This is a genomic window from Staphylococcus simulans (assembly GCF_025561465.1).
Taxonomy (GTDB): domain Bacteria; phylum Bacillota; class Bacilli; order Staphylococcales; family Staphylococcaceae; genus Staphylococcus; species Staphylococcus simulans.
The window spans coordinates 980,414-1,038,084 of the sequence record NZ_CP095100.1 but is presented as its reverse complement, the minus strand read 5'-3'; the positions used below and the strand labels follow the sequence as shown (position 1 = coordinate 1,038,084).

The following is a 57,671-nucleotide window of genomic DNA, read 5'->3' as shown; positions in this document are numbered from 1 at the left end:
GGAATCAATATGATAATTAAAGATAAAATGCCTAGACCTAACGTAGCGAGAACAGCTTTGGTGACATTTTGTGCGTTCGGCGCATATTCAGCATTCTTGATAGCTTTTTGCGCATAAATTTCTTTCGCTATTTTTTTCGGGCTTTCCATTTCATTTAGAATATCGTGTTCTGAGCGCCCTTCTCTTTCACCTTCGTAGAACACATCTTCGTATTCATACATAATTTTATCTTTTTCGTCTCTAGGCAACCATCTTAATTCACTTTCTAAATCATTTAAAAATGTAATTTTATTCACAATGGCCACCTCCAAAATCTACTTGAATTATACTTTAACTTGCAAAGCTTTTAAAATGTTTCCCCTTTGGCCTAAAGAAAATATTATCTTATGTAAAAAGATGGCCGCTTAAATTGCCTTTCAAGTACGCCATCTTTAATTAGAATTCTCATTTGAAATATTCAATTCGTTTAATTTCATCATCTTGATATAAGACTTTAAGTTTTAAATGATTTTCTTTATCAACGTAATTCAACGTTTTATAACCATTCTTACCTTCTGTTAATTGGTAACTGCTGCCTAGTGCTTGAATGACATCGCTGATATCATCTCCTACTTTAAAGCCCATGTTCGTTTCAATTTGTTTATCCTTAATAACAACCATTCCATTAATTTTATGATGTGCCTTATCAACTTTCACCACAAAATTAGGATGCTTATCATTGTAATAAAACGCAAAGCGGTCGACTTGAATATTATGATTTTCATTAAAACCCTTTGGATTAAATGATTGATTCATCTTCATGTTGTTAATTGTCATTTCTGATAAATCAACTGATTTTGTACTACTCATATACCCTGAAATCAATAAAGTTATTACACTTATCGTTGAAAACATAAGTACTGCGACTAATTTATACTTCAAAAGAATCACTCCTTTTTACTGCTCTTTCGTATGTATTTTTCGCACATATTTATCATACTACTATTTTTAGAAATTGCACGGTGCTATTTCACTTATATATTACTTTTTCTTCAAAATATATTAACTACATTTGCAACACTATATAATCTTTAGAATTTTCACAACCTTTCCTTTTAATTCCGAATCATTTGTTGATATAATATTATCAATTAACAAAGGGGGTTTTATCGATGACAAAATTAGAAACATATTTTCAAAATGCTCAAGATTTAGATACGTATATCTCTGAGATGAAAGAAAATCAAGAAGGTCTACTTAAGATTTATGAAAGTTTTACAGTACCTGAAGATGATTCACGTATCGAACAAATCAAGCAAAAGTCATATCGTAAAGTACTCGCAATTTCTGAAGATTGGTGTGGGGATGCCATGATGAATATTGCGATCTTAAAACATATCAGCGAATTGTTAGACCTCGAAGTACGCGTCTTTCATAGAGACCAAGACACAGACTTGATTGATCAATATTTAACGAATGGTAAAGCACGTGCGATTCCAATTTTCGTATTCTTAAATGATCAATACGAACAAGAAAATGTATGGGGCCCACGCGCAAAAGCTGCACAAGTCTTCGTTGAAGAAACTAGAAAAAAATTACTTCCAGATAAAGATGATGAAAATTATGATGAAGCCGTACAACAAGCTCATGTTGTCATCAGCAACCGCTTCAAAACAGATTCAAATCTTTGGAAAGAAGTTTACAACTCTATCATGAACAAATTACTGAACCCATAATAAAACTGCCGGAAGCTAGAGTACATGAACTAGCATTCCGGCTTTTTTGATTAAATATCTTTTTTTGTAATGTATAGCGTATTAGCAACAAATAAGACAACAATCGAAGCCGCTGAAATAAACCATTGCCAATTACTGAATTTGAAGTCCCCTGTCGTTGTTTTGTTCGTTAAATAACTGAAAGGAATATACTTCAATGCTTTTTGGATATCATCACCAATTTTTGGAATCATAGGTAGAAATGGTTCCGCAAATGGCACAATCAAAACTAAGAATATACCTAAAGCATAAATCAATGCTGGTTTTGGCACGATTAACGCTACCAAGAATAACAACAGACCAAAGAATAATAAGAAAATAAAGTAGAACCATAAAATCTGCAACATCTTCTCATCTTTCACATCAGGTCCTTTTGTAACGGCTTGAATAATTAAAACAAGCACATCTAAAAGCACTGTGATTAAAATCGCGATAAATGCGATAGATAAGACTTTCGCAATAAAATACTTTATACGATTGCTCGTTTTGTTTAAATATAATTGAATCGTACCTTGAGAGATATCTCTTGTGATTGTTTTAATCATAAACAGTAATCCAACTATAGAGAAGAACCAGCTACCCATGGCCATAATAATATCTCCATCTACTTTATGCATTTGTTGATTAATCAATGCTGTCATCCCGATAATTGGAAGTAATGTTAAAATAAGTGCTAAATACGTTAATGGACTTCTTAAGATACTGATAATGTCATGTTTTACGAGTTGGAATAGATTCACTTTTTCTCACCTCTTTGATTAATATTGAAGTACGTATCACGTAATGATTGTTTACGTGTTTCAATGTATTCTGGGAAGACGTCTAATCCTGCAAGTCCTTTTAATAATTCTTTGTAATCTTTGATTGATTTTAATGAAATTTCACCAGAATCTTTATGACTTTGTAAGATACTGAAATGAATCGTCAAATAATCTAAAACCTCTTTAAATTTCTCATCTGATAAGTCTTTTCCTAATTCCAAGACTGTCACATCTGTCGGTGTCCCTTTCGCCATATCCACATCTTGTACAAAATGGCCATCTCTTAAGAACACTGCACGGTCACAAATTAATTCAATGTCTTCTAATTTATGACTCGAAATCAAAATTTTCATATCTAACTCTTTAACTAATCGCTGAATGGTCTCAAGCACATCAATTGAACCATCTGGATCCATACCGTTTGTCGGTTCATCTAAAATTAAATATTTCGGTTTATTCATCAATGACACTGCAATCGCAAGTTTTTGTTTCATACCCATAGAGTATTTTTTGACTTTCTTTTTGATATAAGGCGCCATGCCGAATGCATCAATAATACTTTGTGCATAAGCTTTGTCGTAGCCTTTACCTAAGACTTGCGCAAAGGTTTTCAAATTATATAAGCCTGATTTATTATCATAAAGTTTAGGGTGCTCAATTAAATAACCGACGCGTTCATCAGGACCTAAATTTACCTTTCCTGAGTAATTAATAATGTTGCCGTTCATGACTTTCATTAATGTCGTTTTACCTACACCGTTTTTCCCAATCAAACCGACAATACGGCTTTGATCAAATTTAAAATCAATATTATCTAATACCTTGTTAGAACCGTATTGTTTTGTAATATGTTCAAGTTTCATCAAAAGACCTCCTTTTAAATGACTATTGATTTGAATTAATTTTTTTAAGCTGATAAAAATATGTTCCTACAAAAATTACGATACATAATAAGCCAGACCAAAGCACAAACCTATTGATATAAACTTCCACCATCTTGTCTGACATCATATCAAAACGTTCTGTCACAACTGCGATCAACAAGAAACCAATTGCGATTAAAATCGGTACAACAATATTCGCAACAACGATATAGCCCCAATAAGGAATAAAATCCCTTCTGACTTCAGAACTTTTGGGGAAAGCGAGTGCGTGACCCAAAAGGTTAATTGCGATAAATGTCAAAGGCGTCATCAGTTCAATACTATTAATCTCTGCACCTTGCGGCACGTCATTATACACAATCAACACGATTGCACCTGCTAATGCTAACAAGAGTGTTGTTAAATAATGTGTATTTAACTGCTGACGTGCTGAAAAAGGTAAGCTGTGATTGAAGTAATAAGCTTTATTACCGCCTAATTTAAATTGCAATCTGAAGACTTGTCCGCTATCAAAAATAATGATAAACATAACAAGCGCCGCAAAGATATTTTTAATAATAACACTCCATACCGAATCACCTTTAATCAATGGCAATACAACTGGCGCAAGTATAATCATCAATGCATAAACAATTAAAGTATATTTTCTTAATAGTAAGTTTCTTTTGAGCAATGTCTTCATAACACTTCACCAAGCTTTGCTTCATCTAAGCCACCCTTTTCTACATTAACCATCAATTCTTCAATGGTCGGTTTAGAAATTTCTACTCGGTCACCAAAGATTTCTTTGAAAGCATCCGCTTCTTTCGTTAATCCTACATAACCCGTTTGTTTAATTTTCAAATTGATAATGTAACTTTTTAATTCCTCATCCAAATCTTCAACACTACCACGTATTAATTGGTAATCATCCAACAATACATATTTCGGTTCATTGAAGATAATTTGCCCATCTTTAAGATAAACAAGATGATCTGCGATTTTCTCAATATCTGAAATTATATGTGTTGAAAAGAAAACTGAAACATCTTCATTAATGAGTTCTTCTTGGATGATTTCTAGTACTTCATTTCTTGCGATAGGGTCTAATCCTGCTGTCGGTTCATCTAAAATGAACAACTTCGCATGATGACTGAATGCAATCGCAAAGGAAAGTTTCATCTTCATTCCTGTTGAAAACGACTTAATCTTCTTCTTAAGCGGAAGTTTAAATCGTTCTATGTAGTGGTGAAAAATATCATGATTCCAATTGCGATACATCGGTCCAATACATCGCTCTACTTTTTCGATTGTCCATTTTTCATTCAAATATAATTCCGAATAAATAAAACCGATTTGTTCTTTGATTTCTCTTTCTTGTTTCGGCATTTCATGTCCAAGCATTTCAATATATCCAGATTCTCGATGAATCAAGTTCATCAATAAACGAATAATGGTTGTTTTACCTGCACCATTAGCGCCAATGAAACCTGTCACATAACCTTTTGGAACATGAAATGAAATATCTTTAAGCTCGAAGTTTTTATGATGATACGAAAGTGACTGTACATCGATAGCTTTTTCTATCATTCATTTTCCTCCTCATAGATTAATGCTAAGATTTCATTCAACTCTTCAAGCGGCATACCGATTGTTTTTGCTTCTTTTACTAATGATTTCGTTAAATCTTCGATGACTATAAATTGCTTTTCTTTCAATATCGCATTGTCTTGCTCTTTAACGTAAGTACCCTTTCCCCTGATTGTGGTCACAAACCCATCTTTCTCCAAATCTTCATAAGCACGTTTGGTCGTAATTAAACTTACGCGTAAGTCTTTCGCAAGTTCTCTCATAGAGGGAAGATGATCACCGGGAGAAATATAACCTTTGAGTATATTTTCTTTAATCTGCTGCTTGATTTGTTCATATATCGGATATTCACTATTATTCTTAAGCAGTATTTTCATCTAACTTCCTCCCTAACTGTATATACACAGTATACACAGATACAACAGTTGTGTCTATGATTTTTACGTAATCTTTACATAATCACTCAAAAATCAGTCTTTTCTGTATATATTGTATATACACAGAAGCAATAAAAAAGTAACTGCACAATGCACTTGTACAGTTACTTTTTACGTTTATACTGTTCTCTTTTCTTCCGATCATTATTACGACTGATAAAAGCACAAATCATGAACATGATGGCCGCTAAAAACATTTTAATACTTGCGCCTTCATCTTCAATAAATTGAAAATAAGCACCAGCTAAAAACGCTAGAATTGCGATAATCACAAAAATTTTAGTCAAATGTTTCAATATTTTCACCTCAAATATAATCAGTATATCAAATAATTATTGGGTATTCATGGTTAGTTTTTCTATTTTTAAGGATACATTTAGAATAATCGACCATATTTTCTGAAAATCGTCGTTCTCTACTTTCTATTTAAGCTCATTCAAGATAATATAGTAATGTATGAAGACTTTAAAAAGTGAGGCGGAATTATTATGAATCCATTAGCGCTTGATTTAAATGAGCAACTTACACAATCTAACCCTGTGATATTGGACATGCTGTCTGACTTAGGTAAACACATGTTTTATCCTAAAGGCATTTTATCTCAATCAGCAGAAGCTAAAGCAACAAAGTATAACGCAACAATTGGTATGGCGACAGATGATAATGGAAAATTATACTCTGATACAATCTACGGTTTATACCAACATCTAGATCCAGATGAAATTTTCCCTTATGCGCCACCGCAAGGATTAGAAACATTACGTGCGTTATGGGAAGAAAAAATTCTAAAAGAAAATCCTGATCTAGAACAAAAACAAATTTCTAGACCTATCGTGACAAACGCATTAACACATGGCTTATCTATTTTAGCTGACTTATTCGTTAATGCTGGTGATACGTTATTATTACCTGTACAAAACTGGGGCAACTATAAATTAATTTTTAATACGCGTCATGGTGCTGATATTCAAACATATTCTATCTTTGATGAACAAAATCGCTACACAACTGATGGTTTTGTTGAAGCTTTAGAAAATTATGATCAAGACAAAGTCATCTTATTGTTGAATTACCCAAATAACCCAACAGGCTATACACCAACTGCAGATCAAGTTGATGTTATCGCTAAAGCAATTAAAGACTTAGCTGATCGCGGTACTAAGGTGATTACAATTGTTGATGATGCGTATTATGGTCTATTCTATGAAGATGTTTATACGCAATCATTATTCTCAGCATTAACACAGCTTGAATCAGAAAATATCTTACCGGTGAGATTAGACGGCGCAACTAAAGAATTCTTTGCTTGGGGCTTACGTGTCGGCTTTATTACTTTCGGTATTAATGATGAAATTACTAAAGCTGTCTTAGAAGCTAAAGTTAAAGGTTTAATCCGTAGTAATATCTCAAGCGGTCCTATGCCTTCACAAAGTGCAGTTCAATATGTATTGCAACCTGAACATCGTGAAGCGTTTGAAGCGGATGTGCAACGTCACATCGATACTTTACGCGAACGTTATGAAGTCACAAAATCAGTGGTATATGATGAGCAATTTAAAGCTTACTGGACACCTTATGATTTCAACTCTGGTTATTTCATGGCAATTCAAGTTAAAGGTGTTGATGCGGAAGCATTACGTAAACACTTAATCGAAGCATATTCTATCGGTACAATTGCTTTGAACAAAACTGATATCCGTGTTGCTTTCAGCTGTATCGAAAAAGACGATATCCCTCATGTGTTCGAATCTATCGCAAAAGGTATCGCTGACTTACAACAATAATAAATAATAAGCTAAACTCTGATCGACTGCTTAGTCCATCAGAGTTTTTTTATGTATGATCACTTAAAAAATGCGACTGTTATACTGTCTTAATATGAATTGTCAAAAAATCGCTATAATTTATATAACTCCTCTATTTTACAGTATTAACAGCCCAAAGCTTTGCAAGATTAAAATATAAAAGTATTATCTTGTAGTTGACACAATCAACTAACCGCATTATTATTAAAACATTCTCTAACTGTATAAGACTTTTGAAAAGATGTGATTTTGGTACATTAGTTCTTGAATTCTAAATAATGTTTTCAGAATATTGGTACTACTTATGCCTCTTTTGCTTTGCAGCTAGAATTGCATTATAAAAAATACTATGAATTGGAGGAAGGACCCATGATATCTTTTGAAAATGACTATCTAGAAGGTGCACATGAAAAAGTTTTAGAAAAATTAGTTCAAACTAATTACGTACAGGAGTCTGGATACGGCAATGATACATTTACTGCTGATGCAATCAGTAAAATCAGACAAGCAATCGATATGCCAGAAGCTGCTATTTATTTTCTAGTCGGTGGAACACAAACGAATCAAGTTGTAATTAACGCAATGCTAAACAAATACGAAGGTGTCATTGCCGGAGACACTGGTCACATCAGTGTACATGAATCCGGTGCGATTGAATTCAGTGGTCATAAAGTATTAACGGTACCTTCTGACAATGGTAAAATCACTGCTGATCAAGTAAAAAATTATATTGATGACTTCTATGAAGACTCAAACTATAAACATATGGTTTATCCAGGTATGGTTTATATTTCTTATCCTACTGAATACGGAACCTTATACACAAAATCAGAATTAGAAAGCATCTCAAACATGTGTAAAACATATGAGATCCCATTATACATTGATGGCGCGCGTTTAGGTTATGGTTTAGTCAGTGATGAAGCTGATTTAGATATTAAGGATATTGCCAAATATGCAGATGTCTTTTACATAGGTGGTACTAAAATCGGAGCTTTATGTGGTGAAGCTATTGTCTTCACAAGCAACAATGAGCCGAGGCACTTTACATCTATTGTTAAACAACACGGTGCCTTACTTGCGAAAAGCCGCTTAATCGGTGTTCAGTTTGCTGAATTATTTACAAATAACTTATATTTAGATATCAGTCGACATGCAGTGGATATGGCAATGCAATTAAAACAAGCATTTGTTGAAAAAGGCTACCAACTCTATTTAGATTCACCAACCAATCAGCAATTCTTTATTATGAACAATGAAACAATTGAAAGATTGAGTGAATATATAAAATTCACTTGTTGGGAGAAGTATAACGAGACACATAAAATTGTACGTTTTGCGACCAGCTGGGCAACCCGTGAAGAACATATCGCCTACCTTAAAGCACATATTTAAGTAAAATTTATCAAAAAAGACGCTTCATTAGCTATACATACTAATGAAGCGCCTTTTCTATTGATAGCAGTTGATGAATTAAACTACTTTATTTATGATATCTCTTACATCATGCCTGGCATGCCCATTCCTGGGTTACCTGCATCATTATTTTCTTCAGGAATTTTAGCTACTACAGCTTCTGTTGTTAAGAACATTGCTGCTACACTTGCAGCATTTTGTAATGCTGCAAGTGTTACTTTTGTAGGGTCTACGATACCTGCATCTAACATATTCACCCATTCACCAGTAGCTGCGTTGTAACCAACACCTGGATCTGCATGTTTTAATTTTTCAACGATAATTGAACCTTCTAAACCAGCATTTTCAGCAATTTGACGTACAGGTGCTTCTAATGCTTTTAAGACGATATTAATACCTGTTTCAACATCACCTTCAGCTTCAATTTCGCTGACACGTTTGTATACATTCACTAATGCAGTACCGCCACCAGCAACAATACCTTCTTCTACTGCTGCACGTGTAGAGTTCAATGCGTCTTCGATACGTAATTTACGTTCTTTTAATTCTGTTTCACTTGCAGCACCGACTTTAATTACTGCTACGCCGCCAGTTAATTTAGCTAAACGTTCTTGTAATTTTTCACGGTCGAAATCTGAGTTAGTTTCTTCAATTTGTGATTTGATTTGTGATACACGTGCATCGATAGAATTTTTATCTCCGTCACCGTTAACAATTGTTGTATTGTCTTTAGTAACTTCCACTTTATTCGCTGTACCTAACATATCAATAGATGCATCTTTCAAGTCATAACCTAAGTCATCAGTGATGAACTGTGCACCTGTTAAAATTGAAATGTCTTCTAACATTGATTTACGACGATCACCGAAACCTGGTGCTTTAACTGCGACTGCAGTAAATGTTCCACGCATACGGTTTAATACGATGTTTGTTAAAGCATCACCTTCTACTTCATCAGCAATGATTAAAATCGGGCGATTAGATTGAACAATTTGTTCTAATAATGGAAGAATATCTTGGAATGAGCTGATTTTTTTATCAGTCACTAATATATATGGACGTTCTAATACAGCTTCCATTTTTTCAGAGTCAGTTACCATATATGGAGATTGGTAACCTCTATCAAATTGCATACCTTCAACTACGTCTAATTCTGTGTTGAAGCCGTTTGATTCTTCAATACTGATAACACCGTCATTACCAACTTTATCCATTGCTTCTGAAATGTATCGACCGATTTCTTCATCAGCTGCTGAAATAGCACCAACTTGTGCAATTTCATTTTTATTTTCAACTTTTTGAGATTGATCATGCAAAGCTTGTACCGCTTCGCCTACTGCTAAATCAATACCTTTACGTAAACCAACAGGGTTCGCACCGCTTGTTACGTTTTTTAATCCTTCTTGAATCATTGCTTGTGCAAGTACTGTAGCTGTTGTTGTACCGTCCCCAGCAATTTCATTTGTTTTATTCGCAACTTCTTGCACTAATTTTGCACCCATATTTTCATATGGATCTTCAAGTTCAATTTCTTTTGCAATCGTTACCCCGTCATTTGTAATTAAAGGTGCAGTAAATTCTTTGTCTAGCACCACGTTACGACCTTTAGGTCCGATTGTTACTTTGACTGCATTCGCAAGTTGATCTACACCGCGAAGCATTGATTGACGTGCATCTTCAGAAAATTTTATTTCTTTAGCCATATGTTTATAGCCTCCTGTTATTTGTTATGATTGATGTATTATTGTACGATAGCTAGAATTTCTTCTTCACTGATAACAAGGTATTTGTCTTCACCGACTTGTACTTCACTTCCGGCATATTGTTCAAATACCACAGTGTCGCCTTCTTTAACTTCAGGCGTAATAACAGTACCATTATCTAAAGTTCTGCCTGGTCCGACTGCGATAACTTTACCTTCATTAGATTTTTCTTTCGCTTTATCAGTTAATACGATTCCGCTCTTAGTTGTTTGTTCACTTTCAACTCTTTGAATTATCACGCGATTCCCTAATGGTTTAAGCATGGTCGTTCCTCCTCTAATCTGTTGCAATTGTTTATTTCATATTTGATTTATTTACATATCAAGTTTTGTTTAGCACTCTCATATCCTGAGTGCTAATCCACTTTCTATATTAATCAAAATTGGTCAATACATCAAGCAATTAGAATTTTATTTTCCTCGCACAAACTTTTAGTTTAAAATGAATATAGCAACTAGATAGTATGGAGGAGTTACATTATGTCACGACTATGGTTTTCAATCCTAACCTTGATCGTTTATGGACTTGCATTGTTCGGTCCACAGATGTTGTATCGTGCTGGTTTGTTTGATCATTTTAAAGGCAAACAACTTATGCTTACGACATCATACACACAAGTCATTTTAATGATTTTAGCAGCATTGGTAATTTTGTGGATGAATTATAAAATCAAAAACAAAACACGTTTAGAATTACAACCGAAAGTCCAAAAACGTTATGTCATTCTTTGGGCCATTGTAGGGCTCATTGTCGTACTGTTATATCAAATTATTGCTTCTCTATTAAATCATTTTGTATTTAAAATCGATCAGCCAAGCCCGAATACAACCGGCATTATGAAAATTATTCAAGAAGCACCTATTTTTATTGTACTCGTGGCAATTGCTGGACCTTTCTTAGAAGAATTCGTATTCAGAAAGGTTATCTTCGGTGAGATTTTCAATATTCTTAGAGGTAATAAAGTCATACGTTTTATCATTGCTGGCACAGTCAGCTCAGCATTATTCGCTATGGCACATAACGACCCAAACTTTATTTTAATTTATTTTGGTATGGGCTTTATTTTAGCTGGTTTTTATGTTTACACCAAGCGTATTGCCGTGCCCATTATAATTCATATCTTCATGAATAGTTACGTGGTCGTCATTCAATTATTATTCGCAGACGATCTTAAAAAAATGCAAGAATCTGTATCATTTATTTTTCATATGATTGGATATTAAAAAATCACGCAACAGGTTACTCTCGAACTTGTTGCGTGATTTTTTTGAATTAGGTTCTATTAATATAGTTACTAATCTAAATACTATATTATTGTTTCTTTCGTTTCATAATCATTAATACAATACACCAGATAAATGCAACCCCGAATACAATTAACAAAGTGTTGAATAAGCGTGGGTATTTCTGATTATCAGTTGTTTTTTCTTCTTGTTTCTTTTTCGCTTTATCTGCATTTTGTTTTGTATCTTCTGAAGGTTTGGTTGTCTGTTTAGCTTCAGCATGCTTATCTCGTTTTACTTCTTTTAAATCTGGCATTGAGCCTAAGTCACTTGTTACTAATCCTAAAATTTGCAAGTCTAGATTTGCATAATATTGTTGCGCTCTCATAGGACTGAAATACTGATATTTGAAATAGCCCGTACTTTGCTGTAAATTATTTAAATTACTATTATTACTAAAATTTTGCGGTTGCAACACTGCATGAACATCATCTTCAGTAGACTGCGTATCATCACTGATCATACCCACTTGATGAACAATAAACGGATTATATCTAAATGACCCTGTAATCAAATGGCCATAACGGTCACCAATTAAACCTAAATTTGAAAAAGGCATTACTTCATCCGAAGCTTGCTGTTCATTTAAGCCTCCATTTAAAGAAGGTGTTGCCGAAGCGAAATTAGAACTGTTCGGTATATAGTCAGCTGATGGATGATAGCTTGAAGTTGGCGTGACTTGTTGATTCGGTTGATATGAATTTTGTCCAGATTTATTGTTGCTTGGTAAATTATTGTCTGATGGGGCTTGTTCTGGTGTTTCTGGTGTAGTGGGTCCATCTGGCATTGATGGTTCTCCTGGTTCAGGCTCCTCTGGTGTTGGTTCGTCTGGCACAGGCTTTTCAGGTTCCGGTTCAACTGGATGTGAACCGCCCTCTCCTCTTTGTGGAATCGTACCGCCACCTTGTCCTTTATTATTTTCACTATTATCTTCAGGTTTTTCTGTATTATCGCCTGAAGATGGTTTTTCGTCTGGATTTGTTTCTTCAGGTTTTGGTTCTTCTGGATTTGTAGGTTCGGGTTTGGTTTCAGTATTATTACTGCTGTCATTTGGGTTGTCCGAACTTTCTGCACCTGTTGAACTGCCTCCAGGTTGATCGTTTGGTTGAGGTTTTGTCGTATCTTGTGAAGTGTCTTCTTGTGTTGTATTTGTCTCCTCATTTGTCGATGTATTATTTGATTGTGTTGTTGTTTGGTCTTCTTTTTGTGTTGTAGTATCACTCTGTTGGTTTGGCTGAACACTAGATGAAGTACTTTCATTTGAAGTGTCACTCGGACTTTGAGTTAACGTTTCTTCTTCAGGCGCGCTTTGATTATTTAAACCATCTGATTGTGTTTTAGTTGTTTCTGTTTGTTTTGAAACAGGTACTTGTTGATTATTTTGTGCTTGTTCTGCGGCATGTGTTACTGTACTTGGTAATAGCAGCCCAGTTGCAGCGATGGTCAATGTTAATTTTTTGTATACTTTCTTTTTCATTTTAACGCACCTCCTTTTATCAAATATAGCAATCAACTTAAGTATATAAGAACTTATCTTTAAATTCTATATGTATATTAGAATGAAAAGAAGTGTTAATATACTTAATAATTTGTAATAATCCAAATAAAGCACTTAAATATCAGATTATTATCAATATTGGAAATTCATAACGTACTTTAGTACAGTAATATTAATAAAAGAATGGAGAGGATTATCAATGAAAGTTCAACTATTTCAATTCAATCTTGCACATGGTAATGCGAAAGCTAACCAAGATAAGATTGAATCACTATTTTCAAAACACCTTGAATCTGATACAGACGTCGCTGTTTTACCTGAAATGTGGAATAACAGTTACGCACTAGAACAATTATCTACTTTATCAGATGATGATTTAAAAGAGAGTCTATCATTCATTCAAAAGCTAAGCCGTGCTTATAACGTTACAATTGTTGCTGGATCAGTTTCTAATAAGAAAAAAGGCAATACTTTCAATACTGCATTCACAGTTAACGCACAAGGCGAATTGATTTATCAATATGATAAAGTACATCTCGTTCCTATGTTAGATGAGCATTTATACTTAACTGGCGGTGAAACTGTTCCTTATGTCTTTAACCTCAATGAACAAGTGCGTGCGTCACAAATCATTTGCTATGACTTACGATTCCCTGAAATTGCACGACACCCTTCTATTGAAGGTGCAGATATTTTATTCTATGTAGCTGAATGGCCAATGGCACGTTTAAATCATTGGCGTACTTTGCTCCAAAGCCGAGCGATTGAAAATGATATCTTCGTTATCGCTTGTAATACTTGCGGTTTTGAAAAAGATGGTGGCACAGAATACGCGGGTCATTCTCTTGTGATTAATCCGAATGGAGAAATCTTAGCCGAAGCAGGAACTGAAGAAGAAGTCTTAACTGTAGATATTAATCTTGATGAAGTTAAGCAGCAACGACAAAATATTCCTGTCTTTGATAATAGACGCCCTCACCTTTATAAATATGATCAATAAAAATAACCCATGAGTTTGGGAGGAACTCATGGGTTTTACTTATTATTAAGGGAATGTTTACAGTTATTTTTCTATTTATTTTTGGGGATGTTATTAATTATGAAAAAAATTTAGTGAATTTACCGATATTTGATAAATTTAATGTTACTCACGATAATTTAACTACAATGATATGCATACCGAACGCTTCATTTCCGATATACATATATGAGAGATGCAGGAATCAATGCAAGGACAAACACCGATTCCTGCTTTAAGGATTAAACAATTTAGTGCTTATACTCAAAGGACAATAAATAAGGAATTATTTTTGAGTGAATTTTTGAACTGTTTCGATGATTAATTTCACGAATTCACCGATAGTGCCTACGATATCGCCTGCCATGTGTATTGCCCCCTTTCTTTTCAATATAGGATGATCAGTTAGTCTAAGGCATGTTAGACCTACGAAGAATATTAACGATGCCATAAACCAATTTCTTTGAAATATTAAGATGAAGTAAGGTAACCACATTGACTTCAAACACGATATGTTTATGTAATGTGTTACCTGAATTCTTATCACATCTCTGTGATACATCTTCATTAAAACATCATTTCTAAATTTAATGTTAAATAATCCCTAACTTATGATATTTCAATCATAACTGTCTATAAATATATGTTAAAATGACGATAATAGTAGATTTTCTACAGTTTGGAATAAAAAACGAACAGTTAGGCAATGAATCAATAAAATATCCTTTTTAGTTGTATAATGTCAGTGAGGAGAGTGAGGCTATGCAAAAGGCTTTTTACAGGCAGGTTGATCGTTGGGCTCAAGCCCTTCAAAAAAGAAACAATCTAGACCGTATCTCTTATTTAAAAATAAAGCTTGGCCTAGAAGTCTTTTTCAATAACCTTTTCAAAACGATTGTCGTTTATGGACTTGCTCTTCTATTCCATGTTTTCTTATACACACTAACTGTTCATTTAAGCTATTTTATTATCCGACACTTTGCACACGGTGCGCATGCCAAATCAACACTTGCATGCTATATAGAAAGTATTGTTTTATTCGTAATGTTGCCATGGCTCTTAGCAACGTATCATGTACCAATCAACATTATGATTACTCTTGCAGCAATCGCAGTCATTTTACTTTGTATTTATGCACCTGCTGCTACAGTTAAGCAACCAATTCCCACACGACTGATTAAGAAAAAGAAAATCACGGCAATCATTCTTGCAACATTAATGTTTGCAATTTCATTCCTTGTTCCTAATGCTTACCAACAAATGATTTTGCTAGGTATCACATTACAAGGCGGTTCACAATTGCCAATATTTTTCCCTAAAAACAGAAAGGATGTATTGTAATGGACTTATTAAATGGTATCTTTAAATTATTCGCTTTTATCTTTGAGAAAATTGGAAACTTAGCTAAGTATAACCCATGCCTAGGGTTTTTAGATGAACCAACTGTACCGAAAGAATTATTAGAAGAAGACAAATAAGAACTTCAAATTTCATCGTTATAGAGAGTGTGTTTAAACATGGAATTATTAAGCGGCATTTTAATATCGTCCTATCAAGGATTGATGTTATTTATTATCTCTAAAGTCATACTAAACTTTAAATATACACCAAAAGAAAAGATGACAATTGGCTTTATTACTATTATTAGCGGTCTAATTTATATTGTTTTAAACAGATTTACGTTGTTCATTATCATTCTTATTGACACTATATATCTTTATCGAAAAACAAAATTATATTCTATTTTAACAATGGTAGGAAGTGTTCTCATTATTTATTTAGGGAACCTTTCTGCCATCTCTTCATTCTTAATACTTGATCAAGAAAAAACTAATATTATTATTGTTTATGCAGTATACTTATTTTTATTTACTGTTACATCACTTATATTAGCTTACTTGGTCCGTTTTATAATACAAAAATTAAAGAAGTCTTATTTATCAACCAATAAGCTTTATTTGTCAGTTGTCTCTATTTTTTTAGCTAGTATCTTCATTTCCTTGTTTACATTTATGCCAAAAAATATTAGTACTTTTAAAAACTTACAGTTGATGGTCATATTATACATTTCATTCATTCTCGCCGTAGTTGTTTTAGTGTTAGTAATCAGCTTCACGGTATTACGAGAAATGAAGTATAAGAGACAAGTTGAAGAAATAGAGAATTATTATAAATACACCTTACGTATTGAAAAGATTAATAACGACATGCGCAAGTTCAGACATGATTATGTGAATATATTACTTTCCATGTCTGAGTTTATTCGTGATGACGATATGCCTGGTTTAAGAGCTTATTTTGAGGAGCATATTGTTCCACTTAAAGATAATATGCAGACGAATTCTTTTAAAATCAATGGACTTGAACGTTTACAAATTCGAGAGTTAAAAGGTTTGTTGACGACTAAAATTATTCAAGCACAAGAAAATAATATCAGAGTAAGTGTTGAAGTACCTGATGAGATACATCATATTTCATTAGACATGATTGACTTATCGAGAGTGATGGGGATTATTTTGGATAATGCAATTGAAGCTTCCACTGAAATCGATGATCCTTTAATTCAAATCGGCTTTATGAAAAATAAGGATGCCGTGATGATTATTGTGATGAATAAGTGTGCTAAAGATATCCCTAAAGTTCATGAACTATTTAAAGAGAACTTCTCTACTAAAGGTCCAAATCGAGGTTTAGGGCTATCAACTTTAAGAGAAATTATTGATCAAACGGATAATGTTTTATTAGATACTGTGATTGAAAATCATTACTTTATACAAAAACTTGAAATCATGAATACAGAGCACGAGGATGTGAAATAAACGTGAAGATTATTATATGCGAAGATGATGTACAACAGCGTGAACACATTGAATCCATCATTGAAAATTATATTATGATTGAAGAAAAACCTTTAGAAGTGGCGCTCTCAACGGGTGATCCTTATGAGGTATTAGAATTCGCTAAAGCTACAAATGAGATTTGTTGTTACTTCTTAGATATTCAGTTAGATTCTGATATTAACGGTATTAAGCTTGGCAGCGAACTTAGAAACTATGATTCTGTCGGCAGTATTATCTTTATTACTAGCCACAGTGAACTCACTTATCTTACTTTCGTTTATAAAGTAGCAGCCATGGACTTTATTTTTAAAGATGACCCTTCAGAAATGAAATCTCGAATTATTGATTGTATCGAAACTGCATTGACGAGACTACAGTTGCTTTCAAAAGAATCTAGTCTCGAAACAATTGAGTTAAAACGTGGCAGTAACTCAGTCTATGTTAATTACGATGATGTTATGTTCTTTGAATCCTCGGCAAAATCACATCGCTTAATTGCGCATTTAGACAATCGTCAAATCGAATTTTATGGCAACTTAAAAGATTTAAGCCAATTAGATGACCGCTTCTTCCGTTGTCACAATAGTTACGTCATTAATCGTAATAACATCGAAGAAGTAATATCCAAAGAACGTGAGGTCTACTTTAAAAATGGTGAACACTGTTATATCTCAGTAAGAAATTTAAAGAAAATCTAATCAAACAGGGCTGAAATCGCAATTGATTTCAGCCCTTCTTTTCTACTTATTCTTCTTATATTTCCACTTATAATTTATTGCTCCGAGTTATCTTCTACTTCATATATACCATGCAAATCATATTTCGTGAATTTTAAATATGCTTGACCTGATTCTGTACCTACACGTATTCCTTTACTATTCTCTGGAGGGAAAATGCGTGAAGACATAACACGCTCACCATGATTACAGAAAACTTCAATACTAGACTGGTCTACAAAAATTTGTAAATGCTCTAAATCTCGACTCAATTGTACTGAACATTTCGTTTCAACATTTGCAAGCGGAACTTCTCCACTTTCACTGCAATCTAATGTCACTAAACGAGAATGTGTGTTATACGTCACTTTTGTCGAATTCCATTTTGAGACTTTCACTTCAAAATAGATTTCAGTCGCATCATTTTCCAAAATTTCAATCTGCAGTTCAAAGTTGTCGCCTTCATAAGGGTGGAGCTGTTTCGCAAATTTATTGGCATAACCTAATGCTGTTTCTTCGTTATATCTTAATTGTTTTAAGCTGGAGTGCGGTGTTTGATATATCTTTCCGTTGCGCATAGTAAGTTGTCTTGGAATAGAAAGACAAGGAACTTGTGCAATTTCAGGCAAATGTTCATATTCGCCTTCTGTTTTTAATAAACCGATTAAGACACGCGAACCTTCAGCATCTTCGAACGTTTGAGGGAAGACAAAACCAAAGCCGTCATCCCACAATTTGAAATCGCCATGATTCATCTTAAAGTTATGGAAATGTAAATGCCCCATTAAGTAACCTGCTTTAAATGCGTGTTCCGTATTTTCAGCTGTAAAAGTTAAAATGTCATAACCGTTCATAGTGAAATAATCAGATGCATGCCAGAAATCACCAAAGTGAGAAAGGTTTGTATGGACGGGTGCAATCAATTGCCATTGGTTGAGATCGTCAGCATGATAAGCTAATAATCTTCCTTGTCCTTTTTCTGTTTGTGCACTTAACAATGCAAAACGTGCTCCATCTTTTTCAAACACTTTTGGGTCTTGTACATTTTGAATATAGCCTTCAGGCACTTCAAAATTGATAGGTTGCTCATATTTTTCGATTTCACCTGTATGATTTTTCACTGCATGCAGTTGCGTGAAAGGTGCTTCAATAACAGCATCTTTACTTTTTGCTGAGTATATAAAATGTGTCTGCTGATTGATCTCTATCGCACTGCCGCCTTTAATCCCCTCATCATCAAATAATCCGTCTGGTTTTAACATAATCTGTTCTGTAGGATTTTGTATTAAATCAGGAGTTTGATATGCGTAACTATAGCTTAATCCATTATTAATCGTAAATGGATACCATACATGACTTATTAAATAATGCTTGCCATCAAATAATAGACCATTCGGTTTACCCGCTGAACCAAATGGCGGCTGTAAATGGAATGTTTGTTTATACGGTGAAGAAGCGAACTTGTCTTTGAGTTCAGCAATTCTTTCAACTGGTAGTTGTTCTATTCGTTGCGTTTCTACTTCATTTATCCAATCTTGCATCAACCATGTCCTCCTAATTAAACGTTTATCATCATTTCTTTTATTTTAGCATATTTATATACGCCCACCTATCCTCTTTTTCATACTGATTTCTATCTATGACATTTATATCAATTTTATAAGATAATACTTGTGCTTAATCAATTAATAACTTAGGGTAAATTTATACCCTTGCAATTTGGTCAATTGTATATTAGGATAAACCTTATCAACATTATCGGAAAAGAGGGATTAAATGATTTGGATGATTATCAGCGGTCTAATTGTGGGGAGTTTACTAGGATTTGTAATGCAGCGGACACGATTTTGTTTAGCCGGCGGATTTAGAGATATGTATGTTCAAAAAAATAATAAAATGTTTTACGCTTTACTCATTGCAATTTCTGTTCAAGCAATTGGTTTATTAGCTTTCACAGCGATAATTGGCAAACCTTTAGATAACGGAACATTCCCAATTATCGGAACAATTGTTGGATCATTTGTTTTCGGTGTTGGAATTGTATTAGCTGGCGGTTGTGCCACTGGTACTTACTACCGTGCTGGTGAAGGTCTTATCGGCAGCTGGTTAGCTTTAGTTGCTTATGCAGTATTCTCAGCTATTACTAAAGCAGGATTGTTAAAACCAGTGATGGAAGGTCTTAATTCAAAAACTAATGTTAATGCAGATATGTCAACAAGTACAGGTATTCCTGCTTGGGTTTGGGTAATTGTCATTACAGCAATTACAGTGTTCTTTGTGGTTAAAACAGTACGTAAACCTAAACCGAAAATTGCAGTCCCTAAATTAAAACAAAAATTCACAGGTGTACGTCACTTCTTCTTTGAAAAGAAATTCCACCCATTCGTAGCAGCAATTATTGTTGGATTAATTGCGTTACTTGCTTGGCCAATGAGTTATTCAGCAGGCCGTGAAGGTGGTTTAGGTATCACTACACCTTCTTCAAATTTAGTACAATTTATCATCACAGGTAAAACATCATTCTTAGACTGGGGTGTATTCTTAGTCTTAGGTATTTTCATTGGATCTTATATTGCAGCTAAAGGTTCACGTGAATTTGCTTGGAGATTACCAGATAAAAAGACTTTAAGAAATAGTGTTATCGGCGGTGCATTAATGGGATTCGGCGCTTCAGTTGCCGGCGGTTGCTCAATTGGTAACGGCTTAGTTGCAACAGCAGCATTATCTTGGCAAGGCTGGATTGCTCTTGCATCAATGATTTTAGGTACTTGGTTAATGAGTTACTTTATCTTTATTAAACCAATGAAAGCATTACGTAAAGCACCTGCTAAAACAACTGCTTCAAGACCTGCAACACAATCATAATTAAGTTAAAATAGCCATAACGAATAAAAAGTTTTAAACAAAGGAGAATGAAACTATGGTATACGAACTAGGAACAGTCGGAATGGTTTGTCCTTTCCCTCTTATCGAAGCACAGAAGAAAATGGAAGAATTAGAAGTCGGAGACGAATTGAAAATTGACTTTGACTGCACACAAGCGACAGAAGCTATCCCAAACTGGGCAGCTGAAAAATCTTACCCTGTAACAAATTACGAACAATTAGGAGACGCTTCTTGGACAATTACAGTTCAAAAAGCCTAAACTAAAAAAGGAGTTTGCATTGAATGAAAATTCAAGCAAACTCCTTTTCTTTATTTACGATTCATATTATTCATAAAGAAGAGTAAAGACTGTAATTCTACCCCTAAATCAATATGATGTACTGATACATTATCAGGTACATCGATACGTGAAGGTGTAAAGTTTAAAATACCTTTTACGTTACTAGCGACAAGTTGATCAGCAACTTCTTGTGCTGCTCTTCCAGGTGTTGTGATAATCACTACATCTAAATTGCCTTTTTTCAAAATATCATGAATGGCATCCATGTCTTTAACTACAACTTTTCCAATTTGCGTACCGACTACATCCGCGTCAATATCAAACGCTTCTGTAATCACCATATCATCGTGGATTGAGAAGTTATATGAAAGCAATGCTTTCCCTAAGTTCCCTACGCCGACTAAACCAATACGAATTACATCACTTTCGCTGATTTCGCCTTTAAAGAATTCTAATAAACTCTCCACATTGTAACCATAACCTTTTTTACCCAGCTCACCAAAATATGAAAAATCTCTTCTGATGGTAGCTGAATCAATATCCAATGCTTCACTGATTGTTTTAGAATTCACTCTATCTATCCCTTTTTCTTGAAGGGTATTCACGAATCGGTAATATAAGGGTAATCGTTTCAAAGTCGCGCGAGGAATTTTATTGTTTTGATTAGCCAATTTATTTTCCTCCAAATCTTTCTAACTACTATCCCAAACTTTATTCAGTTCAACCATAATAAAACTATACTTTTAATCGTATGAAGTTATGTTAATTTAGCCATGGAGTTGTGAAAAGTAGTCATTTTATCGACTATTAGCAGATTATAGTATTATCATAGTTAATAATGCTGTACAACAATACTCAGCTTGTTTCTGGAATCATTTTTTATTATTTAAGTATACCGTATGATTTCAGAAATTGGAATGACTGTATTATCAACATTTTAGTGAATACGCTCTTTATTACACTAAAACATCCATAATTGCATTTGTAAATTACAGCAATGTACTAACTATTATACGATTAGAATTTTGTTTTGAACACATTTTTTTAAAACAAATCATAATTAATGGTCTGTATTAAATGTGTATTGACACAAATTTCTGATAAAATATTCAATCTTTTAATTTCGCGTGATATGTTAGGAATTCATGTCAATTGCGCTTATAATAGTAACTAAGCGACGCTTTTTAGGAAGGAGGACTACGAGATATTTATAGACAAATCTCGTATAAATTTGAATGATATTACTACAACTAAACAATGTCTCAAAATCCTTCGACGGGGAAGAAATCTTTAGTGATGTCCACTTTGAAGTAAAGAGTCATGAAAAAATAGGCATTGTCGGCAGAAATGGCGCTGGCAAATCAACATTAATGAAAATCATTGCTGGTGTGGATGGTTATGATAGCGGCAATGTCTCGAAAATCAAAAATTTAAAAGTCGGTTATTTAACACAACAAATGACCTTAGATACTGACCATACCGTATGGGAAGAGATGTCTAAACCTTTTGCGTATCTTAAACAAATGGAACAAGAGATGCAGGCGGAAACTAATTGGTTAGCCAATCATGCTGATGAATATGAATCTGAGACTTTCAAAGACCATATGGCAAGATATGAAGCTTTGTCTAACCAATTTGAACGCTTAGAGGGGTATCAATTTGAAAGCAAGATTAAAACGGTCTTACACGGATTAGATTTTAACGAAGAAGATTTCAATCGTTCAGTAAATGATTTCAGCGGTGGTCAAAAAACACGTTTGTCACTCGCACAAATGTTATTGAGTGAACCTGATTTATTATTACTTGATGAGCCGACCAACCATTTAGATATGGAAACAACACAATGGCTCGAAGATTATTTGAATTACTTTAAAGGTGCTATCGTTATTATCAGTCACGACCGCTTCTTCTTAGATAAAACGGTCAACCAAATCTACGATGTCGCACTCGGTGCAGTTCAACACTATGTCGGCAACTATAGTAAATTCATCACACAACGTGATCAATATTATCAAAAACGCATGCAAGAATACGAACGTCAACAAGCTGAAATTAAACGACTAGAAACATTTGTCGAAAAAAATATCACACGTGCATCAACAAGCGGAATGGCTAAAAGTCGTCGAAAAGTTTTAGAAAAAATTGAACGTATCGATAAACCGATGTTAGATGCTCGCAGCGCTAATATCCAATTCGATTTTGATCGTAATACAGGTAATGACGTATACCATATTAGAAACTTAGAAATCGGTTATGCAGAGCCTGTGATTGCACCTATCACAATGGAAATCACTAAAGGAAATCATTTAGCAGTCATTGGACCGAACGGTATCGGAAAATCAACATTCATTAAAACTGTAGCCGACCGTATTCCTAAATTAGGCGGCGAAATTATTCATGGCGCAAATTTACGTGTCGGTTACTACGATCAAAAACAAGCAGAATTCAAATCTAATAAAACCATTTTAGACTATGTATGGGACCAATACCCTACCATGCCAGAAAAAGATGTACGTGCAGTATTAGGTCGTTTCTTATTTGTTCAAGATGATGTTAAAAAAATCATCAATGATTTATCAGGTGGTGAAAAAGCCCGCTTACAATTGGCATTATTGATGTTAGAACGTAATAATGTCTTAATTCTTGACGAGCCTACCAACCACTTAGATATCGATTCTAAAGAAATGTTAGAACAAGCACTTCAAGATTTTGAAGGTACTTTAATCTTCGTTTCACATGACCGTTACTTTATTAATCAACGGGCAAATAAAGTTTTCGATATGCAACCAGATGGCGGTACTGTTTACGCAGGCAATTATCAATATTATTTAGATAAAACTGAAGAGAAAGCCGCGATTGCCGCAAAAAATGAAGCACAACAAGCAGCACAAATCTCGACTGAAGAAAATACGAATTCATACGAAAATCAAAAAGCACAGCGTAGAGAACTACGTCAGTTAGAACGCCAAATTGAAAACTGTGAAGCAGAAATTGAAAAGTTCGAAGAACAAATCGAAACCATCGATCATAAATTAACACAACCAGAAGTATTTAATGATCCAGAAAAAGCTGCACAGTTAGCTGAAGAAAAAGACACTATCGAACACCAACTCGAACAAGTTATGGAAACGTGGGAAGAATTACAAGAAAAAATAATATAAACCATAAAGGTTACCGAGGACTAGAAATGAACACTTCATTTTTAGTCCTCTTTTATTACAATTCCTTAACAAAATTATCAACACTAAAAATCCCTTAACATCAACTATCCACAGAGTTATCCACTTTATCCACAGGTAAAAAGACACCATTTTAAAGACTATTCACATCACTTCCCAAAGTTATTCACCTATTTACCCGCACTTATCCACAAGTTATTCACTTATTGTTGATAAGTACGCATGTTCGCTATTGACAAAACAACAACTCAATCAAAATTGGCGACTGTTCATTATTATGAGATACTATAAATAATTCATATAAATAGAGAGGTATTATTCATGGATAGTGTACTTAATATTTTCTTATTTTTAATCTTCATGTGGCTAGTGATTACAGCGCTTTATATCATACTCACTTACTACCAAAAATACCGCGCTGCACAACGTATACGTTCATTATGGGATGCACGCGCTAAATCTGAAAGCTTCATACGTCCCAATCAACATTATCGCTATCAATACGATACATATCATCAGCAAAATGAACATACACTCGATGATAAAACATGGTCCGATTTAAATTTAGACGACGTGTTTCAACAACTCAATTATAATTTCACCGCAATTGGTGAAATGCGCTTATACGCAACACTTCGAGGCATGTTTAAAGTTAACAACCAAAGTTTGATTAACAAGTTCAAAAATCATAAAACATTTCGTCAAAGTGTGTCTGTACATTTATCACAAATTGGCAAAACAATTTACCCAATGTTTCCGGATCAAATCAAACCGATTAAAATGCAAAATATTTATTATCTATGTCCTTTGCTTCCTATTATAGGTTTGATACTTGTACCTATTCTAAAGGGCCCAGGCTTATTAATATTACTCTTTACGATTGTGTTGAATATCTTTCTAAGCGGTAAATTATCCAAACACTACTCTGAATATATCAACGCAACCTTTTATTCTGTTAATGTCATTAAAAAAGCTGAACGTATTCATCAACTTGAACACGCACCTGAACTTGATGTGAATTTCAAACATTTCGCGAAAGCCAAACGATTCAGTCCCCTACTAGGTAAAGTTTCACCTGATAACGAAGGTGGTGCGATGGCAGAATTTATTAAACTCGCTTTCATGTTAGATTATGTTATTTTCAATTCAGTCCAAAATACCTTTACTAAGCATCAAGATGAACTGATGGCTTGTTATGACTATGTCAGTGAAATTGACAATCATTATGCGATTGCTTTATGGCAAGAAACTTTAGAATCATATACACATCCTGAAGTCACACAACAACCTGAATTAGAATTCAACGCGTTAGTTCACCCTTTACTTGAGACACCTGTCCCAAATGATTTAAACATTCAGCGAAACATCTTACTGACAGGTTCGAACGCATCAGGTAAATCGACGTTCATGAAAGCTGTAGCACTCAATTTAGTATTAGCGCAAACTGTTGATACAGCATTAGCGACTCAATTCAAATATAAGCCTGGTATGATTTTAACTTCTATGGCGAATCAAGATGATGTACTGAGCGGAGATAGTTACTTCATCGCAGAATTGAAATCTATCTTACGTTTAATGGATCAAACAAACACTTATTGTTATTGCTTTATCGATGAAATATTTAAGGGAACAAATACAACAGAGCGAATTGCTGCTTCTGAATCAGTTTTAAATTACCTTGCAGAACATCCCGAATACAGAATCATTGCGGCAACGCATGATATTGAATTATCACAACTACTTGAACAGGATTTTGCGAATTATCATTTTAATGAAACGATTAAAGATGATGAAATTTATTTTGACTATAAAATCAAACCAGGTAAAGCAGATACTCGTAATGCAATTGAATTATTACGCTTAATGCACTTTCCTGATGCTGTTTATCAAAATGCATTAAAAAATACAAAAAAGTAGAGAAGCAAAATAACCGCTTCTCTACTTTTTCTTTTATCAATATTTCTTTTTATTCAATTATTCTACTGAAAATTCTTCAATATCAATACTGCTTTTACCATTTAAATCTAAATCAGCTTTTAATCCAGCTTCATATAAATAATGACCTGCTGCACCAATCATCGCCGCATTGTCAGTACATAACTTCGGACTTGGAATTGATAATTTAATCTGATGTTCTGCACATGCTTCTTTAAGTGCTTTTCGTAAACCTTTGTTGCTTGCGACACCACCTGCGACTATTAACTGATTCACTTGATACGTTTCACATGCTTTAATCGCCTTGTGTACTAAAACTTCAACGACACTATTTTGGAAACTTGCCGCAACATTTTCAGGAATAATTTCTTCATTCTTTTGTTTCAAGTTATGCAGCTTATTGATAACTGCACTTTTTAAACCACTGAAGCTAAAATCAAAACTATCCGGTTCTAGCCATACACGTGGGAAGTCGTAGACATCTTCCCCTTCTGTTGCGAGTTGATCGACTTTCGGTCCGCCGGGATACGGCAAGCCGATTGTACGTGCCACTTTATCATAAGCTTCACCGACTGCATCGTCTCTTGTTTCACCAATAACTTCAAAGTTTAAATGGTCTTTCATATAAACTAACTCCGTATGACCACCTGATACTATCAGTGCCATCAACGGAAACTCGAATGATTCTTCTAAATTATTCGCATAGATATGACCTGCAATATGATGCACCGGGATTAATGGTTTATCATATGCATATGCTAATGCTTTTGCTGCATTGACTCCGATTAAAAGTGCACCGATTAAACCTGGACCTTCTGTCACCGCAACCGCATCTATTGCTTCCATATCTGTATGTGCTGTTGTTAAGGCCTCATCTATCGTTTGTGTGATACCTTCCACATGATGACGGCTCGCTACTTCAGGGACCACGCCGCCGAAACGTTTATGACTTTCAATTTGGCTTAGCACAGTATTGCTTAAGATTTCTTTGCCATTTTTAATCACACTGGCACTTGTTTCATCACAGCTTGATTCTATTGCTAAAATTAATGTATCTTTTTCCATTATAAATCCACCCACATTACGAGTGCATCCTCGCCTTCTCCATAATAATTTTTTCGTTTGCCGCCGTAATTGAATCCTAATGATTCATAAACACGACGCGCAATGCTGTTTTCAATACGTACTTCTAAACTCATAACCTCACATGTTTGTCTAGCGAAATTCATCGCATACTCCACAATTAACTTTCCTAATCCATACCCGCGCATCTTTTCAGTTACCGCAACTGTCGTAATTTGTGCTTGATCAATGACGGTCCATATACCGATATAACCAATAATCTCTTGCTCATATTCCATCACAAAATAACGTGCAAATTGATTACGTTCGACTTCATGATAAAAAGCATCAATAGTCCAAGAGCTATCATTAAAACACAAGCGTTCTAAATCAAAAACTTTCGGCACATCCTCTACAGTCATCAATCGTATATTCAAGCCATTTAATTCTGTTGCGTTTTTAACCAATTGCGTTCTGCCTCAGAAAGTTTAAGATAGTCTGGTTTAAAGGTATGGATATTTTCTGGTTGCGTAATTAAACTTTGCATCACGCTGGCATTAGGAAGTTGATGAATTATCGGTCCATTTAGCAACTCAGTAATATTTTCTAAATCATGACCGACAAAAACGTGTGGCTGTTGTTGTTGATTCAGATAATCATTTAAATCTGTAATTAACATATATTGATCTTCTAATAAGTTAACAAGTTGACCTTCTTGGTATTGATAAACACCTGTATAAACCGCTTCTCGTCTTGCATCAAACACGGGAACAATTAACTGTTCAGTCTGTGTATCAGGTAAAGTTGCAGCTAAGGCTTCTAAAGATGAAACGCCATATAACTCTGTATTTAATGCATAAGCTAACGTTTTAGCAGTCGTAACACCAATTCTTAATCCAGTGTATGAACCAGGACCTTTAGCAACGATAATTGCATTAATATCTCTTTTAGTGATACCTGCTTCTTCAATGATTTTTTGAATCGCCGGCATCAGTTGAACAGAATGATTACGTTTAATATTTGTGGTATGTTCTACTAATATATTTTCATCTTGCATCACTGCAAGCGACATAGGCTTATTGGATGTATCCAGCAGCAAGTAAATCACGTGTGACGTCCTCCTTCAGTTGTGCATAATGCGCACCTTGTGCTTCTATTGTAATTTCTCTTTTATTTTCATCTACTGCAGTAAGATTAATCGTTAAATGATTATCTGGCAATAAGTCTTGAATAAATGTACTCCATTCAATAACGGTTACTGCATGATCATCAAAATATTCATCGAACCCTAAGTCTTCATCAGAATCTTCTAAGCGATAGCAATCCATATGATGAAATTTCATGTTCGTTCCTTTATAAGATTTAATAATATTGAAGGTTGGAGAGTTAATTGTACGTTTCACTCCTAAATGCTTACCGATGAATTGACTTAATGTTGTCTTTCCTGCACCTAAATTACCATTTAATAAAATTAGATCTTTGGGTTGTAAATGCTTTGTCAGTATTTCAGCAAATTGATTCATTTGATCAATATTGTTGATTGTTATCATTTTCAAGTCTCCTATTTTCTATTCTGTATGCGTACAGAAATTTCGTCTTCTATATTGTAACATGGCATGCAACTGCTTTTGACTATAATGATTGTTTGCTTTAAAAATGAAATATGTAATTATTAAAAACGTTTTCATGTATGAAATTAAAAAATTTTCAGAAATCCGGTTGACATCCCTCTGGACATGTAGTAAATTAAGTTTATCAAATTTTTAGACAATTCAAATTTATTCATAAAACCATTCGAAAGGAGCAAATTGAAATGACTAACAGAACACAAGCAAATACTCTACCGACAACAACAAATATTTTAGTCATTTTATTAATTTGCTAGGACTCGAACTTTAGTAAAAACCATTACTAAATGTTTAAGTCCTATTTCCGATTGAATGGGACTTCCATTGACGTCCCAATAATTATTGGGACGTTTTTTTATTTGAATCTTCGGGGGGAATTATATTGAGAAGCGACACAATCAAAAAAGGAGACCAACAGGCTCCGGCCAGAAGTTTACTTCATGCCACAGGACAAATCAAAGATCCAACAGATATGAACAAACCATTCGTAGCGATTTGTAACTCTTATATCGATATCGTTCCAGGACATGTTCACTTAAGAGAATTAGCAGATATTGCAAAAGAAGCTATCCGAGAAGCAGGCGCAATTCCATTTGAATTCAACACAATCGGTGTTGACGATGGTATCGCAATGGGACACATTGGAATGCGTTATTCATTACCATCTCGTGAAATCATCGCAGATGCAGCTGAAACAGTTATCAATGCACATTGGTTCGACGGCGTCTTCTACATTCCAAACTGTGACAAAATCACACCAGGAATGTTAATGGCAGCAGTTAGAACAAACGTACCTGCTATCTTCTGTTCAGGTGGACCGATGAAAGCTGGTTTATCTACAACAGGTAAAGCCTTAACTCTTTCATCTATGTTCGAAGCAGTTGGTGCCTTTAAAGGCGGTTCAATGACAAAAGAAGAATTCTTAGATATGGAACAAAATGCTTGTCCTACTTGCGGTTCTTGCGCAGGTATGTTCACAGCAAACTCAATGAACTGTTTAATGGAAGTATTAGGACTAGCACTTCCATATAATGGTACAGCATTAGCCGTTTCAGACCAACGTCGAGAAATGATTCGACAAGCCGCTTTCCAATTAGTAGACAATATTAAAAATGATTTGAAACCACGTGATATCGTTACAAAAGAAGCATTAGATGATGCATTCGCATTAGATATGGCGATGGGCGGTTCAACAAACACAGTACTTCACACACTTGCAATCGCAAATGAAGCGGGTGTTGATTATGACTTAAGCCGTATCAATGAAATTGCTAAACGTACACCTTATTTATCTAAAATCGCACCAAGTTCTTCTTATTCTATGCACGATGTTCATGAAGCCGGCGGTGTTCCTGCTATCATCAATGAATTAATGAAAAAAGAAGGTACATTGCACCCTGACAGAGTGACTGTTACAGGTAAAACACTTCGCGAAAACAACCAAGGCAAAGAAATCAAAAACACAGATGTCATCCATCCACTTGATAATCCGTACGATAAAGAAGGTGGCCTTTCAATCTTATATGGTAACTTAGCTCCAAATGGTGCAGTTATCAAAGTCGGCGGTGTAGATCCTGAAATCAAAGTCTTTAAAGGAAAAGCCATTTGTTTCGACTCTCATGATGAAGCTGTTGAAGCAATTGATAACCACACTGTACGTGAAGGTCACGTTGTAGTTATTCGTTATGAAGGTCCTAAAGGCGGACCAGGAATGCCTGAGATGTTAGCCCCTACTTCATCTATCGTAGGTCGCGGCTTAGGTAAAGATGTTGCATTAATCACTGACGGAAGATTCTCAGGAGCAACAAGAGGTATCGCAGTCGGACACATTTCACCTGAAGCAGCATCAGGCGGACCAATCGGATTAATTCGTGACGGTGATGAAATCGTCATCGACTTAACAAACAGAACATTAGATGTAGATGTTTCAGAAGAAGAAATGAACAAACGTAAAACAGAAGTCAAACCATTTAAAGCTAAAGTGAAAACAGGTTACTTAGCACGTTATACAGCACTTGTTACAAGTGCAAATACGGGCGGTGTTATGAGAGTACCAGAATATCTAATTGAGGAGTGATGCTTTATGTCTAACCCACAAATGACTAAACATAATGAAGAAGCAAACAGTACACAAGCAGCCACGAAAACGAGTAGAAGCGGTTCGGAATTGTTGGTAGAAGCACTGTTGAAAGAAGGCACAGAGTTGCTTTTCGGTTATCCAGGAGGTGCCGTGCTACCGCTCTATGATACATTTTACGATGGTAAAATCAAACATATCTTAGCACGACACGAACAAGGTGCTGTACACGCTGCGGAAGGTTATGCCAGAGTTTCTGGCAAACCTGGCGTAGTTGTAGTTACCAGCGGTCCAGGAGCAACAAACGTTATTACAGGTATCGCAGACGCATTTAGTGATTCATTGCCACTTGTAGTATTTACAGGACAAGTTGCAACACCAGGTATCGGTAAAGATGCATTCCAAGAAGCGGATTTACTTTCAATGACAACACCTATCACTAAACACAACTTCCAAGTTAAACATCCAGACGAAATTCCTGAAGTGGTACATCAAGCGTTTCACATTGCAAATACAGGTCGTAAAGGCCCAGTAGTCATCGACTTCCCTAAAGATGTCGGCATTCTACAATCTGATGTTGATGTATGTGACGAGCTTGATTTACCAGGATATCGTTTAGCTGATGCACCGAACCCTCAAGATGTACAAACTGTACTAGAATGGTTGAAATCAGCGAAGAAACCAGTCATTTTAGCTGGTGCAGGCGTGAGACATTCAGAATCAGGTCCACTTCTGACTACATTTGCTGAACGCCATCAAATTCCAGTAGTCACAACTTTACATGGGTTAGGCACAATTCCTTACAGCAATCCCCTATTCTTAGGTATGGGCGGTATGCATGGATCTTACGCAAGCAACATGGCACTTTCTGATTGCGACTTGCTTATCAACTTTGGCAGCCGCTTCGATGACCGCCTTGCAAGTAACCCAGATAAATTTGCAGAAAACGCTAAGGTTGTTCATGTAGACATCGATCCTTCTGAAATCAACAAAATCATCAAAACAGATTTGGGCGTAGTAGCTGACTGTAAATTGATGCTTGAAGCATTGCTTACAGAAACTAATACTTACGACCAACATAAAGACTGGGTTGACTATTGTGTGAATAATCAGAAATCTCATCCATTTGCATATACAGATGAAGAAGCAGATGTATTTATCAAACCTCAACAAGCCATCGAGTATATCGGTAAAATTACAAATGGAGAAGCGCTAGTTACAACAGATGTCGGCCAACACCAAATGTGGGCAGCGCAATTCTATCCATTCAAACATGATAATCAATTAGTAACAAGCGGTGGTCTTGGAACAATGGGCTTCGGCATCCCTTCTGCTATCGGTGCTAAATTAGCACAACCTGATAAAACAGTTGTTTGTTTCGTTGGAGATGGCGGTTTCCAAATGACCAACCAAGAAATGGCAATCTTAAATGAGTATGGTTTAGATATCAAAATCGTCCTTATCAATAACGGCACACTAGGAATGGTTAAACAATGGCAAGATAAATTCTTTAAACAACGTTTCTCTCATTCAGTATTCAATGGCCAACCAGATTTCCAACAATTATCAGAAGCATATGGTGTGAAAGCATTCTTAGTAGATGATCCTAAAACACTTGAAGCAGATTTAGAAGCAGCATTTGCGCACAAAGGCCCTGCTTTAATCGAAGTAAGAATCTCACCTAAAGAACCAGTTTTACCGATGGTACCAAGCGGTAAAGCGAACAACGAAATGGAGGGTGTCCTATGAGATATACATTCAAGACGCAAGTATTAGATAAATCCGGTACATTAAACCGACTGACAAGTACCTTTTTAAGACGTCAGTTTAATATCGTAACACTTTGTGTTACACCAAGTATTCAACCTGGTATTTCTGATATGACATTCGTAGCTGAGTTAGATGAAGCATCAAAAGTACAATCACTCATGCTCCATTTAGAAAAACAAATTAATGTACTTTCTGTAGGAAATATCACAGATAACAACGTCTACAGTGTGGAATTATTACTTGCTAAAATTGCAACACCTGCAGATAAAACAGAATTAGACAACTTGATCAATCACAGTGATGCGCTAGTTTCAGTATTAAAAGAAGAAGATGGTCATACTTATTTACAAGCATCAGGCACACAACAAGCACTTGATGATGTATTACGTGCACTATCATCACAACAGATTGAACAAGTTTCTAGAACAGGAACTGCAGCATTATTATAATTTGAATTTTCACAAAGTTGAGAATTTAAAATAAAACAAATTTTTGGAGGAATTTATTATGACAACAGTTTATTATGACGAATCAGTGAAAAAAGACGCTTTAGAAGGTAAAAAAATCGCGGTATTAGGCTACGGTTCTCAAGGTCACGCACATGCTAAAAACCTTAAAGACAACGGCTATGACGTTATAATCGGTATCCGCCCAGGACATTCTTTCGACAGAGCTAAAAAAGATGGATTCGATGTATATCCAGTTGGAGAAGCAGTAAAACAAGCAGACGTAATCATGGTATTATTACCAGATGAAATCCAAGGTAAAGTATACGACGAAGAAATCGCTCCTAACCTAGAAGCTGGTAATGCATTAGCATTTGCACATGGTTTCAACATCCACTTCGATGTAATCAAACCACCAAGTGACGTAGATGTATTCTTAGTAGCTCCTAAAGGCCCTGGTCACCTTGTAAGACGTACATTCACTGAAGGCAGCTCAGTTCCTGCATTATTTGGTGTAGGCCAAGATGCAACTGGTAACGCTTTTGACATCGCATTAAGCTATGCAAAAGGTATCGGCGCAACTAAAGCTGGTGTCATTGAAACTACATTCAAAGAAGAAACTGAAACAGACTTATTCGGTGAACAAGCAGTACTTTGCGGTGGTGTTACTCAATTAATCCAAAACGGTTTCGAAACATTAGTTGAAGCTGGTTACCAACCAGAACTTGCTTACTTCGAAGTATTACATGAAATGAAATTGATCGCTGACTTAATGTACGAAGGCGGTATGGAAACTATGCGCTATTCAATTTCAAACACTGCTGAATACGGTGACTATGTTTCAGGTCCACGTGTTATCACACCAGACGTTAAAGAAAACATGAAAGCTGTATTAACTGATATCCAAAACGGTACATTCGCTAACAACTTCATTAAAGATAATGAAAATGGATTCGAAGAATTCTACAAACTACGTAAAGCAGCACAAGGTCACCAAATCCAAGAAGTTGGTAAAAAACTTCGTGAAATGATGCCATTCGTTGAAAATAAAACTATTGAAGAATAATACTAAATCAGGAGGTTGATTATTTATGAGTCATATTCAAATTTTTGATACAACACTAAGAGACGGTGAACAAACGCCCGGAGTCAGTTTTTCCTTTGATGAAAGACTGACTATCGCAAAGCAACTTGAAAAATGGGGTGTCGATGTAATTGAAGCTGGATTCCCTGCTTCTAGTGAAGGTAGCTTTAAATCAGTTCAAGCTATTTCACAAGCTTTAACTAAAACTGCTGTAGTAGGCTTAGCAAGATGTAAGAAAAGCGACATCGATGCTGTGTACGAAGCAACTAAAGAAGCAAAATATCCGCAATTGCATGTATTTATCGCTACTAGCCCTATTCATTTAGAGCATAAATTGAAAATGACTCAAGAAGAAGTGCTAGAGCAAATTACTGAAAATGTTGCTTATGGCAAATCTTTATTCGATGTTGTACAATTCTCACCCGAAGATGCAACACGTACTGATTTAGATTTCTTAATCAAAAGTGTGCAAACAGCTGTAGACGCAGGTGCAACAATTATCAACATTCCTGATACAGTAGGTTATAGCTATCCAACTGAATTCGGAAATATCTTTAAAGTATTGCTTGAAAATGTTAAATCTGATCAAGAAATTATCTATAGTGCACACTGCCACGATGACCTAGGCTTAGCTGTTGCAAACAGCATGGCTGCCATCGAAAATGGTGCAAAACGTGTTGAAGGTACAATTAACGGTATCGGTGAACGTGCTGGTAATACTGCACTTGAAGAAGTTGCGCTTGGTTTATACGTACGTAAAGATCACTATGGTATTGAAACAAGACTTGAGCTTGGACGTACTAAAGAAACTTCTGATTTAATTTCTCGTTTCGCTGGTATTCCAGTACCTCGAAATAAAGCTGTTATCGGCCAAAACGCATTCAGTCATGAATCAGGTATCCACCAAGACGGCTTCTTGAAAAACCGTGAAACATACGAAATCATGACGCCACAATTAGTGGGTATCCAAACATCTGAATTGCCTCTTGGTAAATTGTCTGGTAAACATGCTTTCGCTGAAAAGTTAAAACAACTTGGCTACGAAATCAGTCCAGAAAAACAAGTTGAATTGTTCAAACAGTTCAAATCTATTGCTGATAAAAAGAAAAATGTTTCTGATTATGACGTACATGCCCTTGTTCAAGGTCATTACCATGAAACAAATGCTGCTTATCATGTTGAAAATCTTCAACTACAATTTGTGGCTGAAGGTGTACAAAGTGCAGTCGTTCAACTTCGTGATAATGACGGCAAACAATATCAATCAGCAGCAACAGGAACAGGTTCTATTCTTGCAGTATACAATGCAGTAGACTTAATCTTCGATGCAGAATCTGAATTGTTGAACTATCAAATTTCTTCAGTAACTGAAGGTTCAGATGCACAAGCACAAGTTAACGTTGAACTTAGCATTGATGGACGCTCTTACTACGGTATCGGTATCGACCATGACGTATTGCTTGCTTCATGTAAAGCTTATGTGGAAGCTTATTCTAATCATATTGCTGATGCATCAGTTAATAATGAGGTGAACGCATGAGTTATAAAATCACTGCCCTCCCAGGTGATGGTATAGGTCCAGAAATACTTGAAGGTACTTTGAAAATATTAGAAAAATTAAGTGGAAAATATAACATTGATTATGAATTAGAAACTTATGATTTTGGAGGGGCCGCTATAGATAACTATGGCGACCCGCTTCCATCATCTACGCTTGAAGCTTGTAAACAATCTGATGCGATTCTTTTAGGTGCAATCGGCGGTCCAAAATGGACAAACAGCCCAAAACGACCTGAAGCTGGCTTACTTGCTTTAAGAAAGAACTTAGAGTTATTCGCAAATATCCGCCCTACTGCTGTAGTTGAAGGCGCGACTGAATTCTCTCCTCTTAAAGCAGAACGTGTACAAGGTACTGATTTAGTGATTGTCAGAGAATTAACAGGCGGTTTATACTTCGGTGAACCGAAAGAATTAGCTGAAGATCATGCAATTGATTCATTAACATATACTAAAGCAGAAGTTGAACGTATTGCACACGCAGCGTTCAAACTTGCACAATCAAGACGTAAGAAATTAACTTCAGTGGACAAAGAAAATGTATTAGCATCAAGTAAATTATGGCGTAAAACAGTTGATGAAGTATCTGCTTCATATCCTGATGTGGAAGTAGAACATCTACTTGTTGATGCATGCAGTATGCATTTGATTACGCGTCCAACACAATTTGATGTGATTGTAACTGAAAACTTATTCGGTGATATTTTAAGCGATGAAGCTTCTGTCATTCCAGGTTCATTAGGTGTATCCCCTTCTGTCAGCTATGGACAAAAAGGTACAAAACTTTATGAACCAATTCATGGATCAGCACCTGACATTGCGGGTCAAGATATTGCGAATCCGACAGGTATGGTGCTTTCATTAGCAATGTGTTTCAGAGAAACATTTAATCAAGCAGAAGCGGCAGAAGAATTAGAAAAGATTGTTTATGGTTTACTGAAAGAAGGCTTTACTACACCTGATTTAGGCGGAAAAGCACATACTTCAGAAATCTTCGAGAAAATTTTACAACAACTTTAAAGGATGGTGATTGAAATGGGACAAACTTTGTTCGATAAAATATGGAATAGACATGTTCTCACAGGAAATGCAGGTGAACCGCAATTATTATACATTGACTTGCATTTAATCCATGAAGTGACATCACCTCAAGCCTTTGAAGGATTAAGAATTCAACACAGACCACTGAGACGTCCGGATTTAACGTTTGCGACAATTGATCATAACGTACCGACAGAAGATATTTTCAACATCAAAGATGAAATTGCAGCAACACAAATCAAGACGCTTCAAAAGAACTGTGCAGAGTTTGGGGTTCGACTGTTTGATAATGGTACTGAAGAACAAGGTATCGTACATATGGTTGGACCAGAAATGGGATTAACGCAACCTGGTAAAACCATTGTTTGCGGTGACTCTCACACAGCAACACACGGTGCTTTCGGTGCCATTGCTTTCGGTATCGGAACGAGTGAAGTTGAACATGTTTTTGCGACACAAACATTATGGCAAACTAAACCGAAGAATCTTTTAATTGATATTAATGGTGAGTTGCCTAAAGGTGTATATGCGAAAGATATTATCTTACACCTCATCAATCAATATGGTGTAGATTTCGGTACAGGTTATGCGCTTGAATTTGCAGGTTCTACAATTCGTAATCTATCAATGGATGCGAGAATGACAATCTGTAATATGGCGATTGAAGCCGGCGCAAAATATGGTTTAGTTGAACCAGATGAAACAACACTAGAATATGTCAAAGGTCGTCCTTACGCTGATATTGATGAGGAAACTGCAGAATATTGGCAATCACTTTATAGTGATAAGGATGCACAATTTGATCGTGTGATTGAGTTAGATGTATCTGACCTAGAACCACAAGTAACTTGGGGTACTAGTCCTGAAATGGGTGTAAGCTTCAATACACCTTTCCCAGAAATTCAAAACGTCAATGACGAACGTGCTTATCACTACATGGATTTAAAACCAGGTGAAAAAGCTGAAGATATTGAACTTGGTTATGTATTCTTAGGCTCTTGTACAAATGCGCGCCTTTCTGACTTACAAGAAGCAAGCAAATTTGTTAAAGGACATAAAGTACATCCTAATATCACAGCAATTGTTGTACCTGGTTCAAGAAGTGTTAAACATCAAGCTGAAGCATTAGGACTTGATAAAATCTTTAAAGATGCAGGCTTTGAATGGCGTGAACCTGGCTGCTCAATGTGTCTCGGTATGAACCCTGACCAAGTACCAGCTGGTGTCCACTGTGCTTCTACCAGCAACCGTAACTTCGAAGGTCGTCAAGGTAAAGGTGCAAGAACACATCTTGTATCCCCTGCTATGGCAGCAGCTGCTGCGATTGAAGGACGCTTCGTAGACGTCAGAAAATGGGAGGCGCTTGAACATGCTTAAAATCGAACCGATTACACAATATACAGGTAAAACTGCTATTTTATTTCACGATAATATTGATACAGACCAAATTATCCCAAAAGTCCATCTTAAAGGCGTTTCTAAAACAGGACTCGGTCCTTACGCCTTTGATGAGTGGCGTTATCTAGAAGATGGTTCAGATAACCCTGAATTCGAATTAAACCAACCTCAATATAAAGGTGCTTCAATTCTTATCACAGGTGATAACTTTGGTTGCGGCTCTAGTCGTGAACACGCAGCTTGGGCATTAAAAGATTATGGCATCAATATTATTATTGCGGGCAGCTTCAGTGATATTTTCTACATGAACTGCACGAAAAATGCATTATTACCTATCGCACTAGAAAAAGAAGATCGCGAGTTCCTTGCGAAATATAAAGAGCTCGAAATTGACCTTCCGAATCAGGTAATCAAAACACCTGATCGCGAATTACATTTTGATATTGATTCAACTTGGAAGAACAAACTTGTTCAAGGACTAGATGATATTGCCGTCACATTGGCATACGAAGACCAAATTGAACAATACGAACAGAAATACCAACACAATTAAGGAGTGAGCGAAATGACTGTACAAACTGCTGTATCAGCTAAAGACATAGAAGAGGCTTTTTTATCATTACAGCCGATTGTCAAAGAAACGCCTTTAGAGAAAGATCATTATTTATCTTTAAAGTATGACTGTAATGTATATTTAAAAAGAGAGGATCTGCAATGGGTACGTTCCTTTAAACTAAGAGGTGCTTATAACGCAATTCAAGTATTGAGCGAAAGCGAAAAAGCAAAAGGTATTACATGTGCGAGTGCCGGCAACCATGCACAAGGTGTCGCATTTACTGCACAACGATTAGGATTAAAAGCAGTCATCTTTATGCCTGTGACAACTCCCCTTCAAAAAATTAATCAAGTTAAATTCTTTGGTGGAGAAAATGTTGAAGTAATCTTGGTTGGTGATACATTTGATGATTGTTTAAAAGAAGCCTTAGAATATACTGAAAAACATGCGATGAACTTTATTGACCCATTTGACAATGTCAATACAATTGCAGGTCAAGGTACAATCGCAGCGGAAATTTTAAAAGAAGCACAAGAAAGCAATATCGATGTAGATTATCTATTTGCCGCAATTGGTGGCGGCGGATTAATTTCTGGTGTAGGTACTTACTTTAAAGAGAAGTCGCCTCAAACAAAAATTGTAGGTGTTGAACCTAAAGGTGCTGCAAGTATGTATACTTCAGTTGTCTTAGAACATCACAGAGTGAAATTACCAGAAATTGATAAGTTTGTAGACGGTGCATCTGTTGCACAAGTCGGCAAAATTACATTTGAAATTGCGAAAAAAGTCGTTGATGATTATCTTCAAATCGATGAAGGTGCTGTATGTTCTACAATCTTAGATATGTATTCTAAACAAGCCATTGTCGCAGAACCTGCAGGTGCATTAAGCGTCTCAGCTCTAGAACAATATCGTGATCAAATCAAAGGCAAAACAGTAGTTTGTATTATCAGCGGTGGTAACAACGATATCAACCGTATGAAAGAAATCGAAGAACGCTCACTTTTATATGAAGAAATGAAACACTACTTCATTTTCAACTTCCCTCAACGTCCTGGTGCGTTAAGAGAGTTCGTAAATGAAGTATTAGGACCAAATGATGATATCACTAAATTCGAGTACTTGAAAAAATCTTCTCAAAACACAGGTACAGTTATCATAGGTATTCAATTAAATAACCATGATGACTTAACGCGTTTGAAAGAAAAAGTACATGAGTTTGATCCATCAAATATCTATATTAATGAAAACAAAATGTTGTATTCATTATTGATTTAATCTAAAAAGCAGGAGATGCCATAATTCTAAAATGACTTATGGTTTCTCCTGCTTTTTCTTTATATACATATGCCTATTAATTTTCCGCACAGCTTCTCCACTTACACATCTTAAGCTAAATTCTCGTTTATTGAATGAGTCTTTAACTAATGCTGATTAAAAATGCTTTCTATATTCCTATTTAAAACAGTATGTAATGTTTTATATGTATCTTATGAACTATATCAATTTCTCTTATAAAAAAGCATAAAAAAAAAGACCTCAAACCTGAGATCTCAATGCGGCTCATCGCATCCAAAATATATAATATACGATTATACATTCAAAACTAGATAGTAAGTAAATTTCAATTCGACCAATCAAAACTTGAAATTTGATTAAGTCTTCGATCGATTAGTATTCGTCAGCTCCACATATCGCTATGCTTCCACCCCGAACCTATTAACCTCATCATCTTTGAGGGATCTTATAACCGAAGTTGGGAAATCTCATCTTGAGGGGGGCTTCATGCTTAGATGCTTTCAGCACTTATCCCGTCCATACATAGCTACCCAGCTATGCCGTTGGCACGACAACTGGTACACCAGAGGTATGTCCATCCCGGTCCTCTCGTACTAAGGACAGCTCCTCTCAAATTTCCTACGCCCACGACGGATAGGGACCGAACTGTCTCACGACGTTCTGAACCCAGCTCGCGTACCGCTTTAATGGGCGAACAGCCCAACCCTTGGGACCGACTACAGCCCCAGGATGCGATGAGCCGACATCGAGGTGCCAAACCTCCCCGTCGATGTGAACTCTTGGGGGAGATAAGCCTGTTATCCCCGGGGTAGCTTTTATCCGTTGAGCGATGGCCCTTCCATGCGGAACCACCGGATCACTAAGTCCGTCTTTCGACCCTGCTCGACTTGTAGGTCTCGCAGTCAAGCTCCCTTATGCCTTTACACTCTATGAATGATTTCCAACCATTCTGAGGGAACCTTTGAGCGCCTCCGTTACACTTTAGGAGGCGACCGCCCCAGTCAAACTGCCCGCCTGACACTGTCTCCCGCCATGATCAATGGCGCGGGTTAGAAATCCAACACAGCTAGGGTAGTATCCCACCAGCGCCTCCACGTAAGCTGGCGCTCACGCTTCTAAGGCTCCTACCTATCCTGTACAAGCTGTGCCGAATTTCAATATCAGGCTACAGTAAAGCTCCACGGGGTCTTTCCGTCCTGTCGCGGGTAACCTGCATCTTCACAGGTACTATGATTTCACCGAGTCTCTCGTTGAGACAGTGCCCAAATCGTTACGCCTTTCGTGCGGGTCGGAACTTACCCGACAAGGAATTTCGCTACCTTAGGACCGTTATAGTTACGGCCGCCGTTTACTGGGGCTTCGATTCGTAGCTTCGCAGAAGCTAACCACTCCTCTTAACCTTCCAGCACCGGGCAGGCGTCAGCCCCTATACATCACCTTACGGTTTAGCAGAGACCTGTGTTTTTGATAAACAGTCGCTTGGGCCTATTCACTGCGGCTCTTCAGAGCGTGAACCCTAAAGAGCACCCCTTCTCCCGAAGTTACGGGGTCATTTTGCCGAGTTCCTTAACGAGAGTTCTCTCGCTCACCTTAGAATTCTCATCTTGACTACCTGTGTCGGTTTGCGGTACGGGCACCAGTTATCTAGCTAGAGGCTTTTCTCGACAGTGTGAAATCAACGACTCGAGGAAAACATGTTTCCTCTCCCCATCACAGCTCAACCTTGAGAATGGCGGATTTGCCTACCATTCAGTCTCACTGCTTAGACGTGCACTCCAACAGCACGCTTCGCCTATCCTACTGTGTCCCCCCATCGCTTAAAACGATAAATGGTGGTACAGGAATATCAACCTGTTATCCATCGTCTACGCCTGTCGGCCTCGACTTAGGACCCGACTAACCCAGAGCGGACGAGCCTTCCTCTGGAAACCTTAGTCAATCGGTGGATGGGATTCTCACCCATCTTTCGCTACTCACACCGGCATTCTCACTTCTAAGCGCTCCACATGTCCTTGCGATCATGCTTCGACGCACTTAGAACGCTCTCCTACCATTGTCCTACGGACAATCCACAGCTTCGGTAATATGTTTAGCCCCGGTACATTTTCGGCGCAGTGTCACTCGACTAGTGAGCTATTACGCACTCTTTAAATGATGGCTGCTTCTAAGCCAACATCCTAGTTGTCTGGGCAATACCACATCCTTTGCCACTTAACATATATTTTGGGACCTTAGCTGGTGGTCTGGGCTGTTTCCCTTTCGAACATGGACCTTATCACCCACGTTCTGACTCCCAAGTTAAATTGATTGGCATTCGGAGTTTGTCTGAATTCGGTAACCCGAGAGGGGCCCCTCGTCCAAACAGTGCTCTACCTCCAACAATCATCACTTGAGGCTAGCCCTAAAGCTATTTCGGAGAGAACCAGCTATCTCCAGGTTCGATTGGAATTTCTCCGCTACCCTCAGTTCATCCGCTCACTTTTCAACGTAAGTCGGTTCGGTCCTCCATTCAGTGTTACCTGAACTTCAACCTGACCAAGGGTAGATCACCTGGTTTCGGGTCTACGACCAAATACTCAACGCCCTGTTCAGACTCGCTTTCGCTGCGGCTCCGCATTTGCTGCTTAACCTTGCATCAGATCGTAACTCGCCGGTTCATTCTACAAAAGGCACGCCATCACCCATTAACGGGCTCTGACTACTTGTAAGCACACGGTTTCAAGTTCTCTTTCACTCCCCTTCCGGGGTACTTTTCACCTTTCCCTCACGGTACTGGTTCACTATCGGTCACTAGAGAGTATTTAGCCTTGGGAGATGGTCCTCCCGGATTCCGACGGAATTCCACGTGCTCCGTCGTACTCAGGATCCACTCAAGAGAGAATAAACTTTCGACTACAGGACTTTTACCTTCTCTGGTTCAACTTTCCAGGTGATTCGTCTAATTTATTCCTTTGTAACTCCGTATAGAGTGTCCTACAACCCCAATGAGCAAGCTCATTGGTTTGGGCTCTTCCCGTTTCGCTCGCCGCTACTCAGGGAATCGATTTTTCTTTCTCTTCCTGCGGGTACTAAGATGTTTCAGTTCTCCGCGTCTGCCTTCGGACATGCTATGTATTCACATGTCGATAACACAACATAACTTGTGCTGGGTTCCCCCATTCGGAAATCTCTGGATCAACGCTTACTTACAGCTACCCAAAGCATATCGTCGTTAGTAACGTCCTTCATCGGCTTCTAGTGCCAAGGCATCCACCGTGCGCCCTTAATAACTTAATCACGTTATTAATATTGTGAGTAATCGTTTGCCGTCGGCAATTGATTACTAGCGATTCATTTAAATGAATAAAGCTTTTAAAACTCTAATTCACTCGGTTTTGCTTGGTAAAATCTATTTTTTACTTACTTATCTAGTTTTCAATGTACAATCTTTGAATGTTTCAAATAAACATTCAAAACTGAATACAATATGTCACGTTATTCCGTTTCAGTTTCCTGCGAAACTGTTCCGAATAATATCCTTAGAAAGGAGGTGATCCAGCCGCACCTTCCGATACGGCTACCTTGTTACGACTTCACCCCAATCATTTGTCCCACCTTCGACGGCTAGTTCCTAAAAGGTTACTCCACCGGCTTCGGGTGTTACAAACTCTCGTGGTGTGACGGGCGGTGTGTACAAGACCCGGGAACGTATTCACCGTAGCATGCTGATCTACGATTACTAGCGATTCCAGCTTCATGTAGTCGAGTTGCAGACTACAATCCGAACTGAGAACGGCTTTATGGGATTTGCTTGACCTCGCGGGTTCGCTGCCCTTTGTACCGTCCATTGTAGCACGTGTGTAGCCCAAATCATAAGGGGCATGATGATTTGACGTCATCCCCACCTTCCTCCGGTTTGTCACCGGCAGTCAACTTAGAGTGCCCAACTTAATGCTGGCAACTAAGCTTAAGGGTTGCGCTCGTTGCGGGACTTAACCCAACATCTCACGACACGAGCTGACGACAACCATGCACCACCTGTCACTTTGTCCCCCGAAGGGGAAAGCTCTATCTCTAGAGTTGTCAAAGGATGTCAAGATTTGGTAAGGTTCTTCGCGTTGCTTCGAATTAAACCACATGCTCCACCGCTTGTGCGGGTCCCCGTCAATTCCTTTGAGTTTCAGCCTTGCGGCCGTACTCCCCAGGCGGAGTGCTTAATGCGTTAGCTGCAGCACTAAGGGGCGGAAACCCCCTAACACTTAGCACTCATCGTTTACGGCGTGGACTACCAGGGTATCTAATCCTGTTTGATCCCCACGCTTTCGCACATCAGCGTCAGTTGCAGACCAGAAAGTCGCCTTCGCCACTGGTGTTCCTCCATATCTCTGCGCATTTCACCGCTACACATGGAATTCCACTTTCCTCTTCTGCACTCAAGTTTTCCAGTTTCCAATGACCCTCCACGGTTGAGCCGTGGGCTTTCACATCAGACTTAAAAAACCGCCTACGCGCGCTTTACGCCCAATAATTCCGGATAACGCTTGCCACCTACGTATTACCGCGGCTGCTGGCACGTAGTTAGCCGTGGCTTTCTGATTAGGTACCGTCAAGGGGTGCATAGTTACTTACACCCTTGTTCTTCCCTAATAACAGAGTTTTACGATCCGAAGACCTTCATCACTCACGCGGCGTTGCTCCGTCAGGCTTTCGCCCATTGCGGAAGATTCCCTACTGCTGCCTCCCGTAGGAGTCTGGACCGTGTCTCAGTTCCAGTGTGGCCGATCACCCTCTCAGGTCGGCTACGTATCGTTGCCTTGGTAAGCCGTTACCTTACCAACTAGCTAATACGCCGCGGGTCCATCTATAAGTGACAGCAAAACCGTCTTTCATCATGAAACCATGCGGTTTCATGTGTTATCCGGTATTAGCCCCGGTTTCCCGGAGTTATCCCAGTCTTATAGGTAGGTTACCCACGTGTTACTCACCCGTCCGCCGCTAACGTCAGAGGAGCAAGCTCCTCGTCTGTTCGCTCGACTTGCATGTATTAGGCACGCCGCCAGCGTTCATCCTGAGCCAGGATCAAACTCTCCATAATAATTTATGATGTTTGACTAGCTCATAAAAACTAATTGTTTTAAAACGTCCTTAAGACGTTTGTTAATTTGGAATTAACGTTGACATATTGTCATTCAGTTTTCAATGTTCATTAAATGTTTCAATGGAGCGGGTGATGGGAATCGAACCCACAACATCAGCTTGGAAGGCTGAGGTTTTGCCATTAAACTACACCCGCATATATTCGTAAATTAATGAAATGTTGATGCGGCCGAGAGGACTTGAACCTCCACGGGATCTCTCCCACTAGGCCCTCAACCTAGCGCGTCTGCCATTCCGCCACGACCGCTTGGGTTTGATTTCATTAATCATTTATTTTAACAACGTACTCTATTGTAACACTCTCGTAATATCATGTCAATAACTTTTTAAAAGTTTTTAACAAAGCGTTAAAATTCGTTTCAAATATTTAATGTCGTTTTTTTAGGACATGAACTATCATATAACATTCTCAGAGTTGAGTCAACACTAAAGTTCATATTTCCTTGTTTTTATTTTAATCGTAGTAAAAAACCGAGCATCCAAGGCATAACACCTTAGATACTCGGTATTGATTACTATAATTTCTTTTGTAGTTTTAACTTACCGTGACAATGACCACAAACCATCTTTCGTGTATTCACTTTTTTAATGCGCAAGAAAGATTTTTTGCATGATTGACATTGATATACATAGTTCGCCCGTTCTTCATAACTTTTAACAGCACTGCAAAATCTTGGTGCACCAACTTTTTGACTTAACTGCTTAAAATCTTTGTCTTTATGTTGGTAACCTCGTTTTTGCAGATGGAGATGATAATGACATAGTTCATGTTTGATAATATCAATAATAGCCGCTTCTCCAAACTGTTCATATTGTTTCGGATTGATTTCGATATTATGAGACTGCAACAAATATCTTCCGCCTGTTGTTCTTAACCTATTATTGAAATAAGCCTCGTGTTTGAATTCCCATCCAAATGATTGTCTGGAAATTTTCTCTGTAAGTTGTTGCAACTTCTCATTATCCATCCAGTTATTACTCATTAGGATTAATCATTGTCAATGAAACTTTATTTTTTACTGTATCTGTATCAAGTACCCAAACATCTACAATATCTCCTACATTGACAATATCCATTGGATTTTTCACGAAACGTTTCGCTAATTGAGATATATGCACTAAGCCATCTTGTTTAACACCGACATCTACAAATGCACCAAAGTCAACGACGTTTCGAACAGTACCGCTCAATTTCATTCCTTTGGTTAAATCTTCTAAAGATAATACGTTGGATTTTAAAATCGGCGTTTCATATTCATCACGTGGATCTCGATTAGGTGCTATCAACGCAGCCACAATGTCTTCTAAAGTTGGTAGACCTACGTTTAATTGCTCAGCAGATTGTTTTAAGTCTAGTTTGTTCAATACCTCTTTAAGATGAGTTGTACCTAGATCTTCTGCACTCAAACCTTGTTGCTCTAATAATTGATATGCAATCGCATAACTTTCAGGGTGAATTGATGTATTATCTAACGGCTCTTTACCATTTACAATACGTAAGAATCCGATACTTTGTTCAAATGTTTTAGGGCCTAGACGTTTTACTTTGGCAATTTGTTTGTGATGGTTAATGACACCATTTTCTTCGCGATAATCAATAATGTTTTGTGCGATTTGCGGTGATAAACCTGAAACATGTTGCAATAATGAACGTGAAGCTGTATTCACATCTACGCCAACTTGGTTAACGGCTGTTTCTACTACGAAATTTAAAGCATTTTCAAGTGCTTTTTGGTTAACATCATGTTGATATTGACCTACACCAATTGATTTTGGATCAATTTTTACTAATTCACTCAACGGATCTTGTACACGACGTCCTATGGAAACAGCACTTCTTTCTTCTACTTGGAAATCAGGAAATTCTGTTCTTGCGATTTCAGATGCAGAATAAACAGACGCACCCGCTTCGTTCACAATAATAAATTGAACATCTAAGTTATGTTTTTGAATTAAATCAGCCACAAATTGTTCAGTTTCACGACTTGCCGTACCATTACCAATAGCTACTAATTTAACATCATAATCATTGATAAATTGTAAAAATGTTTTTTCTGCTTGCGCTGTTTTTGAAACTGGAGGATGCGGATACATCACACCTTTTGCAATAAATGTACCATACGGATTAATTACAGCCAATTTGCACCCTGTTCTAAATGCAGGGTCAACACCTAAAATTTGTTTTCCTTTCAATGGTGGTTGTAATAATAAATGTTTTAAGTTAACACTGAATACATCAATCGCATGATTCTCAGCTTTAGTCGTCAAATCAGTGCGAATTTCTCGCTCGATTGATGGCATAATCAAACGTTTCATACTATCTTTAATTGCCGCTTCAATATAAGTTGTACCTTCATGCTGACCTTTAATTTCTTGGCGTGCAATTTCTCTTTCTAATGAATCTGTATCCATTTCAATCTTCACTGATAATACTTTTTCTTTTTCGCCGCGATTCATCGCTAATATTCTATGGTTGGCTATTTTATGAATCGGCTCTGAAAATTCATAGTACATTTCATATGTCTTTTTCTCATCTTCTGCTTTTTTCTTTTTCTGACTTGTGATGAGTCCTCGTTTTTGTGTCTGTGTCAAAATTTTATTTCTGTATTTAGGATTATCAGAAACCCATTCTGCAATAATATCTTGTGCACCTGCTAACGCATCAGCAGCTGATGTCACTTCTTCATTTAAAAATGCTTCTGCATAAGTTTTAGGTGATTGATCAATACTACTTTGCATCAACCATTTTGCTAAAGGTTCTAATCCTTTTCGTTTAGCTTCTGTTGCACGTGTTTTTTTCTTTTGTTTAAACGGTCTATATAAATCTTCCACACGTTGCAACTTCGTTTGTTTTAAAATATCCGCTTTTAACTGGTCATCTAATAAACCTTGTTGTTCTATGTTATGTAAAACTTCTTCTTTTCTCTTTTGAAGCTGTTCCATGTAATGATATTCGTCGGCAATCTTTTTAATTTCGACCTCATCTAGTCCACCTGTACGCTCTTTTCGATAACGTGCGATGAATGGAACTGTGTTATTTTCTTCTAGTAATGCTAGCACTTCAGTAATTTGTTTTTTTGAAAAGTGATGTTGTTTTTCAATTGAGTTGATTAATTCGTTATTCAATATCTGCACCTCAAATTCATTTTCTTGTTTCCATAGTATCATAAGAATAGAAAAAGACTGAAATACATAATGTATCTCAGCCCTTTCTAAAGATTGCGATTCTTTATTTTCGGCATTATTTCTTCGCCGCTTGTTGTAACTTTTTAATTGCATTACGTTGCAATCGTGAGACATGCATTTGACTTAAGCCAATGCGTTCACCTGTTTCTTTCTGACTTAACCCTTCAATGAAAGTACATTGAATAATTTCACGTTCACGATCAGATAAAATAGGTAAGATTCTTTCTAAAATCATTCGTTTCTCGGTTAAATCATAACCATCTTCTTGCTCACCCATAATATCAAGTAACGTGACCGTTGAACCATCCTTATCTGCCTCAATGGAATGGTCTACACTTAACGCATTGTAACTTTGTCCCATTTCCATCGCTTCTAATACTTCTTCTTCTGTAACTTCTAATCTATCTGCGATTTCGGCAATTGATGGCGAACGTTCAAGTTCATTTGTTAATTCATCAGTGGTCTTTTTAATTCTTGGACCAATTTCTTTGATACGTCTTGGAACATGAACGCTCCAAGTCTTATCTCTTAAGTATCTTTTAATTTCACCGATTACCGTAGGCACCAAGAAGGCTTCGAACTTTCTGCCAAAATTGATATCAAATCGATTTATGGCACCAATAAGTCCTACCATTCCTACTTGAACCAAGTCTTCATGGTGTGATTGTCCTTTTGAATATTTGAAAGCTAAAGATTCAATCAATTTTTGATAATGTCTGACAAGTTTGTCTTGGGCACTGGTATTTTCTTCATTCTGATGTTGTCTGATCCATTCGTTGATTTGTTGTGGTGAAATATCGTTAGTTGATTTCGACTCTTTCGCCATTATTGTGCACCTGCTCTTTTTTTATATACTTGATCATGCTTATCGTTACACCATTGTCCTTGTTTACTTTAAATTCATCCATCAATGACTCAATTAAGAATAAACCTAATCCGCCTTCTCTTAAGAAGTCTATATTTTCATTTTCACTGTATGGACCAAGTTCTTTTTTCTTCTCTTCGTAATCGAAGCTCTTGCCTTGGTCAGAAATAACAACTCTAATTTTATCATCGTAAATTTCAAAACATAAATAAATAGAGGGATCGATTTCTTCTTCTTTGTATGCATGTTTTACAGCATTTGTGACTGCTTCACTTACCGCAATTTTAGCATCTTCGATATCTTCATATGAAGCACCCGCACGTGAAAACACGCCCGATAATGTTAATCGGATTAAACTGACATATTCAGCTTGTGCCGGCAGCTTCATTTCAATTACATTCCGCTTCGCTTCCATGTCATTCTACCTCCGATCCTTCATTTACGTGCATCAAGTCGCTTAAACCTGTAATTTCGAATAAACGGCTGATACGTTCTGAAGCGCCGATAATATATAATTCTTTATCATTTTGATTTAATGCTTTCAATGTTCCTACAAATAAACCAAGTCCAGTGGAATCCATGTAACTTACATTCGTCAAGTTAACATATACGTCATGTGTACCCTCTTGTTTAATTGGTGTTAAAACTTGTTCCAATTCAGGTACAGTATAAACGTCTAGTTCTCCTCCGACTTTAATTTCATAATACCCATCATGTTCTTGTGTCTCTATATTCAAATTCATTCAGTGATACACTCCAGTCTGTTCATATTTCAAACACTAGTTTACCCATTTTGTTTAAAGGTTAATCATTTTTATTTAATTTACTCGCTTAATAATTAAGATTGTTAAGTCATCGCGCTTGCCTGACTTTTGAATGCCAAGTAAATCTTCATACAATAACTGTACAATATCTTGCGGATGCAGATTTTTATACTTATGTATAAAATCTAATAAATAATCTGTCTCTATAAATTTACCGTTTTCATCCCTGATTTCAGTCACACCATCAGTAAAGATAATAATCAAATCATTTAAATGAATTTGAATTTCCTGCTGCTTGTAGCGTTCTAATTGTCTAACACCGAGCACACGCCCTTTAACAGAGATTTCTTCAAATCTGTCTTCGGCAGCTCTGAAAATATAACCTGGTTCATGACCTGCCGAACTGCAGTATAACAAATGATTCATTTCTTCATATAAGCCATAGAACATTGTCACAAACATATCTTGGTTGACGTTTTTCTCAACTACACGATTCAGACGTTTTAAACCATCACTTGGTAATTGTGAATGCCCATATGAATCCATTCCGAATTTAATCATACTCATTGCGAGCGCTGCAGGAATACCTTTACCAATGACATCTGCTACCGCAAAACTCATCGTTCCATCTTTATGATCAATTAAATTAAAGTAGTCCCCACTTACTTTTTGCGCTGCAACAGAAATAACCCCAATTTGAATACTGTCGAATTGAGGTATCTCAGTTTGCAGCATCGTTTGTTGTAAACGTGAAGCTAAATCCATTTCTTTATCATGGTAATAGAGTTTATCTACCATTTCTTGATAATCTTGATAGCTATATCCGAAAATACTTGCGATAATTTTCAATAACTCAAATGTAGCGAAGACTTGTTCTTTAGTTAAGTCCATTTCTTTGGCACATTCTCTATGAATATCAAGTACATCTTCTGCATGGATATGTTTTTCTAAAATTTCTTGACCGAAGCCTTCAAATTGCTTAATAACCGTTTCCTTATTATAGGACTCTACATAAGACTTCATTAATTGCATATATCTTTTTTTGAAATTTTCCAATTGCGTTGTCCCTCTCTTTATACCAGTTTCGCCGTCTACCCAGTAACCACACATACTTATTTAAATCTTGTTTGATGAAATAAAAAGAGGTCGAAAGTCACATTTCAGCACCATAGTAAAATGCTGTATCACACTATGATAAAAATCGAGCAATAAGCAAAGTTGCTAAGCAGGCTGAAAATGTTGCTTCACCTCTTTTAAATCGTTCATTTGAATGAACTGGATTGTTCAGCATAAACTGATACAACCACTTCTCATTTAGTTGTTTACACATATGATTGAAATCGGTTCCTAATTTTTATGTGTCAAGCCTAAACTAATTCCAATCGCGTTATCAATTTCTTTCATCTTCTCATCTGAAAGATAAGTCAATTTCTCTTTCAAACGTTTTTTATCAACTGTTCTAATCTGTTCAAGTAATATAACAGAATCTTTGTCTAATTTGTATTTACTCTTTTCAATTTCAACATGTGTTGGAATTTTCGCCTTATTAATACGCCCAGTAATCGCGGCTACAATTACCGTCGGACTGTACTTATTGCCAGTGTCATTTTGTATAATTACAACAGGTCTAACTCCCCCTTGTTCAGAACCTTGCACTGGTGATAAATCAGCTAAATAAACATCGCCTCTCCTCATCATTCATCCTTATCAAATGTAAGATAAGATTCATTGCAATCACAGGCTTCACATTCCACTGAAAATGCCTCCGTTGCTAGGGAGAGATTCAAATCAGCCATTTGTGAATAGCCTTCTTTTAATGACTGTTCCAAACTATAGCTTCTATTCTGATTAAAAGTTGACATAGGTAAGACCTCCAAGAAATAAAGAACTTCTAAACTAATATTCAAATTAATCATAACAAATTTCAAAATTCATGACCATACTATTTTTGCAATTCGTTGACAATATCAAATTCTTTTTCTGGTTCGTAGATTCTTGGCACACGTCTGCCGATACGACAAAGCACTTCATAATTGATAGTTTGTTGTTGATGTGCCAATGAAGTTAATGATTCAGGCCCTTGATGTTCGCGGTTCAATAACGTTGCTGTATCCCCAACTTCAAATGTGTCATCTTCTGGTAAAACCACCATCATTTGATCCATACAAACGCGTCCGATAATTTCACAATGATGGCCATTGATTTCTACTGTTGCGCCTTGCATCATGCGTGGGAATCCATCTGCATAACCCACACCTAAAATAGCGATTTTCAATGCTCGGTCAGCAGTAAAGGTAGAACCATAGCTGACAGTATCCCCTAAGTTTAAACGTTTGATTTCCATAATTTCGGTTGCCCAGTAAGCGCTTGGATAAAGCACTGCATTTGTCACTTCTTCTACATATTCAGACGGGAAATAACCATATAACGAAATACCAGTACGCACCATATTACAAATAGGTGCTTCATGCAGAATTGTACCTGCAGAATTTTGAGAATGGACATAAGGAGGATGTGGTAATGTATTCACCCAATCTTCAAATAATTGGTATTGTTCATGTGTATGTGGTGAATCTTCATCTGCTTGCGCAAAATGAGTAAACACACCTTCAAAAACTAATTGATCATGTTGATTGATTGTATCAACGATTTTTTGATAATCCTCAAGTGTCTTAATACCTAGGCGCCCCATGCCTGTATCAATTTTGACATGCAGCCATAAATCTTTTTTATTTTCAGGGTCAATCTGCTCTATTACCGCTTCCAACCATTGGTATGAAGGAACGGTTAAGGCAACACGATGTTGAATCGCTTTATTAATATCATTCGGCATAACGACACCTAATATTAAAATTTTGGCGTCTATCCCATGCATGCGCAATTCAATTGCTTCGTCTAATGTAGCGACCGCAAAAAATTCTGCACCGTGTTTTTCTAGATAATGTGCAACTTTCACACTGCCCAGTCCATATGCATTTGCTTTAATGACAGGCATTACTGTTTTGTTTGGTTGTAGTTTTCCTAGTACTTGGTAGTTTTTTAAAATCGCTTCTAAGTCTACCTTTAAATACGTAGGGCGATAAAATTTATCCGCCATAGCGTCATCTCCTTTAACCAAGTAAAATGTATTACTACTATAATACTTTCTGACTCATTTTATCAATACTCAATTTATTTTATATTTTTTCAAGCAATACTTGGCTTGTCGCATAATTTTTCGTGTGAGAGATACTGACATGAACTTTGAATCCTTCAAAGTGAATATAAGGACGACCTAATTCATCATTCTTACAATTAATATCATGGAAACTGATTTGTTTGCCGATGCCTGTACCTAACGCTTTACTGAACGCTTCTTTACATGCAAAACGTCCAGCTAAAAATTCTGCTTGTCGTTGTGGATGTGAAAATGAATGGAACTTGTCCAGTTCATCTTGACTCAATACTTTTTCTGGAAATCTCTTCTGACGTTCTAACATTGTTTTGATACGATCGATTTCAATCAAATCGATACCTATACCATAAATCACTTTATTCACCCGCTTCTTCTTCTGACATCTCATTCTTATCATGAATATGTTTAATATCATACATGATTTGTTGGGCTGTTGCTTTATTTATCAACAATATCTCACTATCTCCGCCTGCTGTTGATAGTGTCAAAGTTGCTAATTGCCATTTACGCATCAGCCAACCTTCATTAATATCTATATTTTGAATTCTGAATAAAGGGATATATTTTAAACTTACAAAAATCATACCTTCTTGAACTAGAATTTGATTGGTTTCCAATAAATAACCATGTTGCTTATTTTTCAGCCAAGGATTAAGCAAGCATGTCCATATGAATACAAATAATACTAACACAATCGCAATAATCACAATCCACTTCAACGCATCTTTAGACAAGAGATGCAGCCAAAGATACTCTACAGTAATTAATGCTGCAAAGACTAAAACAATCAGTAATGTTTGGATTAAACCTGAAATCAATAACACTTTCTTTCCTTCTTGCGCCATTCTATGCATCGTCATCCTCCTCCACATACCATTGTTTTAGTTGCTCTGCTGCTTCATTGTCTATAAATCGTAAGCCTATGTCCATACTCCCTAGACCTTTTGCAGCTGAAAATGCAAAATCAGACAAACCTACGCGTTTCATAAACCAGTTCTGTGATTTATCAAACCCAAGTAACTTATCTTTTTTCGCGTAAAAATAACGCGTTCTCATTAATTGAGATTTTTTTACAGTTAAAGTTGTTCGATCTGTTTTAAATCCTGAGTAACGAACCGTAATAATACTGTTAATCAAGACTAAAAGACATGCAATTAGCGCTAGTGCTAAATACCACCATGACCAAAAATATGTACTTATAATACCAGCAATTAAAAGCATGCCCATCCCAATTTGCGCATGACGACGAATACCGCCAAATGGCAATCCTGTTTCAACTTCTTCAAACGCAATGGAAGGAACTAATTGTTCAATCATACGATAAGCTTTTTGTCGTTTTACAAAAGGCAAAATCATAATATCACCAGAAGCCGTTGTGGAACCTTCTGTCTGTTTTGCGTCACTTGTAATAATAAAATATACAGACGTATAACCGATAAAGCGACGTATAAATGATTGTTTTTCTACGACAGCTTGAATTCTGCGTGTTGCGACGTTAATGGTTTTCACATTCAACAAGCCATAACGGATATGCAACTGTTCATTCTTCTCACTTAATGTATAGCCATAATAACGGACAAATTCTATGATAACGCCAATAATATAAGCTAAAAATAAAGCGAGAATAATTAATCCTGCTACGACTAAATATGTAGCTTGCGCAATCCAATCAAATTGATGGAACAATTTATCCCAAGGGATAATTTCTTGGAAAGTACCTAAAAGAGGTCCTAAAGTAACTAAAGCAATTCCGATAGAACCACTGGATAACGCCATAAAGATTAATTCTTTCAACGAGAGTTTAAAAATTTGTGTAGGTTGCTCCGTTGTCATTGTATGAGACGCTGGTTGTTCCTCTTCACTCGTTTCACCCATTAATTCATCTTCATAATCTTTTGTTGCTTGCTCTGATCTGACTGCTTGTTCTATTAAATTGAATTGATTTTTTGAGACAATTTGTAACTTGATACCATCACTAGGCGTTTTAATTTCCATGATAACACCACCGAAAATTCGATTGACGATATCTTGTGAGGAATCAAAGGCTTGTATTCTTTGAATATCCAACTCTTTACGCTTTTTATTAAACACACCTTTTGTCACAACGAAATGATGCCCTTCTATCCAATAGCGTGTAGAATACACTTCTAATGCATTATAGATAAAAGAAAATAAAAATATAGCTGTTAAAAAGGCTGGCCATATATACGATTTTACATCGGTAAAGTTAAAGTTGTTGATATTGAAAATAAAGATAACAATGACGACTATATTTTGCTTAATTGTAGTAATTAACCCTGTGAGATATGACAGTGGGTGTAATCTTTGTGGATTATACATCTGCATCTACCTCCTCAAGCTGACGCATACAAACCTCTTCAACCATAACCGCATCTTCTTTCGTTAACATCGGTAATATAACTACATGACCCGCAGTAACTACTGAGAGCTTATAAAGTTTAAATGCTAATAAAATCGGTCCACTTTCTCGTTCGACATATTGTATTCTGTCGTATTTTAAAACATTTTGCTTTTGAAAGAAAAAACGTGCTTCATTTAATAGAAAACTCGGTCGTAAACTATAAAAGCGATATCTCCATAAAATCCATGGGCGTATGACTTTAAACAAAAAGCTCAGAGCTAATAAAATAATCAAAGTGTTTAACACCCAAGGCGACCAATTAAAATGATGGTATAAATATACTAAGCCACTAAAAACTAATATTTCTATTAAAAACTCAATGAAATAGCGGACGTAATAGTACCCTACTACGCGGCGTGGACTTTTTTTAGACATAAGGTCACTTCGCACCTTTCTATGTATTTTAGCTATCAGTCATATTTTAACAATGATTAACATTATTTTGTTAAAAATTTATAGATTTCCATAAATAGAAAACCGCTTCGAATTTCTTCGAAACGGTTTGAAATCATTGGGTATTCTTATTTTTGCATGTCTGCGAATGTACGACCTTTAATCGGTTTTTTATGATCTTTTTTATCGTGTTTTTGTTTTTTACCATTAAATTTGCCTTTACCGCGACGGTTTTTGTTATCAAATTTATTGTTTGAACGTTTATTAGAAGGTTTGCCTCCACGACGAGGACCTTTAGCATTATGACGACCTTTGCGTGCAAGTGGTTTTTCGAATGTTAATTGAACTTCTACTTCATCATTTGACTCGACTAATTCTTGTAATAATGCAGCTACTAATTCTACATCATCATATTCATTTAATAATTGAGAAGAGATATTTTGTAGACGTTCTGAATGTTCTTGATTCATCCATTTTTCTACTTTTTCTTTAATATCATTTTCGCGTGCACGTAATACTTCTTTACGATGTGGTGGTCTTAACGCTTTCATACGTCTATTATTTGTATCTTCGATTTGACGGATATAGTCCATTTCAATCGGGTTAACGAATGTAACCGCGATACCTTTTTTACCGGCACGGCCTGTACGTCCGATACGGTGAGTATAACTTTCAGTATCTTGAGGAATGTCAAAGTTGTATACATGGCTGACACCTGAAATATCTAAACCACGTGCTGCAACGTCTGTCGCAACTAAAATATCGATTTGGTCATTTTTAAATTTCTTCAAGACTTCTAAACGTTTTGCTTGTGTAATATCACCATGCAAACCTTCAGCTTTGTAGCCTTTTGAAATTAATGCACTTGTTAATTCGTCTACACGACGTTTTGTACGACCGAAGACAATTGCTAATTCTGGTTGGTGGACATCTAAGAAGTTGGTAAATGTTTCGAATTTCTCTAATTCTTTAACGATTGTGTAGTATTCATCAATTTGCGGATCTGACATTTCGTTATTCATTGTTTTAACGATTTTAGGGTCTTTCATGAATTGTTGTACTAAAGCTTGGATGGCTTTAGGCATTGTTGCTGAGAACAACATTGTTTGACGATTTTCTGATGGAATATGGTCCATAATGAATCTCATATCGTCGATGAAGCCCATGTTCATCATTTCATCCGCTTCATCAATAATTAATGTGTGGATATCATTTGTTTTAAGTGTACGACGATTCAAGTGGTCAATGACACGTCCTGGTGTACCTACAACAATTTGTGGTCCTTTTTTCAACGCTTTAATTTGGCGTCCGATCGGCATACCACCGAAAACTGTTACGACTTGTACGCGTTGGCCGCGACTGAATGCACGTAATTGTTCCGCAACTTGCATTGCAAGTTCGCGTGTAGGTGCTAAAATCAGTGCTTGTACGCCTTCTTTTCCGACAACTTTCTCAATTAACGGAATACCAAACGCTCCCGTTTTACCTGTACCTGTTTGCGCTTGTCCTAAAATATCTAAACCGTGCAATGCAAACGGAATACTATCATTTTGTATAGGAGTCGGTTCTTCGAAGCCCATATTAGCAAGCGTTTCAGCAGTTTGTTCTGAAACACCTAAGTCTATAAATTTTTGCAAAATAATTCTCCTTTATATATGGTCGAGACGACTTTGATGAATTTGTGCTCTCTTTATTTCAGTAGATATACATCATCTATCAGTTTCATTTTCATCTAAAAATGATAAAAAATGAGCGGTTAATACTTTAACAATTATTCTGTATGGATAC

Annotated in this window: 54 protein-coding genes, 2 tRNA genes and 2 rRNA genes (1 of these 58 cut by a window edge); 22 read left to right on the top strand and 36 right to left on the bottom strand. The window is 36.5% G+C overall.

What is annotated here, in order from left to right:
- On the bottom strand, positions 1-296 hold the 5' portion of the coding sequence (locus MUA87_RS04640; protein ID WP_002481704.1) for an HAAS signaling domain-containing protein. It extends 265 nt beyond the left edge of the window; 296 of the gene's 561 nt are visible here — the first part of the coding sequence; its start codon is at positions 294-296; its stop codon lies beyond the left edge, outside the window.
- 148 nt (positions 297-444) lie between these two features.
- A complete protein-coding gene (locus tag MUA87_RS04635) occupies positions 445-930 on the bottom strand; it encodes a hypothetical protein (RefSeq protein ID WP_226956295.1) in 486 nt (161 codons plus the stop codon).
- Between the two features lie 221 nt (positions 931-1,151).
- Between MUA87_RS04635 and MUA87_RS04630 the strand changes: the two genes are divergently transcribed.
- Positions 1,152-1,715, top strand: coding sequence for a thioredoxin family protein (locus MUA87_RS04630; protein WP_156666806.1), 564 nt, complete (start codon positions 1,152-1,154; stop codon positions 1,713-1,715).
- A gap of 50 nt (positions 1,716-1,765) precedes the next feature.
- Here MUA87_RS04630 and pmtD read toward each other — a convergent pair whose 3' ends face one another.
- The 6 genes from pmtD to MUA87_RS04600 form a co-directional block, all read right to left on the bottom strand.
- The gene (gene pmtD / locus MUA87_RS04625; RefSeq protein ID WP_057510883.1) at positions 1,766-2,494 is read right to left on the bottom strand and encodes a phenol-soluble modulin export ABC transporter permease subunit PmtD; all 729 of its coding nucleotides are present in this window, start codon (positions 2,492-2,494) and stop codon (positions 1,766-1,768) included.
- On the bottom strand, positions 2,491-3,378 hold the full coding sequence (gene pmtC / locus MUA87_RS04620; RefSeq protein ID WP_262551342.1) for a phenol-soluble modulin export ABC transporter ATP-binding protein PmtC: 888 nt from the start codon (positions 3,376-3,378) through the stop codon (positions 2,491-2,493). Before pmtC ends, pmtD begins: the two co-directional genes overlap by 4 nt.
- A 22-nt stretch (positions 3,379-3,400) precedes the next feature.
- Positions 3,401-4,081, bottom strand: a complete 681-nt coding sequence (pmtB, locus tag MUA87_RS04615; RefSeq protein WP_060803978.1) for a phenol-soluble modulin export ABC transporter permease subunit PmtB — start codon at positions 4,079-4,081, stop codon at positions 3,401-3,403.
- Entirely contained in the window at positions 4,078-4,968 is an 891-nt protein-coding gene (gene pmtA, locus MUA87_RS04610; protein WP_023015889.1) for a phenol-soluble modulin export ABC transporter ATP-binding protein PmtA, read from the bottom strand. The genes pmtB and pmtA overlap by 4 nt, the downstream gene beginning before the upstream one ends.
- The gene (pmtR, locus tag MUA87_RS04605) at positions 4,965-5,345 is read right to left on the bottom strand and encodes a PSM export ABC transporter transcriptional regulator PmtR (RefSeq protein ID WP_002481711.1); all 381 of its coding nucleotides are present in this window, start codon (positions 5,343-5,345) and stop codon (positions 4,965-4,967) included. Before pmtR ends, pmtA begins: the two co-directional genes overlap by 4 nt.
- A 164-nt stretch (positions 5,346-5,509) precedes the next feature.
- A complete protein-coding gene (locus MUA87_RS04600; protein WP_002481712.1) occupies positions 5,510-5,701 on the bottom strand; it encodes an SE1626 family protein in 192 nt (63 codons plus the stop codon).
- Positions 5,702-5,893: 192 nt separating this feature from the next.
- Here MUA87_RS04600 and MUA87_RS04595 point away from each other — a divergent pair, with 192 nt between their 5' ends.
- Both MUA87_RS04595 and MUA87_RS04590 read left to right on the top strand, forming a co-directional pair.
- Entirely contained in the window at positions 5,894-7,189 is a 1,296-nt protein-coding gene (locus MUA87_RS04595) for an aminotransferase class I/II-fold pyridoxal phosphate-dependent enzyme (RefSeq protein WP_023015890.1), read from the top strand.
- 390 nt (positions 7,190-7,579) lie between these two features.
- Positions 7,580-8,605: a threonine aldolase family protein gene (locus tag MUA87_RS04590; RefSeq protein ID WP_002481714.1), complete on the top strand. Its 1,026-nt coding sequence runs from the start codon at positions 7,580-7,582 to the stop codon at positions 8,603-8,605.
- A gap of 104 nt (positions 8,606-8,709) precedes the next feature.
- Here the strand turns inward: MUA87_RS04590 and groL are convergent, their stop codons facing one another.
- The gene (groL, locus tag MUA87_RS04585; protein WP_262551341.1) at positions 8,710-10,329 is read right to left on the bottom strand and encodes a chaperonin GroEL; all 1,620 of its coding nucleotides are present in this window, start codon (positions 10,327-10,329) and stop codon (positions 8,710-8,712) included.
- 38 nt (positions 10,330-10,367) lie between these two features.
- Positions 10,368-10,652 carry a co-chaperone GroES gene (groES, locus tag MUA87_RS04580; protein ID WP_002481716.1) on the bottom strand — a complete coding sequence of 95 codons (285 nt, stop codon included), beginning with the start codon at positions 10,650-10,652 and terminating at the stop codon, positions 10,368-10,370.
- Between the two features lie 216 nt (positions 10,653-10,868).
- On the opposite strand from groES, the gene mroQ reads away from it, so the two are divergent.
- Complete coding sequence (gene mroQ / locus MUA87_RS04575; RefSeq protein WP_262551340.1) at positions 10,869-11,612, top strand: intramembrane glutamic endopeptidase MroQ; 744 nt, start codon at positions 10,869-10,871, stop codon at positions 11,610-11,612.
- An 88-nt stretch (positions 11,613-11,700) separates the two neighbouring features.
- Here the strand turns inward: mroQ and MUA87_RS04570 are convergent, their stop codons facing one another.
- Positions 11,701-13,149, bottom strand: coding sequence for an SdrH family protein (locus MUA87_RS04570; protein ID WP_262551339.1), 1,449 nt, complete (start codon positions 13,147-13,149; stop codon positions 11,701-11,703).
- Between the two features lie 220 nt (positions 13,150-13,369).
- Between MUA87_RS04570 and MUA87_RS04565 the strand changes: the two genes are divergently transcribed.
- Complete coding sequence (locus tag MUA87_RS04565; RefSeq protein WP_105978620.1) at positions 13,370-14,170, top strand: carbon-nitrogen family hydrolase; 801 nt, start codon at positions 13,370-13,372, stop codon at positions 14,168-14,170.
- Positions 14,171-14,474: 304 nt separating this feature from the next.
- Here MUA87_RS04565 and MUA87_RS04560 read toward each other — a convergent pair whose 3' ends face one another.
- Positions 14,475-14,639 carry a delta-lysin family phenol-soluble modulin gene (locus MUA87_RS04560; RefSeq protein WP_158257062.1) on the bottom strand — a complete coding sequence of 55 codons (165 nt, stop codon included), beginning with the start codon at positions 14,637-14,639 and terminating at the stop codon, positions 14,475-14,477.
- Positions 14,640-14,950: 311 nt separating this feature from the next.
- On the opposite strand from MUA87_RS04560, the gene MUA87_RS04555 reads away from it, so the two are divergent.
- From MUA87_RS04555 to agrA, 4 genes are read left to right on the top strand one after another with little or no spacing between them, the layout of a single operon-like run.
- The gene (locus MUA87_RS04555; RefSeq protein ID WP_262551338.1) at positions 14,951-15,529 is read left to right on the top strand and encodes an accessory gene regulator AgrB; all 579 of its coding nucleotides are present in this window, start codon (positions 14,951-14,953) and stop codon (positions 15,527-15,529) included.
- On the top strand, positions 15,529-15,666 hold the full coding sequence (gene agrD, locus MUA87_RS04550; protein ID WP_023015908.1) for a cyclic lactone autoinducer peptide AgrD: 138 nt from the start codon (positions 15,529-15,531) through the stop codon (positions 15,664-15,666). The genes MUA87_RS04555 and agrD overlap by 1 nt, the downstream gene beginning before the upstream one ends.
- Before the next feature lie 39 nt (positions 15,667-15,705).
- Positions 15,706-17,007, top strand: a complete 1,302-nt coding sequence (agrC, locus tag MUA87_RS12865; RefSeq protein WP_070463420.1) for a quorum-sensing sensor histidine kinase AgrC — start codon at positions 15,706-15,708, stop codon at positions 17,005-17,007.
- Between the two features lie 2 nt (positions 17,008-17,009).
- Positions 17,010-17,726, top strand: a complete 717-nt coding sequence (agrA, locus tag MUA87_RS04540; RefSeq protein WP_002481723.1) for a quorum-sensing response regulator AgrA — start codon at positions 17,010-17,012, stop codon at positions 17,724-17,726.
- 74 nt (positions 17,727-17,800) lie between these two features.
- Here the strand turns inward: agrA and MUA87_RS04535 are convergent, their stop codons facing one another.
- Positions 17,801-19,285 carry a glycoside hydrolase family 32 protein gene (locus tag MUA87_RS04535; RefSeq protein ID WP_262551337.1) on the bottom strand — a complete coding sequence of 495 codons (1,485 nt, stop codon included), beginning with the start codon at positions 19,283-19,285 and terminating at the stop codon, positions 17,801-17,803.
- A 235-nt stretch (positions 19,286-19,520) separates the two neighbouring features.
- Between MUA87_RS04535 and MUA87_RS04530 the strand changes: the two genes are divergently transcribed.
- Entirely contained in the window at positions 19,521-20,609 is a 1,089-nt protein-coding gene (locus MUA87_RS04530) for a YeeE/YedE family protein (RefSeq protein WP_262551336.1), read from the top strand.
- Between the two features lie 55 nt (positions 20,610-20,664).
- Positions 20,665-20,889, top strand: a complete 225-nt coding sequence (locus tag MUA87_RS04525; RefSeq protein ID WP_002481726.1) for a sulfurtransferase TusA family protein — start codon at positions 20,665-20,667, stop codon at positions 20,887-20,889.
- Between the two features lie 50 nt (positions 20,890-20,939).
- Here MUA87_RS04525 and MUA87_RS04520 read toward each other — a convergent pair whose 3' ends face one another.
- Positions 20,940-21,581 (bottom strand): redox-sensing transcriptional repressor Rex, encoded by a 642-nt coding sequence (locus MUA87_RS04520; RefSeq protein WP_002481727.1) that lies wholly within the window; start codon positions 21,579-21,581, stop codon positions 20,940-20,942.
- A 564-nt stretch (positions 21,582-22,145) separates the two neighbouring features.
- Between MUA87_RS04520 and MUA87_RS04515 the strand changes: the two genes are divergently transcribed.
- The gene (locus tag MUA87_RS04515) at positions 22,146-24,071 is read left to right on the top strand and encodes an ABC-F family ATP-binding cassette domain-containing protein (protein ID WP_262551335.1); all 1,926 of its coding nucleotides are present in this window, start codon (positions 22,146-22,148) and stop codon (positions 24,069-24,071) included.
- 339 nt (positions 24,072-24,410) lie between these two features.
- Positions 24,411-26,006, top strand: coding sequence for a MutS-related protein (locus tag MUA87_RS04510; RefSeq protein WP_262551334.1), 1,596 nt, complete (start codon positions 24,411-24,413; stop codon positions 26,004-26,006).
- Positions 26,007-26,063: 57 nt separating this feature from the next.
- On the opposite strand, the gene tsaD is transcribed toward MUA87_RS04510, so the two are convergent.
- From tsaD to tsaE, 4 genes are read right to left on the bottom strand one after another with little or no spacing between them, the layout of a single operon-like run.
- A complete protein-coding gene (gene tsaD / locus MUA87_RS04505; RefSeq protein WP_107597153.1) occupies positions 26,064-27,089 on the bottom strand; it encodes a tRNA (adenosine(37)-N6)-threonylcarbamoyltransferase complex transferase subunit TsaD in 1,026 nt (341 codons plus the stop codon).
- Positions 27,089-27,508, bottom strand: a complete 420-nt coding sequence (gene rimI / locus MUA87_RS04500) for a ribosomal protein S18-alanine N-acetyltransferase (RefSeq protein WP_096754679.1) — start codon at positions 27,506-27,508, stop codon at positions 27,089-27,091. The genes tsaD and rimI overlap by 1 nt, the downstream gene beginning before the upstream one ends.
- A 20-nt stretch (positions 27,509-27,528) precedes the next feature.
- Positions 27,529-28,194 (bottom strand): tRNA (adenosine(37)-N6)-threonylcarbamoyltransferase complex dimerization subunit type 1 TsaB, encoded by a 666-nt coding sequence (tsaB, locus tag MUA87_RS04495; protein ID WP_023015915.1) that lies wholly within the window; start codon positions 28,192-28,194, stop codon positions 27,529-27,531.
- A complete protein-coding gene (gene tsaE, locus MUA87_RS04490) occupies positions 28,163-28,636 on the bottom strand; it encodes a tRNA (adenosine(37)-N6)-threonylcarbamoyltransferase complex ATPase subunit type 1 TsaE (RefSeq protein WP_023015916.1) in 474 nt (157 codons plus the stop codon). The genes tsaB and tsaE overlap by 32 nt, the downstream gene beginning before the upstream one ends.
- A 460-nt stretch (positions 28,637-29,096) precedes the next feature.
- On the opposite strand from tsaE, the gene ilvD reads away from it, so the two are divergent.
- From ilvD to ilvA, 9 genes are read left to right on the top strand one after another with little or no spacing between them, the layout of a single operon-like run.
- The gene (gene ilvD / locus MUA87_RS04485; protein ID WP_002481735.1) at positions 29,097-30,791 is read left to right on the top strand and encodes a dihydroxy-acid dehydratase; all 1,695 of its coding nucleotides are present in this window, start codon (positions 29,097-29,099) and stop codon (positions 30,789-30,791) included.
- 21 nt (positions 30,792-30,812) lie between these two features.
- Positions 30,813-32,540: a biosynthetic-type acetolactate synthase large subunit gene (gene ilvB, locus MUA87_RS04480; RefSeq protein ID WP_037556616.1), complete on the top strand. Its 1,728-nt coding sequence runs from the start codon at positions 30,813-30,815 to the stop codon at positions 32,538-32,540.
- Positions 32,537-33,010, top strand: a complete 474-nt coding sequence (gene ilvN, locus MUA87_RS04475; protein ID WP_262551333.1) for an acetolactate synthase small subunit — start codon at positions 32,537-32,539, stop codon at positions 33,008-33,010. Before ilvB ends, ilvN begins: the two co-directional genes overlap by 4 nt.
- A 58-nt stretch (positions 33,011-33,068) precedes the next feature.
- Complete coding sequence (gene ilvC / locus MUA87_RS04470; RefSeq protein WP_002481738.1) at positions 33,069-34,073, top strand: ketol-acid reductoisomerase; 1,005 nt, start codon at positions 33,069-33,071, stop codon at positions 34,071-34,073.
- A gap of 25 nt (positions 34,074-34,098) precedes the next feature.
- Positions 34,099-35,631 (top strand): 2-isopropylmalate synthase, encoded by a 1,533-nt coding sequence (locus MUA87_RS04465; protein ID WP_002481739.1) that lies wholly within the window; start codon positions 34,099-34,101, stop codon positions 35,629-35,631.
- On the top strand, positions 35,628-36,668 hold the full coding sequence (gene leuB / locus MUA87_RS04460) for a 3-isopropylmalate dehydrogenase (RefSeq protein ID WP_002481740.1): 1,041 nt from the start codon (positions 35,628-35,630) through the stop codon (positions 36,666-36,668). The genes MUA87_RS04465 and leuB overlap by 4 nt, the downstream gene beginning before the upstream one ends.
- Positions 36,669-36,683: 15 nt before the next feature.
- A complete protein-coding gene (gene leuC / locus MUA87_RS04455) occupies positions 36,684-38,066 on the top strand; it encodes a 3-isopropylmalate dehydratase large subunit (protein WP_002481741.1) in 1,383 nt (460 codons plus the stop codon).
- The gene (gene leuD, locus MUA87_RS04450; protein ID WP_002481742.1) at positions 38,059-38,640 is read left to right on the top strand and encodes a 3-isopropylmalate dehydratase small subunit; all 582 of its coding nucleotides are present in this window, start codon (positions 38,059-38,061) and stop codon (positions 38,638-38,640) included. Before leuC ends, leuD begins: the two co-directional genes overlap by 8 nt.
- A 12-nt stretch (positions 38,641-38,652) precedes the next feature.
- A complete protein-coding gene (ilvA, locus tag MUA87_RS04445; protein ID WP_057510853.1) occupies positions 38,653-39,921 on the top strand; it encodes a threonine ammonia-lyase IlvA in 1,269 nt (422 codons plus the stop codon).
- A 373-nt stretch (positions 39,922-40,294) separates the two neighbouring features.
- Here the strand turns inward: ilvA and MUA87_RS04440 are convergent.
- The 18 genes from MUA87_RS04440 to cshA form a co-directional block, all read right to left on the bottom strand.
- Positions 40,295-43,218, bottom strand: a 23S ribosomal RNA gene (locus MUA87_RS04440).
- A 246-nt stretch (positions 43,219-43,464) separates the two neighbouring features.
- A 16S ribosomal RNA gene (locus MUA87_RS04435) occupies positions 43,465-45,016 on the bottom strand.
- The 16S and 23S rRNA genes sit together here with 2 tRNA genes alongside, the layout of an rRNA operon.
- A 124-nt stretch (positions 45,017-45,140) precedes the next feature.
- Positions 45,141-45,214 (bottom strand) — tRNA-Gly (locus tag MUA87_RS04430).
- Positions 45,215-45,242: 28 nt separating this feature from the next.
- Positions 45,243-45,325, bottom strand: a tRNA-Leu gene (locus tag MUA87_RS04425).
- A 268-nt stretch (positions 45,326-45,593) separates the two neighbouring features.
- On the bottom strand, positions 45,594-46,046 hold the full coding sequence (locus tag MUA87_RS04420; RefSeq protein WP_057510737.1) for a SprT family protein: 453 nt from the start codon (positions 46,044-46,046) through the stop codon (positions 45,594-45,596).
- A 7-nt stretch (positions 46,047-46,053) separates the two neighbouring features.
- Complete coding sequence (locus MUA87_RS04415; protein WP_262551332.1) at positions 46,054-48,204, bottom strand: Tex family protein; 2,151 nt, start codon at positions 48,202-48,204, stop codon at positions 46,054-46,056.
- A 115-nt stretch (positions 48,205-48,319) separates the two neighbouring features.
- Positions 48,320-49,090 carry an RNA polymerase sigma factor SigB gene (sigB, locus tag MUA87_RS04410; RefSeq protein ID WP_002481747.1) on the bottom strand — a complete coding sequence of 257 codons (771 nt, stop codon included), beginning with the start codon at positions 49,088-49,090 and terminating at the stop codon, positions 48,320-48,322.
- On the bottom strand, positions 49,065-49,544 hold the full coding sequence (rsbW, locus tag MUA87_RS04405) for an anti-sigma B factor RsbW (protein WP_262551331.1): 480 nt from the start codon (positions 49,542-49,544) through the stop codon (positions 49,065-49,067). Before rsbW ends, sigB begins: the two co-directional genes overlap by 26 nt.
- Before the next feature lies 1 nt (position 49,545).
- Positions 49,546-49,872, bottom strand: coding sequence for an anti-sigma factor antagonist (locus tag MUA87_RS04400; protein ID WP_002481749.1), 327 nt, complete (start codon positions 49,870-49,872; stop codon positions 49,546-49,548).
- 75 nt (positions 49,873-49,947) lie between these two features.
- Positions 49,948-50,949, bottom strand: a complete 1,002-nt coding sequence (locus MUA87_RS04395) for a SpoIIE family protein phosphatase (RefSeq protein ID WP_002481750.1) — start codon at positions 50,947-50,949, stop codon at positions 49,948-49,950.
- A 291-nt stretch (positions 50,950-51,240) separates the two neighbouring features.
- Positions 51,241-51,591 (bottom strand): type II toxin-antitoxin system PemK/MazF family toxin, encoded by a 351-nt coding sequence (locus MUA87_RS04390; RefSeq protein WP_031262808.1) that lies wholly within the window; start codon positions 51,589-51,591, stop codon positions 51,241-51,243.
- Positions 51,588-51,755, bottom strand: a complete 168-nt coding sequence (gene mazE / locus MUA87_RS04385) for a type II toxin-antitoxin system antitoxin MazE (protein ID WP_023016097.1) — start codon at positions 51,753-51,755, stop codon at positions 51,588-51,590. Before mazE ends, MUA87_RS04390 begins: the two co-directional genes overlap by 4 nt.
- 80 nt (positions 51,756-51,835) lie before the next feature.
- Positions 51,836-52,990, bottom strand: coding sequence for an alanine racemase (alr, locus tag MUA87_RS04380; RefSeq protein ID WP_262551330.1), 1,155 nt, complete (start codon positions 52,988-52,990; stop codon positions 51,836-51,838).
- Between the two features lie 79 nt (positions 52,991-53,069).
- Positions 53,070-53,423: a holo-ACP synthase gene (acpS, locus tag MUA87_RS04375; RefSeq protein ID WP_031262810.1), complete on the bottom strand. Its 354-nt coding sequence runs from the start codon at positions 53,421-53,423 to the stop codon at positions 53,070-53,072.
- 1 nt (position 53,424) lies between these two features.
- On the bottom strand, positions 53,425-53,922 hold the full coding sequence (locus tag MUA87_RS04370; protein WP_023016100.1) for a PH domain-containing protein: 498 nt from the start codon (positions 53,920-53,922) through the stop codon (positions 53,425-53,427).
- Positions 53,915-55,408 carry a PH domain-containing protein gene (locus tag MUA87_RS04365; RefSeq protein ID WP_107587564.1) on the bottom strand — a complete coding sequence of 498 codons (1,494 nt, stop codon included), beginning with the start codon at positions 55,406-55,408 and terminating at the stop codon, positions 53,915-53,917. Before MUA87_RS04365 ends, MUA87_RS04370 begins: the two co-directional genes overlap by 8 nt.
- Complete coding sequence (locus tag MUA87_RS04360) at positions 55,401-55,865, bottom strand: PH domain-containing protein (RefSeq protein WP_023016102.1); 465 nt, start codon at positions 55,863-55,865, stop codon at positions 55,401-55,403. The genes MUA87_RS04365 and MUA87_RS04360 overlap by 8 nt, the downstream gene beginning before the upstream one ends.
- Before the next feature lie 146 nt (positions 55,866-56,011).
- Complete coding sequence (gene cshA, locus MUA87_RS04355) at positions 56,012-57,520, bottom strand: degradosome RNA helicase CshA (protein WP_002481757.1); 1,509 nt, start codon at positions 57,518-57,520, stop codon at positions 56,012-56,014.
- Positions 57,521-57,671 lie beyond the last annotated feature (151 nt).

Excerpts from the sequence above, each read along its gene's own strand:
- MUA87_RS04630 (WP_156666806.1), top strand. The coding sequence starts at position 1,152 with ATGACAAAATTAGAAACATATTTTCAAAATGCTCAAGATTTAGATACG.
- pmtC (WP_262551342.1), bottom strand. The coding sequence starts at position 3,378 with ATGAAACTTGAACATATTACAAAACAATACGGTTCTAACAAGGTATTA.
- pmtB (WP_060803978.1), bottom strand. The coding sequence starts at position 4,081 with ATGAAGACATTGCTCAAAAGAAACTTACTATTAAGAAAATATACTTTA.
- pmtA (WP_023015889.1), bottom strand. The coding sequence starts at position 4,968 with ATGATAGAAAAAGCTATCGATGTACAGTCACTTTCGTATCATCATAAA.
- pmtR (WP_002481711.1), bottom strand. The coding sequence starts at position 5,345 with ATGAAAATACTGCTTAAGAATAATAGTGAATATCCGATATATGAACAA.
- MUA87_RS04595 (WP_023015890.1), top strand. The coding sequence starts at position 5,894 with ATGAATCCATTAGCGCTTGATTTAAATGAGCAACTTACACAATCTAAC.
- MUA87_RS04590 (WP_002481714.1), top strand. The coding sequence starts at position 7,580 with ATGATATCTTTTGAAAATGACTATCTAGAAGGTGCACATGAAAAAGTT.
- groL (WP_262551341.1), bottom strand. The coding sequence starts at position 10,329 with ATGGCTAAAGAAATAAAATTTTCTGAAGATGCACGTCAATCAATGCTT.
- groES (WP_002481716.1), bottom strand. The coding sequence starts at position 10,652 with ATGCTTAAACCATTAGGGAATCGCGTGATAATTCAAAGAGTTGAAAGT.
- mroQ (WP_262551340.1), top strand. The coding sequence starts at position 10,869 with ATGTCACGACTATGGTTTTCAATCCTAACCTTGATCGTTTATGGACTT.
- MUA87_RS04570 (WP_262551339.1), bottom strand. The coding sequence starts at position 13,149 with ATGAAAAAGAAAGTATACAAAAAATTAACATTGACCATCGCTGCAACT.
- MUA87_RS04565 (WP_105978620.1), top strand. The coding sequence starts at position 13,370 with ATGAAAGTTCAACTATTTCAATTCAATCTTGCACATGGTAATGCGAAA.
- MUA87_RS04560 (WP_158257062.1), bottom strand. The coding sequence starts at position 14,639 with ATGGCATCGTTAATATTCTTCGTAGGTCTAACATGCCTTAGACTAACT.
- MUA87_RS04555 (WP_262551338.1), top strand. The coding sequence starts at position 14,951 with ATGCAAAAGGCTTTTTACAGGCAGGTTGATCGTTGGGCTCAAGCCCTT.
- agrD (WP_023015908.1), top strand. The coding sequence starts at position 15,529 with ATGGACTTATTAAATGGTATCTTTAAATTATTCGCTTTTATCTTTGAG.
- agrC (WP_070463420.1), top strand. The coding sequence starts at position 15,706 with ATGGAATTATTAAGCGGCATTTTAATATCGTCCTATCAAGGATTGATG.
- MUA87_RS04535 (WP_262551337.1), bottom strand. The coding sequence starts at position 19,285 with ATGCAAGATTGGATAAATGAAGTAGAAACGCAACGAATAGAACAACTA.
- MUA87_RS04530 (WP_262551336.1), top strand. The coding sequence starts at position 19,521 with ATGATTTGGATGATTATCAGCGGTCTAATTGTGGGGAGTTTACTAGGA.
- MUA87_RS04525 (WP_002481726.1), top strand. The coding sequence starts at position 20,665 with ATGGTATACGAACTAGGAACAGTCGGAATGGTTTGTCCTTTCCCTCTT.
- MUA87_RS04515 (WP_262551335.1), top strand. The coding sequence starts at position 22,146 with ATGATATTACTACAACTAAACAATGTCTCAAAATCCTTCGACGGGGAA.
- MUA87_RS04510 (WP_262551334.1), top strand. The coding sequence starts at position 24,411 with ATGGATAGTGTACTTAATATTTTCTTATTTTTAATCTTCATGTGGCTA.
- tsaD (WP_107597153.1), bottom strand. The coding sequence starts at position 27,089 with ATGGAAAAAGATACATTAATTTTAGCAATAGAATCAAGCTGTGATGAA.
- rimI (WP_096754679.1), bottom strand. The coding sequence starts at position 27,508 with ATGACTGTAGAGGATGTGCCGAAAGTTTTTGATTTAGAACGCTTGTGT.
- tsaE (WP_023015916.1), bottom strand. The coding sequence starts at position 28,636 with ATGATAACAATCAACAATATTGATCAAATGAATCAATTTGCTGAAATA.
- ilvB (WP_037556616.1), top strand. The coding sequence starts at position 30,813 with ATGACTAAACATAATGAAGAAGCAAACAGTACACAAGCAGCCACGAAA.
- ilvN (WP_262551333.1), top strand. The coding sequence starts at position 32,537 with ATGAGATATACATTCAAGACGCAAGTATTAGATAAATCCGGTACATTA.
- ilvC (WP_002481738.1), top strand. The coding sequence starts at position 33,069 with ATGACAACAGTTTATTATGACGAATCAGTGAAAAAAGACGCTTTAGAA.
- MUA87_RS04465 (WP_002481739.1), top strand. The coding sequence starts at position 34,099 with ATGAGTCATATTCAAATTTTTGATACAACACTAAGAGACGGTGAACAA.
- leuB (WP_002481740.1), top strand. The coding sequence starts at position 35,628 with ATGAGTTATAAAATCACTGCCCTCCCAGGTGATGGTATAGGTCCAGAA.
- leuC (WP_002481741.1), top strand. The coding sequence starts at position 36,684 with ATGGGACAAACTTTGTTCGATAAAATATGGAATAGACATGTTCTCACA.
- leuD (WP_002481742.1), top strand. The coding sequence starts at position 38,059 with ATGCTTAAAATCGAACCGATTACACAATATACAGGTAAAACTGCTATT.
- ilvA (WP_057510853.1), top strand. The coding sequence starts at position 38,653 with ATGACTGTACAAACTGCTGTATCAGCTAAAGACATAGAAGAGGCTTTT.
- MUA87_RS04420 (WP_057510737.1), bottom strand. The coding sequence starts at position 46,046 with ATGGATAATGAGAAGTTGCAACAACTTACAGAGAAAATTTCCAGACAA.
- sigB (WP_002481747.1), bottom strand. The coding sequence starts at position 49,090 with ATGGCGAAAGAGTCGAAATCAACTAACGATATTTCACCACAACAAATC.
- rsbW (WP_262551331.1), bottom strand. The coding sequence starts at position 49,544 with ATGGAAGCGAAGCGGAATGTAATTGAAATGAAGCTGCCGGCACAAGCT.
- MUA87_RS04400 (WP_002481749.1), bottom strand. The coding sequence starts at position 49,872 with ATGAATTTGAATATAGAGACACAAGAACATGATGGGTATTATGAAATT.
- MUA87_RS04390 (WP_031262808.1), bottom strand. The coding sequence starts at position 51,591 with ATGATGAGGAGAGGCGATGTTTATTTAGCTGATTTATCACCAGTGCAA.
- mazE (WP_023016097.1), bottom strand. The coding sequence starts at position 51,755 with ATGTCAACTTTTAATCAGAATAGAAGCTATAGTTTGGAACAGTCATTA.
- alr (WP_262551330.1), bottom strand. The coding sequence starts at position 52,990 with ATGGCGGATAAATTTTATCGCCCTACGTATTTAAAGGTAGACTTAGAA.
- MUA87_RS04370 (WP_023016100.1), bottom strand. The coding sequence starts at position 53,922 with ATGCATAGAATGGCGCAAGAAGGAAAGAAAGTGTTATTGATTTCAGGT.
- MUA87_RS04365 (WP_107587564.1), bottom strand. The coding sequence starts at position 55,408 with ATGTATAATCCACAAAGATTACACCCACTGTCATATCTCACAGGGTTA.
- MUA87_RS04360 (WP_023016102.1), bottom strand. The coding sequence starts at position 55,865 with ATGTCTAAAAAAAGTCCACGCCGCGTAGTAGGGTACTATTACGTCCGC.